This is a genomic window from Ekhidna sp. (assembly GCF_040220215.1).
GTDB lineage: Bacteria > Bacteroidota > Bacteroidia > Cytophagales > Cyclobacteriaceae > Ekhidna.
In genome coordinates, this window is the sequence record NZ_JAVJTR010000012.1 from 57,672 (window position 1) to 101,179 (window position 43,508).

The window sequence follows — 43,508 nt, forward strand, 5'->3', positions numbered from 1 at the left end:
GACCTTCATTTTTTAAGATAGACTCCATCTGGAGTGACCTTATATTAAACCTATTGAAAGGTTGAATGGCAAATATGACTTGTTTTATGTTTCAATGTGAAGGAATGAACGCAATTTTGTCGCCGTGAGGTATTTTATGGACATCAGTTACCGCGGCACCAACTTTAATGGCTGGCAGATTCAGCCCAATGGGGTGACGGTACAAGAGGAAATCGAAAAAGCCTTGTCCACTATTCTGAAAACAGAAGTTGCAATTGTCGGGAGCGGACGAACAGATACCGGCGTACATGCAACCCAACAAGTAGCGCACTTTGATGCAAAAAAGATAGATCGGGAAAAGCTGGTATTTAAACTCAACTCCTTTTTGAATGAAGACATTTCCATCAATGGTATCAGATCGGTAAAGGAGGATGCAAGCGCGCGTTTTGATGCAACCTCACGTACATACCATTATCACCTGAATCAGGCAAAAAATCCATTCAAGAGAGGCGTTTCCTATTACTTCCGACCAGAATTAAATGTGGCAGAAATTAATGCTGCATGTGAAATAATTAAGGGTTGGCAGAACTTTGAGTGCTTTAGTAAGGTTCATACCGAGGTAAACAACTTCAACTGTGAAATCTTTCAGGCGAAGTGGGTGCAGGACGGATCCAATCATTTGTTTGAAATTGCTGGTAATCGTTTCTTGCGTGGAATGGTCAGAGCTGTTGTCGGTACGTTGATTGATGTGGGACTGGGAAAAACTTCACTGGATGACTTCCGTGAAATTTTAGAAAGCAATGATCGTAGAAAGGCAGGTAGAGCTGTTCCGGCAGAGGGATTGTTTTTGCAAAAAGTAGTTTACCCAAAAGACATTTATTTAGACTAGGACATTGGAAAAAGAAAAGGCAAGCGGAAATATTGTGGACCTGACAGTTTTGAAAAGGCTGTTCGTCTTTGCCAAACCCTACATCGGTATTTTCTATTTCCTGGTGTTCCTCACCATTGCCTTGAGCGTGGTAGGGCCGCTTCGGCCTTTACTCATCCAAAAAGCGATTGACAACAACGTAGCTCAGGGAGACTATCCCGGACTGGTCAATATGATCATGCTTTTGATTGGGTTGCTGGTGGTGCAGGCCATTGTGCAATATCTCCATACATTTTATTCAGGGTGGCTGGGACAGAACATCATCAAAGACATTCGCATCAAGCTTTACCGTCACATTCAGAGCTTGCGATTGAAGTTTTTCGATAAGACGCCTATTGGAAGATTAGTAACCCGAAACGTTTCGGACATTGAAACGCTTGCTGAAGTTTTCAGTACCGGGATTGCCGGTATTATCGCGGATGTAATGCAGTTGCTGGTCATCCTCGGATTTATGTTTTGGATGAACTGGTCACTGACACTAGTCAGTCTTTCACTATTGCCGATCTTGATTTTTGCGACTTACATTTTTAAAGAAAAAATTAAGGTGGCCTTCAACGAAGTGCGTGCTGCAGTTTCCAACCTCAACTCATTCGTACAGGAGCATATCACCGGGATGAACATCGTTCAGATTTTCAACAGTGAGAAACGGGAGTTTGAAAAGTTCAAGGAGATCAACAAGGAGCACCGCAAAGCGAACATCAATTCAGTGCTTTACTACGCTATTTACTTTCCGGTATCGGAGGTTATTCAGGCTGCAGGGATTGGTTTAATTGTATGGTATGGGGGAGGCCAGTTAGTGCAGGGGAATGTTGAGTTCGGGATGCTGATTGCATTCATTCTCTACCTTCAGATGTTCTTCCGACCAATCCGAATGATCGCCGATCGATTCAATACGCTGCAAATGGGGATTGTGTCATCAAACCGAATTCTCGATTTGTTGGACAATGACGAGCACATTCAAGACAATGGAAGTTTCAGTCCGGATCATGTAAAAGGAGATGTGCGATTTGAAAATGTATGGTTCGCTTACAACGACGATGATTATGTGCTCAAAGACATTTCATTTGAAGTGAATACCGGAGAAACGATTGCGCTGGTGGGGGCAACAGGTGCGGGCAAGTCTTCAGTTATCAATTTACTGAGCAGGTTTTATGAAATCAACAAAGGAGGTATTTATGTGGATGATACGGAAGTTCATAAATATGACCTGGCAAATCTTAGAAACCACATCGCTGTAGTGCTTCAGGATGTGTTTCTGTTCTCCGATTCTATTTACAACAACATCACATTAAAAAATCCGGATATTTCGAGAGAGAGGGTTAGAGAAGCAGCCGAGATGGTAGGTGCACTTCCGTTTATAGAAAAATTACCGGGTGGCTTTGATTATAATGTGCAGGAACGGGGAGCAACTCTTTCTGTGGGTCAGCGGCAGCTCATCTCGTTTGTTCGAGCGATGGTATACGATCCGAAAATTATCGTACTGGACGAGGCTACTTCCTCGGTGGATACTGAAACCGAGGAGCTGATCCAATCAGCCATTCAAAAAATGATGCATGGACGTACCTCAATTGTCATCGCTCACAGACTGTCCACCATTCAAAACGCAAATCAGATTCTGGTACTGGATAAAGGAGAGATTGTGGAAAGAGGCAATCATGATGAACTACTTGAGAAGGAAGGATATTACGCTCAGCTTCATCAGATGCAGTACAAGGAAGTAGCGAAAGCAGTCTAACAAATCCGTCACTTCGAAGGTGAAACCTGAGAAGTCCACTTATTTAAGAAGACTCTCGTGCGAATCAGGTAAAGTAGCTTTGTAAACTGTAAAACCTACGCTAATAATTTATTCCGGACATATCTTTGACCCATGAAGCGAGCCAAGCTATTTTATTCAGTCATTATCATCATATGCCTGATTGTTATTTCATGGAGCACATACTATACATTGGGTGGATTTGAGCCTATGGAGGTATTTGTGATGGAGGGGAAGGAGCGAACGATCATTGGGAAGGAGTATCGTGAGAAATTTGACTATGATCTGCTAAAAGCCAGATATCATGAAACTAAAGCAGCAATTGATTCAGGTAAGCTTCAAGGACAAGTGGCCATTGTCTACTTCAATTTGGATGAGTCAGAAAGTGACACGGTTCATTATTTCGTAGGGGCTTATAAGGATGAAATAAAAGATGTACTGCGATTGCCAGCGGGCTACTCATATAAAGAGTTTAAGACGGATAAGATCTTCAAAGTATTCTTAACTCAACACTGGCTGGTAAGGCCAAACAGAGAGGAAATAGCTGAAATGATGGAGGTGAAAGCCATTGAAGAAGGAGTAGTTCTCCAGCCCTATTCATTCGATTTGTACTACGAAGACGGTTCCCAAAGTACAGAACGTTGGGCTAGGTAATCACGCAACTTCTTCTCCGGAAAGCTGCTTGTCATGTAGCTCTTTGTATGCCCCCCCTTTAGACATTAGCTCATCATGTGTGCCTTGTTCCACTACTTTTCCATCGTCAAGCATCACCACTTTATCAGCAAGTTTTGCTGAAGAGACTCTGTGTGATATAATGATGGAGGTTCTGCCTTGCATGATTCGCTGCATCGCATTCAGGATTGCGTTTTCAGTTTTGGTATCCACAGCAGAAAGTGCATCATCCATGATCAGGATTTTTGGTTCTCTGGCGATTGCCCGAGCTATAGATACCCGTTGTTTTTGACCTCCGGAAAGTGTGATTCCTCGTTCACCCAGCCGGGTTTGAAAACCATTTTTGAAATCTTTTATATTATTGAGCAGGTCCGCATCTTCAGCGGCTTTTCTGATTTCTTCTTTGCTCATCGCCCTGTTGCCGAAAGCAATGTTATTCTCGATCGTGTCAGAGAAAAGAAATACATCCTGTGGAACATAACCTACCTGGCTTCTGAGAGATGAGATGTTATATTCTTTCACGCCTATATTATCAACTTCCAATCGTCCACTGTCAATATCATAGAGGCGGCACACCATATTGGCAATCGTGCTTTTTCCTGAACCAGTGGTTCCAACAATCGCTATGGACTCACCGGGTCTAACTTCAAAGGAAACATTTTTTAATGCCTGAATACCAGAATCCGGATATGTGAAACTCACATCATCAAAAACGATGTGCCCGTCAATTTCCCGTTCAATGTTTTTTTCAGAAACTATATTCGTTTTCGTATCAAGGAATTCATTGATTCTTCTTTGCGAGGCAGCTGCTCGTTGAATAATGGACGTGATCCAGCCGAGAGCGGTTACAGGCCAGGTTAGCATATTCACATAAATGATAAACTCGGCAATGTTACCGGTGCTCACCTCTCCATTAAAGACCTGAATAGAGCCAACCCAAACCGTGAGAATTACGCTTAATCCAATCAGCGCCATGATCAAAGGCATAAAAAGTGCCTGCACAAAGGCCAGCTTCAACGATCGATCGCGATACACAATACTTTCTGTTTCAAAATTTTTGGCTACTTCTTCTTCTCGAACAAATGCTTTGATTACACGAATGCCCGAAAATGCCTCCTGAACATAGGTAGAAAGTCCTGACAGACTTTCTTGAATTTCAGTCGAACGTTTGTTGATGATGTTGCTTACAAAATAGATGCTGAGCGAAAGAACGGGCAGTGGTAAAAGGGAATAAAGTGTAAGCGTAGGGTTAATAGAAATCATGTAGGGGATTACCATCAGAAAGAGGGTTAGTAGATTAATTCCATACATAATAGCCGGGCCTATGTACATCCGAACCTTGCTGACATCCTCTGAGATCCTCGCCATGAGATCCCCGGTATTATTTCTTCGATAAAAACTTAACGGCAGTGTTTGGTAGTGCTCATAAATTTCGTTCTTCAGATCATATTCGATGTGACGAGACATCACGATAATGGTCTGACGCATGAAGAAAAGAAAAACACCTCTCAGTAGTGCAGAAGCAAGGATTAGAATTGCGAGTATTATAATGCTGGAACCAATGATTCCAACGGTGTTTTCCTGAAGCTCAAAACCTTCGAAAGACGAAAAAATACCGTAGCTACGTTGAAGAATATCGAAAGCATATCGAACAATTACAGCAGGCACAATCGCAAAGAAATTTGCAATTATGATGAATAAGGCACCAAAAATTAGGTGAAACTTATATTTGAGCAGGTATTTATTAAGGTAGCCTAGGTCTTTCACAAAATTTTATAAAGGCCTGATAGCCAATTGGTTTTAGTTAAAATGGAATATTTTTGCATCCCCTTTTACGATAGTGCAATCACACTCGGGAAAGAAGGTTCAAATTTAGAATAAAGTTCATTTACAATGATAGATACACAACCCGAAGTAAAGTCGAACAGCGTGTTCGATCAAATGGCAAATCTTCAACACGAGCAAGTAGTATTCTGCAGAGATGAAGCTACCGGCTTAAAAGCAATTATCGCAATTCACAATACAGACCTTGGCCCGGCAATGGGAGGTACACGAATGTGGAACTACGCCAGTGATGAAGAAGCTTTGAAAGATGTTTTACGGTTATCCAGAGGGATGACATTTAAGTCTGCCCTTGCGGGATTGAATATTGGTGGTGGAAAAGCAGTCATTATCGGTGATGCTCGAAAAATGAAAAGCGAGCCTTTGATGAGACGATTCGGAAAGTTTGTGAATAGCCTGAATGGCAAATATTATACGGCGGAAGACATGAATATTACCATGCGTGATATCGAATACATGAGTATGGAAACTCCTTATGTAGTAGGCAAGCCAGAATACATGGGAGGGTCAGGAGACCCCAGCCCAATGACAGCTTATGGTGTATACATGGGAATGAAGGCAGGAGCAAAAAAGGCTTACGGACTTGATTCACTTGGCGGTAAAAATATTTTGGTACAGGGAGCAGGGCAGGTTGGTAAATATTTGGTGGATCATCTCATCGAAGAAAATGCTAACGTATTTATCGCTGATATCTTTGATGATAAAATCAAGGCAATAACCGATAAGCATGACAAGGTTTCGGTAGTGGATCCAAACAAAATATTCCAAATGGAAATGGATATCTACGCCCCATGTGCGATGGGAGCAACTTTAAATGATGAGACCATTCCAGAGATGAAATGCGCCGTAGTAGCAGGAGCAGCTAACAATCAATTGTCTGACGAACAAAAACATAGCGCCATGCTCAATGATCATGGAATAATTTATTGTCCTGACTTCCTGATAAATTCAGGTGGAATTGCCAATGTGTACCATGAATATTTGGGCAACTACAACAAAGAAAGGGTGATAGCATCTACAGAGCATATCTATGAAGTTTGCCTGGATGTATTGAGTCATGCTGAGCAAAATAAAATCGGTTCACACGAAGCAGCATTGGAGCTTGCACTTCAGCGAATAGACAAGGTAGGAAAAGTTAAACTTGGAGAATAAATTATAATCCAAGAACTTCAGCATCCGAAAGTGGACGACTGACAGAACAAATTTGAAATAAAGGAGAGGCGAAAAGCCACATAAAATGCTAAATAGAAGGATACTTAGGGTTAAAGCGATGCAAGCGTTGTATGGACATTACACTGCAGTGGAATCCATTAAAGAAGTGAAAAGAAATGAGCTGGAGGAGATGCATGCGCTGGATCCTGCTAAGCACGATTTTGCAGATAAGGCACTTTTTGAGGCTCGTAAAAAGCAAGCTGTTAAGCTATTCAATGCTAACCTGTTGAAAGGAAAAGTTGAAAATAGTACAGATGTCGAGAAGGAAGTTGTTGAAAATGTGAATGCGGCATTGGCGGAGTATGAGAATTTAGTTCACAAAGAAGCCAGAGTACGTAAAAATGATATGATGAAGGAAGCTGAGAGGCTAATGGATACCTACATCAAATTGTTGCTTCTCCCTATCGAAATTGAGCAGCGAGAAAAGCTGGATAGCGAAAAAGAAGACAAAGCATACATCGCCAAGGAAAAGAAAATCTATCCTTTTATTGGAAACGAACTAGTGAAAAAACTGAAGGAATCGGAGCTGCTTCAAAAAGAAGCCGCCAGATCCAGTATTTCGTGGGATAATGAACATCAGGAAATAAAAAGTTGGTATCGGGAGCAGATTAGGACCTCTGAGCCACTTCAGCATTTTTTTGGAGGTTCAAAATTGACGGAAGCTCCAGAAAATGATATAGTGCTGGAATTGTTTAAGCGCGTGGTTTTTAAGAATGAAGCAATAGTTTCTTATTTAGAAGGCACACACTTGCAATGGTCAGAAAACCAGCCAATCGTCAAAAGCATGGTGGTAAAAACTATAAAAGCACTCCAGGATGGGGAAGACCTGGAATTGGCAGAGCTTACCAAGAATGGGGAAGATGACTTTAAGTTTCTGGAACGGCTTTTCATGGATTCGATTAATCAGAATGAGTTTCTGGAAGAAATCATTCAAAGCAAAACCATGAACTGGGATGTGGACCGAATCGCGCTTACAGATCGTGTCATACTTAAGATTGCTTTGGTGGAAATGATGAATTCGCCAAGCATTCCTGTGAAGGTGACTATTAATGAAGCCATTGAGATTTCAAAAATGTATAGCACCCCAAAAAGTAAACAATTTGTAAATGGCGTTTTGGATGTACTCTCAAACGAGCTAACTTCGAGTGGTAAAATTCGTAAGAGCGGTAGAGGCCTTATCGATAATAAATAAAAACAGTAATCATGAGCAGATCAGGCAGTTCTTTTTTCGCATTTCTTTTAGGAGTAGTCACTGGTGGGGTACTTGGTATCCTCTATGCGCCGGATAAAGGAACAAATACACGCGATAAGCTCACTTTTCAGCTGGATAAGCTAAAAAAGCAACTAGAAGGTTTTGTGGAGGAAGTAGCTGATGGAAAAGCTGTTTTTAACAATGACGCCAAAAATCAGGGTGAGAAGATCGTGAAAGATGCCAAGGACAAAGCAGAGCGGCTTCTGGATGACGTTAATGGGCTTATAAGCCAAATCAAGAAAGATTAACAGCTTCGTTAACATTTCATTAAGAATTTTGAAACTATATCTTTCGTAGATTTGTAGATCAACTGGTAAATTTTAATTAAGTAGAGTGATGATGAAAGTATTAAAGATTTTTTTAGGAGTGATCGTGGCAGTTGGTATTGCCAGCTGCGGAAATAGCGATATGGAATCCAGAATTACTAAGCTGGAAGGCAGAGTAGCTGCATTAGAGGGAAAAGGTGGAATTGCAAAAGCAAACCCAACAGCACAACCGCTAGCAGTAAACAACCCAACACCTGCAGCCCCTGCAGAGAAGCCGGAGGGTCCACTACCAACAATCAAGTTCGAAGAGGAGCTTCACGATTTTGGTACCATTAAAGATGGTGATGTTGTAGAGCATGTATTCACATTTGTGAATGATGGAGAAGCACCATTAGTTATTTCAGATGCAAAAGCAACTTGTGGGTGCACTGTACCGGAGTGGCCAAGAGAGCCAATTCCAGTGGGAGCAACCGGGGAAATCAAAGTAAGGTTTAATAGCAAAAACAAGCCAGGTATCACTACAAAGACCGTAACTCTTACTACCAATACCTGGCCGACTACTCAGCAAGTAAAGATTAAAGCAAATGTGGTGAAGGAAGGAGAATAGTCTCTTTTAGCACTTCAAATTTTATTAACATTGCCCTGACGATTCTGTCAGGGCTTTTTTTATTTCAAATAACAACAAATGAACACAGTTTTATTGCAAGCCGGAGGAGGTAGTGATTTCACCTCATTCTTACCGATCATTGGTATGATCGCGATTTTCTATTTCTTCTTTATTCGTCCTCAGCAGAGAAAGCAAAAGGAAACTAAGAAGTACCTTCAAGAGATCAAAAAAGGCGAAATGGTTGTGACTGTTGGAGGCATCCATGGAAAAATCATGGAAGTATCTGACACAACTGTTTTGATCGATGTAGATCGAGGTACTAAATTGCTTGTTGAGAAAGCTTCTATTTCTTTAGAGGCAAGCAAGCGCTTGAATGAATCAGGCGAGAAGAAAGATAAAAAGTAGAATATTCAAATGGGCATCCCTAAAATATTTGGAAACTGGAAGGTAGTGCTGCTCTCATTTTTGGGAGCTACTACCTTTTGGTTTTTTAGTGCCCTGGGAAAAGACTACAATTCAAGAATTCAATACCCCATTGAATTTGTATACAACACCGATAGTCTGATTGCAGTCAAGCCGCTTCCGGAATATGTAGACATTGATGTAGGTGGAGGAGGTTGGGATTTGTTCAAGGACTCATTTTGGTTTGGGAGCGACCCAATCACTATTGAGTTGGATAACCCGGCAGCTATCCGCTACCTGACACGCCCCACTATCTTGCCGATAATTTCGGACCAATTAGACGAATTTCGAATTAATTTTCTTTTCACAGACACACTTTTCATCGATATAGATAGAAAGGTGTCAAAAAAATTGAATCTAAAAATTGATTCTGCCAACATTAGCATGGATGAAGATTATCGAATTATTTCATCCATTCTCCTAAGTCCTGATACAGCAAGAATCTTCGGCCCAACAAGTTTTATCGATACACTTGATGAAACTTATACGATCAAGCTTGATGCAGAGAGTATTGACAAAACGTTTGATCGATTTGTGAAATTAGGTTTACCGGAAATTTTTGATATCTACTCAGTGCCACCCACTGTAAATGTAAAATTTGATGTAGGCCGTTTTGATAAGTTGGAACTTTCAGCTGCCATTGAAATGCAAAACTTTCCTAAGGACTCATCCGTTTACGTGACGAACCCTAATGTGACAATTTCCTTTGTTGTACAACAGGACCTAAGGGAAGAATATTTCGCCAGCGATTTTAAGATAGTTGTAGATTATAACCTCATCAACAAGGCAGATTCTACGGCTCCTGCCATTGTAGTTTTTTACCCTGAGAATGTGATAGAGGTAGAGACCGTTCCAGATTCTTTGTCAATAACTTATGCAAAGTAAGCATGCCATAATTGGTGTTACTGGTGGAATTGGTTCGGGTAAGACAACCGTATGTAAGATTTTTGAAGTCCTGGGAGCTATCACTTACTATGCTGATGACAGAGCTAAATGGTTGATGGAAAACGATTCTGAGTTAGTGGTTCAAATCAAAAACTTATTTGGGGAAAGAGCTTTTAATGAAGGAAAGCTTGACCGTAAATTCATCGCAGGTCAGGTTTTCAAGGATGAGGGTTTATTAAAAAAATTAAATGGCTTGGTTCACCCGGCTGTTGCGAAAGATGTTGATCGTTGGGTCCAAGAGAATCAAGACGCAGATCTTCTTTTAAAAGAAGCTGCGCTCTTATTTGAGACCGGTTCTTATAAAAACCTCTCGAAAAACATTCTGATAACTGCGCCTGAAGATGTCAGAATCGAACGGGTAACAGCACGTGATTCACATCGTTCTGCTGAGGATGTGAGGGATATTATTCGCAAGCAGATGGATGATAAAGAGAAAATTCCTTTGGCTGATTTTGTGATTGAAAATGACGGGAGGCAATCCGTCATTCAGCAGGTGATGAAGATTTACAAATCTTTACTCATCGCATAAAATCCGTTCAAACTCTTCCAGGGTGTAGGCCTTTGACAAAATAAGATTCCCTTTCTGATCCACATAACTCACCACATGAAAGCCCGCCTTGTCCAAATGTTGGTCAGAAAAAAAAAGTGGATCTTCTGCTGTCCCAATATTGAAAATATCCGTAAACTCCGGCTTCATCAGTTCCCCAAACCGATTGCTTAGAAGCCCATATCTTCCATTGCTAACAAACCGGTAGGTAGACTGAATGTCGTTGGTAGTTAGCATTTTGACCTGTTCCACAGGCTCATAAACCATTTCTTCGTCTTCATTAATGATATTGAATAGATTGTCTTTTTTGATTAGATAACTCGTGTCATTCCACAACTTGATTTCATCATATAAGAATGAAAGAATCTCTGTTTTTGCAAAATCAATTATTCCATATTTTCCATTTTTCTTTACCAGATAATTTGATCGCATTCGCTCCACCCGAGCTTCATATTCAGTCGCAATCAACTCATTAATCAACGGGTCATAACACCCAATTTTTCCATCTATTAGCGTCAGAATAAGCCCATCTTTTTCATCAATGCTGTCGAATACCGGATTCAAAATCCACACTCCATTCTTTCTCATTAAGCCTTGCTTACCGCGAATTTGTACACGTATCAAGGAGTCATTCATGAAATTTATTTTCTCAAACTTTCCTGAGATAAGCTTTTCTCCATCTGAATTATATAGGGAGGACTCTATACCGTCATTTATGGTGACAAACTCCGGATTGTTTTGAAAAGTCGCGATTTTTTCCTCTTGCAGAGCAATCTCCTTTCCAGAAGAAAATAGAATTTTTTTGGACTGCTCCTTAAACAAAATCGCAGCATGGTTATTCAAAAGTTTTATGGAATCATATCCGCGTGAAGGAAGCAACCTTTGATTTCGAGGAAGCAGCATCCAGTCATTCTCAGTTTTTAATGCAAGCCATCCATTGTTAGATTCCAAATAGGGATAATACCGATCCATAATGTCAGCTTCAGCGGGGTTATAAATTCGATAGCCCTGATCTGACTTTAGGTACCAGCCTGATTCCTCCGGATATATTTCATGTACACCCCATGGGATTAAAAATTTGAGTGTTGAATCCAGCAGGCATTCGCGCTCCCCACGAAAGCCTATAAGTGAATGGTTATTCACCAACTCAATATCATCGAACTTGAATTCCAAAGACAAACCCCGACCCTCTATTTCATCCAAAATGAGCTTTTCCGTATACACGGCCAATAGACCGCTACGCTCAAATACATAGAAATTGCCTTCTTTGAAAATGTCGTCATAGATAATCTCAGCGATTTTTAGCCCTAAGATGCTAACCAAGCCCCATTTCCCGTTTTTGGAAATTTTGATCCATTGGTTGTCAAGGACCTCTGCAGTTTCTATCGGCAGGTCTAGTATTTTAAAACCACTTTTATGGTACAGAAGCCACTCCGCATTTTTCTTTACTAAACCGATATCGTCACTGATACTTATGTAATCTTCTACTTTACCAACGATAGTCTTACCACTTTTAGTCAACAGGTATCCGGCGCTATTGGTAGAAGCGAACACCCAATCATCTTTTATCAGTGTGCATTTGTAAATGTCGGGTACATCAGCAAACGAATGATCAATTTGTTGTTGGCCTGCTTGTGAATAGAACCCAATGGTGCTTTTATTAATAACTGGGAAGATTTGAATATCTCGCAAATTCAAAGCTGCTTTTATAGAATCCTTGTTGGGATGGTGAGCAACAGATTGAGGTGGGTTTAGATAGTATAAAACATCTGCCGCTTTTTTCTTCAGGTCTTGTGTTTTAGCAAATGCAATGAAGCTCTGATATTTTTCAGGAGTATGGGCTGCAGTAGAAACTTTTAGAATATAGCTTTCGACATTTCTCCTATGGCTTGTATATGGGTAGTCATCAAGAAATTGATAATGATCTTTTAACGCTCCCTTTTCTTTAAGGTCAAGAAAACGCATGCCATCAAGGATCGAATCTGCTTTAGGTTTAAAAACCGAAGTTTGGTGGGTCCTGATAAATTCAATCAAAGCTTGCTGAGATTGGGCATTTTGCGCTAAGTGAAATTCGATACTATCACTTTTGAAAGACAATATGTCTGTATAAACCGACCCTGGAAACTTTTGACTAAAAGAATCAATTTGTGCCAGTGTGAGATTGGACAATATATTTTGAAAAGCTTTGTCCCGTATTCGTTCATACAAGTTTGTAATTTTTTCTAGCTCAATGCCATCTTCTTTGAGATCTTTCTTCAAATCTGCCGATACTGTCTCGTAATTTTTTTTAGCTCTGAGGATAGCTATACGCGCAGTGTCTATGTTGTATTTAGCAAATGCAGCATCAAAAAACAGCACTGCATGGTAGTAGCTAATGCCAGGATTATTTGGCTCTTTTTCGTATGCTTTTGTAATCAATTCATAAGCTTTTTCATACTCCTTTTTTTCCATTGCCTTTTGAATTCGATCGACGGTACCGAATACGATGAGCTGCGGAAATAGGATATAGATAAGGATTTTGGGCATATACAGGCAAATTAACGTAACTAAGGCAATCTTGGACACTACATTTTCCCACAAAAATTTATCATTATACAGAATGAGAAATAAATGAAATTTATTATATTAGCTGTCTACATTTACAGGCGAGTAAATTAGGCGGTGATTAGATTCGACATTAGTCGGATCGAAAGTTCGATCCAACCAGCACATTGGGATCGGCTATGGGAGTACGAAGGTGCTCCCTTTTTTTATGCCTAGTTTATGCTAAACTTGATTTTCAACTCCTCCTCGGAGGGTGTTCTTTCAGTCCCTTCCAGATCAAAAGCATAGTGTGGTGTGTTTCCGCAAACATCTTCCAGTCTAGGATCTATGAGTAGTTCTAATTCTTTCGATCCCTGGTGACGCCACAAAATTTGCAGTTGTTCCGGGTTTTCAAATTTTACCTGAGCCGGAAGAAGCTGACCTTCAGCATTTCGCAAAAAAAGCATTCGTTGGGCCAGTGGTTGATCCAGCGGGTGGTCAGTTATGACGGTCAGGACACCTATTCCATTATTCACGTTAGCTTTTAAAGCCCAGCTGTTGATGTTCATGGCACCCCTAAGCGGATTAGTGGCATTGATTGTTTGTGAAAAATTCTGTTTGAGAGGTTCACCACTAGCACCCTTCCATTCGGAATGTATTTTGAGTGTGTAGCTATTTCCTGCCAATAAAACATCTCCCTGTGTCATATTTGGCCCGACACCTTGCTTCACTCTACCGGGGTGAAGAAGTAAGGTCAATCGTGTATGATTGATGTTCCATAACCCTTCGGGAATGACCACAAATGGATCAATAAGCTTTTTCCCATCATCATCTTCAATTGAGATAAAATCATACGGATTTTGCAATAAGCTCATTGGGGCAGAGAAATACACATAAAAACGTAGCAGGTTTGCCGGCACCTCATCAAGGTCCGGAGTGAAGGAAATGACCTCTGGTTGGGTTGTTTCAGGAGGCTCAAAAGATGCCACATCGGTATAAACATTTTGCTCAGTTATTTCATCAGATAGTAGCAAGCCCAGTTGCGGATAAGAAAATGTCACGAAGTAATTGACCTTTGGGTCTGGCAGAAACTTTGGGACAAACGATAGGTGGTTATTTTCGATACTATATTTTCCTAGCACTGCGGGCGCATTTGGACCGGTCTGGATATAGAAAAAAGAGGACCATTCTTCAAAACTGAAATTTTGTTGATTGATAAGTTTGACAATTTCTTCAGGAACCAGGCGTGTAGTGATGGTACCATACTGGTCGGAAGAAGGTAAAGTTTTAGCTGTGAAGAAACTTTGGCCGATTGCGTGACCGGTCAGCAAAAAAAAGAAAAGGAGGCCTAGAGTGCCTCCTTTTGTATTTTCAGATAATATTTTCATCATGGATAAAGCCACTCTTTTGAGAGTGAAGTTAATGCAAGCTTGCCGTTTGGCAGTCGCTGTGTAGAAAGAATGTACTTTTTGTTAAAATCGGCTAGCTGCTGAACACCATTTCCTGATCTTGGAGTATACTTTACCCCAGCCAAATAGCCTTTTACTTCTTCCGTGATTTCCCCTTTGTAGTTTGCTACATCTTCCGGATCAAAAAGAAGAAGTGGTAATGCACTGTTTGACATCAAAATGTAGTCCTTTCCATTGTTTTGATACAACACCATATCGATTGGGTAATTACCGGATCCAAATTCCGCAACAGTACGACCTTTTACATGTTGTCCATCAGAAAGCTTTGATGCATCTATGGTTACAAGTGGTGTGCATAAGTAAGCTGCCAGCAGTTGTTGCTGATTGTTTAGTTGATATGGAAGGAAAGCACGCACAGGCGATGCGGTTTCCCATTTTCCATGTGCACCATGAAAGATTTCGAGCGTATTTGCTTTGACATCTTTTGTGAAAGGGAATGGTACCGTCCACATCGCGGACCGAAACTCCTCATTGGATAGACCAGCTACATACACCTGACCGTTATCGAAGGCAATGTCCGTAATGGCATCCGAGCGAAGCTTTGCCCCCTTTTTCCATTGGTGTTCGATATCTGAGGATACCGGGTTTGGAATAGCGACACTTGAAAACTCCACATTTTCCAGGCTTGCTTCAGACATGTCACCGGAAGGTGAAATCTTGATCAAGATACTTGCATCTTCCAAATCATTTGGAGTCTCCCATCTGGATGTCCACTTGGCTCTGCCCCTGGATACGCTTAGATATACATTTTGTGAAATAGGATTTACCGCCATATCGTGGATCATGATATTGTCTGCTGTAGTTCCTAACAGGCCGGCCAATTTGTCCTCCAGATTCGGAATGTTTAGCTGCTCTTCATTGGTGCTTACTTGATCGTCACCAAGGTCAATGGCATATATAGCTCCACCTTTTGAGTCGCCCACAAAAAGGATTCCATCCTGATTAAACTCCAGAACAGACAGTGAAACAATGTCCGGAGTACCTTTTTTCATTCTCGGCTCTTTAGCGATGCACACGATCATAAAAGATGCAAGAAGTAGTGAGAATAATGTTTTTTGCATGAGTGTTTGTTTTGTTTTCAAACCTTATTTACGGGGATTGAGCAGTCGGGGTTAAGTAAGACTGTTGAGATGGAAATTTGTGGATAAACAGGAATCGGTTTTATAATTGTTATTGGTTATGTCAATTCACCCTATTATTATGTTCGTGTAAAATGAAGGGGGCAGAAATATGATTGATACATTGGCGGTTATCAAAAGAAAGATGAGCTCCCACAAATATTTTCACTGGCTTTATTATGTGAAAGGATATGCTACCTTATATAATTTCATCACAGCTATATTCTTTTGGGCGTTTTTGATAATTACCCGGCCATTTGGAATCTATTATGAGACTGTTGAAGGCATGTTGAGGCTAGCATTATATTTCATTCCATTTGGGCTTTTTTTCCCACTTTCCAGTTTTTCAGTCGATTTTTTATCTAAATGGATTTGGCCTTCCGGTATAGCTAACTTTAAAGTGAATGGTTTCTTCTGGCTTCTGAAAATGATACTCTTTATTCACCTGATTTATGTGCTGAGACAGTTATGGTGCGATTGGCAATGCTTCGATTCAAATGAGTATTTGGAGCTTTGGATAGCCTGCTTCTTACTAGTTGGATTTACTTATATACCCTTTATGATTTATGGTAAGTTTTTATATTATCATTCATTGGTTGGGAAGGATCCGGATAGTATAAATTTCACGCTGATACAGGGTAGCGGAAATGAATCGCTGCAGGTAGACCTTCAGCATCTGGTCTTACTAAAAGCCGATGATAATTATGTTGATTTTTTGGTCAAATCGGGAGATAAGTTGACATCAAAAACTTTGAGGACTACCCTAAAATCCATGAAAGACCAATTATCCGATCACCCACAGTTTCAAAGAATCCACAGGTCATATATTGTAAACATACAATTTGTAGTGTCTCGAAATTCCAGTTCTTTGATAATCAAGTCAGGCAACTGGACAGAGGAATTAACCATCTCTCCAACTTACAAGGAAGCAATAGATGCTTTGCTAAACTAGATTCACCCCAAAAGAGCGGACATTCACCCCAAATTTTTGATTTGACTCTACCATTTCAGCCTTAACCACGAAAATAGTGGAGGTTAAAAATTTTAATTGAAAAAATGAATTGGTTAATTGTTGGAGCTCCCCTAATAGCTTTTATTCTTATTTGGAGTGGCTATTTGATTGCAAAGAAGAAATACAACAAGTCATTACTGTTGATGGCATTTGCACACTTGCCTTATTATTTGATGAATGTAGTGGCGCCTTTTAGAGGTCCAACAGATTCTGATTATGGATATTATGTTTCCGGGCTGATTCTGATACCTCAGGGGCCAACTGTAACATTAGTCAGCGGAACAATTTTAATAAGCTGCTTTTTTATTATTACCCGATCCCTTCAAAACAGGATGGAAAATATGTGGCTTTTTACATTTGTTTTCGATGCTGTTCTCGCAGCATATATAACTCTTCCTGAGTTCATTGATCTTTTCGAAAACATTGAAGGCTCCAAGATTCAACTCGGTGAGTATTTGACTATTCCAGGTCTTGCTACTGCTCTGATCATTGTACTGTTATTCACCTTTCCTACCTGCTATTCAATTTATTATTCCGCTAAAAACCTTCTAAAAAAATGAAACTCATGAAACAGAACTATATACTTATCAACATACTCTTATTATTAAGTTCATTTGCTGTTCAAGCTCAACCAAATTACCCATCATCCCCTTATGAGGCAAAACTAATTTTTGAGGATGTAGATCGGTTCATTGAAGTATTTAATTCACTAACCAAATCCTCCGACACTTTAAAAATTCTAGATGAAGAATATCTAACAAACGGCTCGAGTGGCTTGAAAGAGTATATCTCAAGACATGGCCTTACAGCATCTATGTTGACAAAGGCATTAGCTAACTATCCGGAGGTATACAATCAGTTGGCAAAAGAATTTCCAAAGGAGAAGAAGAAATATCAAAAAAAGTATACTGCTGAAATGGTTAGATACAAGGCAGTCATAAACGATGCAATGTTTCCGCCTACTTATTTTTTAGTTGGAGCTTACAGAGGAATTGCTCAAGCCTCAAGACCGGGACAACTGGTCACAATAGAAAAGAACTGGGATAATCCTGATAGAAAGTTTTCAACGATCATTCACGAATTGACTCATTTCCAGCAGGCCAGAGCATTAGGTTTTGGTGAATATGCTAGTACTTATGGGAAGGAGAATAACATGCTTGACTTGATTCTTCGTGAAGGAGGTGCAGAATTTGTCACCTATTATCTGGTAAGAAAAAACACCAAAAGCTACCCACGACTTAATTATGTCAATGAGCGAGAGGCTGAATTGAAGGATCGATTCAAGAAGGATTTGGTGAATCAAGACAAAAGCTACTGGCTATGGGATTCAATTGATCAGGATGAGGTTCCAATACTTCTAGGATATACTTTAGGCTTTAAAATTTGTGAAGCTTATTATGAAAAAGCCAGTGATAAGAAGCAAGCTTTGAAAGATATATTAGGCATTCAGGATTCGACGGATTTTCTGGCTAAAAGTCAGTATTTGAGTAAATGATGAAGATCAATTTCAAAAACGAGAAGATAATTTCGGTGAAATAATGGAAGGACGAGAGCTAAAACTTATGAATGAGTTGGAGCCTGGAGAATTCCGAAAAACACTATTTGTTAAAGAAAAATCAACACATTCATTTCAATAAAAAAGCCCCATTCAGGGGCTTTTCAGGTTATGTTGGTAATGGATGTTTAATTGATGTCTTCGCCGTTTTTCAGTTTTTCAATATTTTGGTCAATGATTGGCCCATTCACTGTATCACCAGCCGGAATATTTTCCTTAGCAAGTTGTAAATATTTCAATGCTTGTTTATAGTCGCCAACTGCAGAATAGCCACGAGCTAATCCATAATTGGTCGGCCATGCACCGTTGTTTTGTTTGTGATTGTATTTAAAGATCTCAAGAGCCTTTTCTTTTTGACCAGCCCCTATCAATTGTCTTCCATATTGATGAATTGCTCCTGCCGTAGCATCCGGAAGTTTAACGGCCTCATCCATCAGTGTTGATGCTTCTTCCGTTTTGCCCGCAGCAGTTAGAACTGCTCCTTTAGTGGACATGGTTGCCCAGTTTTTCTGTCCTATGAAAGGCGCATTGATAGCAGCTTCTGCCCATTCAATCGCTTTATCATGCTCACCCACACCGGAAGCATATCTTGCAGCAGCAAGCAAGTTTTGGAAGGTAAAACCTGGCTGATTATTTAATTCAGCAGTGAGAGCTTCCATGTGAGCTCCAACCGGGTCAGCCAATTCTATTTTTATTGGAAGTTTTTTATCACCCCAAATTAGCGCTACTGTGGCCGAAGTGTTTTGGCGATCGATGAAGTCATAGGTCAGCCATTCGCGTGCCTCAGTATCTTCTGCTTCGACTTCCACCCTAAGGGCATCATTTTCTGGTTTGTAGAAAAAACTACCCCAGTGATTGTTGTCTTTCGAAAAGATAACCGTCCATGGTCCTTCCTCTGCTGGAGCCACAAAGAACCCATACTTACCTGCAGCCAGTTCCTTTCCTTCAATTTTCACATCATGAGAGAAATGGAAAGTGGTGTTTTGATCTGCTCCAGCTCTCCATGGAGAGGGATTTTCCGCTGTACTCAATCCAAATCCAAGATTGTTAAACCCGTAAGGAACTACACCACCGTAAATGGTTCTGCCCCTGGCTCCCGGGCTACTGTATTCAATAGCAACCTTGCCTACACCTCCGATGTGCTGTTTTACAAAGGACCGCTGACTACCCCCGCCCGGAGGCGTACTCACTTGTGCCAATCCCCAAAGGCTGACCATTGAGAGCATTAGCATTCCAAAAAATCTTTTGTTGTTGTTCATAGTTTTGAGAGTTGGTTCAATTAATTCAAAACGCCCGATGGTTAAACCGCCTTTTTATTTTCTATCAAGGGATAATATTGTAGATGAATGGTTATCATTGAGTACCCAATTCAAACGTTTATGAGGGATTTTAAAGATCAACTGGTAGCACTTGATCCTAACTTTAGGTACCGGGGGTTGAACCAGACACGGATTGAAACATTCAGTGATGCCGTTTTTGCGGTGGCCTTTACCTTGGTTGTATTGTCATCTGCGGTTCCTGAAACCTTTGACGAGCTTCGAAAGTCCATTAGTGACATCCTTCCATCCTTTATTTGTATCGTTCTTATTGTAGTAATCTGGTACCAGCATTATATCTTTTTCTTACGTTATGGTCTTCAAAATACCAAGACAGTCACAGTCAATACCTTTCTTTTATTTTTAGTACTCATCTATATATACCCACTGAAGTTTCTTGCAAGGTTTCTTGTGGAACTGTACTCCGGGTTGATTTTCGGAATGCCAGATAATTTCATGGATGATTTTGGTGGGGAAATGAATAGCGAGAACATGACATTGCTAATGACGGCCTATGGAACTGGTGCCACGTTCATTTTTATGGCGATGGCCTGGCTCTACAGGCATGCTTATAAAAAGAGGGAGCAGTTGGAGCTCAATAAATACGAAACGTTTACAACCAAGGTAAGCTTATTGCAAAACCTGCTGATGGGAGCCATTCCTTTCCTTTCTACAATGGTTGCTTTTCTTCATCCTTTCGGCCATGGAGCCTGGAATTTTGGGATTGCAGGTTTTATTTATATGCTATATCTACCCGTAATGATCACCTTTGGGTATTTGGTAGATCGCAAAACCAAGCAGCTTTTCGGGTAAAGAACTTACCACTATTTGGGTATTGGGATTGATCTCTAGAATGCAGAACTTTATCATTCACCCATTCATCCTGCTATGAATAAAAAATATGCAGACCTACATTGTCATCCTCACGCTCGTGCCTTTCACTGGATGAGGCACACCAAAAATGAGAATAGGCCATCGAAGTTTAACCCATGGAATGTAGTTCTTAGCAATTTCAACAAACAAGAGAAGGGGGAAAGGGCATTTAGCTACTCCCAATGTGATCCTGCTAAACTTTGGAATGGTGAAGCCAAACTTGTTTTTGCGTCACTCTACCCTTTTGAGAAAGGCTTCTATAAAGGAGGTTTAATAGATCAAAGCAAGCTGATTCGGATTTTAGATGTATTGTCCACATCCGGTCTGGGTTTTTTAAATCCAATAAAATGGGGGCAGGCACTTTTTGCTTTTGCGACCGGAGCACCTACAATTCTAAAAATCGCCAGGGCCTTTTTACAGTCCCTACTAATGAGAATGCCCATTCGCCGTATCAAGTTCTTCATATCAGATGAGTATGATTATTATGAGGAACTCATAAAAGAGCGGGATTTTCTGCTAAGTCATAGCAATAAATTGACCACAAATAAGATATATATCCCCGGTATAAAGCGCTTGTTTAAAAGTGCCGGGAAGCTTCGAAAGAAATACCCGGAATCATTGGATGCGACAGGCAGATATATTGTTTGTGAAAATTACGATGAGGTTCAAACTACCCTGAATGCCAATAATATAGCCGTGGTACTGACGATAGAAGGGATGCATGCGTTGGGCACAGATACCGATTTGGATAAGGTGGAACAACGAATCATGGAGCTGAAGACCTGGCCAAGACCTGTATTCTTCATCACATTTGCCCATCATTTCAACAATTATCTGGGAGGACATGCACATAGTATTCCAGACGCTTTAAGAATACTTTCTGATCAGTCAGACGGCATGAATGAAGGAATTAAGCCGGCGGGTGAAAAAGCTATTAAACAACTGCTGGGACTTGATGACGAGCTAAATGTGGATACTGGACTGGGCAGAAGAATTCTTATTGACTTAAAACATACAGCTGCAAAAACGCGAAAATGGTACTACGAGCAAATTGTGACCCCATGCATGGCTAAGGGTGATAATATCCCGGTTATTCTCAGTCATGTCGGTTTTAGTGGCTGGGAAACGCTGCAAGAGACGATTGATTATAGTTTTCACGAAAACGACAATGAGCTCAAGGATGGTTTTTATCCATGGAATATCAATGTATGTGGAGAAGATGTTGTCTGGGCAGCTAAAACAGGCGGCCTGATTGGTCTGTGTTTTGATCAGCGAATTTTAGGCGATAAAAAAGACAAGGTCAATAGTATTGATCTTTTATGGAAGAACTTAAAAGCGATGGTTGACCAAATTATTACGAGTGATGAATTAACTGAAGAACAAAAATCCAATTGCTGGAGCTACTTCACTCTTGGGACAGATTTTGAAGGATATATTGACCCTACCCAGGATTATGGAAATTCACTTCTGTTTGACGATTTCGAAAAAGACCTGTTCCAAAAAATACACACCTTAATGGAAATTGACGGGGCAAAATACCACCTGGAAGATGACGTAAAAGTTGAATCGGCGGTTAGGGGGATTTGCTTTGAAAATGCCCACCAATTTCTAAAACGTCACTTCTGACTTTCGATGGATAGCCCTTCAACTTCGGTGAAAAATCACGATTTTGGATAGATTACCACTTTTAGGGTATTGATTTTCAGGCATATAAGGGACGAACTTTGAAATATCAATTTTTAAACACCCACTGCTATGAAAAAGATTTCAAGATTACTATTTGTTGCTATTGCTTTACTTCTTGCTTTCCTTGGATACAAAAAAGTGAAGGTAAATAAAGGCTGAATTACATTATCAATTGATAATGTTTTAATGAACGGGATCAAGTTTATTTAAAATATCCTATAAGATTCTTCTTATTCTCCTAGAATACCCCCAGATAGGTATTGTTTTTAGTCAACGGGTTGGTGACCTTTAGTTAAGAATTACTAGAAAGAGTTTCCAATCATGCCTCCATTAAAGCGAATTTTATCTATCGACGGAGGGGGGATACGAGGGATTATTCCAGGTCAGATCCTGGTGGAGATAGAGCAAGCATTTGACGTTCGGGTTGCCACAGATTTTGATTTGGTTGCTGGTACGAGTACTGGCGGCATTTTGGCTTGTGCATTTCTTTTGGAACACCCAAAGCACCCAAACCACCCTAAGTTTTCAGCAGAAGAAGTTGTTGGCCTTTACTTTGAAAGAGGTGATAAAATCTTCGACGTTCCCTTTTTCCATAAGATTCGCACTGCTGGAGGCATCCTGGATGAAAAATATCCTGCAGATGGAATAGAGGATGCCTTACAGGATTACTTTGGAGATGCCTGGCTTAAAGATTTACTCAAGCCATGCATTATCACTTCCTATGATATCATCAACCGCAAAGGCCACTTTTTTGGTCAGCACAAAGCAAAGGAAGATCCCGACTTTAACTTTCGTGTACGTGATGTAGCCAGAGCTACTTCTGCAGCTCCCACCTATTTTGAGTGTGAGCAAGTTATGTCCGAAAAAGGAGGATCTTTTACCTTAATTGATGGGGGCGTTTTCGTAAACAATCCTGCACTTGTGGCATATGCAGAGGGTCGGAATATCTTTGAGATAGATGGAGAAGAGGCCACAGCCAAAGACATGAGAATCTTATCCATCGGTACAGGATATACACGTAAACCATATCCATATAAAAAGGCTAAGAAGTGGGGCATGGCCGAATGGGTACAGCCGGTGATTGACATTATGATGTCAGGGGCTTCCGAAGTAGCCCATTATCAGCTGGATAAAATTTACGGGACAATCGACAACCCGGATCAATACCTCCGCATAGACGGAGACCTCAAGTCAACGGATATCGATCCGGATATGGACTGTGCTACGCCTGAAAATATGGCAAAGCTCAAAGCATTTGGGAAAAAGCTTTTTGAAGAGAATAAGGGGAAGATTGAGGAGTGGTTGGGGATTAAATATTGAATAAACCTATTATGAAAGTAAAATTTTATGCATTTCTTTTTCTCATTTCAGTGATTACTTATTCTCAAGAAAATTCAAATGATCAACCTAGTGATGAAAACACTCCAGTTATAAATTCATTAGGATCAAACTGCATTAGCAATCACAGAGGATTTGTCAGGTCTACTTCAAGTACTCAATCACAGATTTACAAGAGAATAATCCTTAGAAAGGATGGGTTGACACTTTCCAATATTCCTCAATATGGATACAAAGAAGATGTATATTTCGAGATAGAAAACCTGTCCAATGACGATTCAGAAGAGTATGTGTTTGCATACAAATATCTTGAAGAAATGGATCAACCATTTCTTATTCATAAGGCGGATGGTTTTGCAGAAAGAGTCAACTCAAGAGGAAACATATTTTTCAAAATTCCTACGTTTAATTCGGAGGATTTTAGAGATATAAACCAAAAAACAACTGAAGAATATGTACAATCAAAAAACAAGGAAGCATTTCTCATTTATAACCTATTAAAAGTATCTAAAGTAGTTGATGAGTCCTGTTTGAATGATAAAGAAAGGCGGCTTGGACAACTTGTTGTGGAAAATGAAAAAGAATTTAACAAGATCGATGAATTAACTAGCTGGTTGAATACCTACCCAAAACAGTACGCTGAAAATGAAAATGCCGATTCTATTCGATTAGCGCAGCGTCTCAACCAGGAAATAAATGCCTTAGATACCGCAATCGAGAGGTATACAAAAGAAATAGAGGTGGTAGAAAAACAAATTGAATTTTACCAGTCAAACTACTACCTTGATGGCGCACCAATTTCCCTTGCTTCAAGTTATAGGAGATTGCTATCGCTGAAGCCCCATTTAGCTTCGAAAACATCTTATCGAACCAATAGAAGCACCTTAAAGGCAGTTGTCGATGCGAGAAATGTTATAAAAAAGAATCAACTTATCGAAGAGGCAAAAAAGACCAGTGAATATCGAAGCAAGAATACCGAACGAGATAGCCTGAAAAAGGAACTTAAATCAATTTTTGATTTGCAGGAGGAAATAAGTGAATTACAACTATTACCAAAGGCAGGAGAGAATCCCTCATTAGATGTTTTAAAGCTTGGAGCAATTGTAAAAGGGAATAAATCTAAGACTGTGGGTTATGAAATGGGATACAGGAAGAGTATCGAGGACAAGGCAAATAATCTTAATCAGCTAGACCTTAAAAGGATGGGCAATTTCCCAATCCTTAATGAAAAGGATCATGTATATGCTGCCATTGTGAATCGAATTGGACAGTATGGCAAGGATGATAAATACAGGAAGTTAGAGGGGGCAAACTATAACCTCAGATTATCAATAATTGAAAAGGATAGCCTTGGTGTTTCTTTGATTGATGGGCCTAGGCCTACATCGGATTTAGAAGGAAAGCCAACACAATTATTAAGCCTTCAATCAGCAAACGAAAAGGATGCTGAAACCAAACCCAACTATTCTGTTAGTACACATGGAAAGATATACCAAGACTTGCTTTTACATTTTGGAAAAACCTTTCGAAGAAATTCCGTGATTAGAGTAAGTTTCTGGGCTGATACATATGTTCCTAAACGTACCACTTCTGCTGAGGGAAAAGTTACTGAAGGGGTTGACCTTAAAAACAAATTGTTATTAAAAGAGGTCTACCCTCAAATAAGAGGCCTTTATCGGTTCAACGTTACTACTGGAATTGTAAGCTCATTTGTAAAAAGGAACCACTTTATGAAAGTACCGGTAAGCGGAGCATCTTCTGGATCAGCCTTTGCTATTGAACATAAAGAGATAAGTGATCCAAGAATTCTTCCTATGCTTGCTTTAACTGTTCACTGGAAACAAGTGGATATTCAAAGGCCCCCAAGCTGGACAGAAATGATACCTAATCCAACCATAGGATTTGATTTCACACAACCAACCAACGAGATATTTCTTGGATTCAGTAGCGAATTTGTAAGAAACATTCAATTGGTCTATGGGTTACATTTTACCAAAGTTGATCAGCTTTCGGCAAATCAGGATTTGACATCATCAACAACACCAAATGTTGATAAGACATTTGAACGAGGAATTTTCGTAGGGTTGACATTTAACTTCAATCTTATTCCAAGCATGTACAATCAATTTTTCAAAAAAGAGGGATAGCAACATGAGAGGAATATCAAAATCAATGATGGAGAAGGCACATCAAGCTCTAAAAAAGCTGAAGGCACAACATAAAGATGATCCAAATATTGATGGGTTCTCTGTTGGATATAAGGAAAGAAATGGTAAGCCTATCAACAAGTGTGCAGTCAAAGTTTATGTTAAGCAAAAGTTTGCAAAAAGTGTTTTGCAGGATCATCGCATACTTCCTAATGATGTTGATGGGATTATCGTTGACGTAGTAGTTAGGGACTTTCAACTTCATCGGAATCCAAATAGTAAGTTCGATCCTTTGATTGGGGGGATAAAGATCGCTAATGGAAACAATGATGATGTGTATGGAACCATTGGAGCTATTATTAATACGACTTCTGGCGATTATTATATTTTAAGCAATTGGCATGTGCTGTATGGTAGAGCAGATGCAAATGATGGTGAAGCAGTTTATCAACCTAGAAAAGGGATTCTCTTTGAAGTAGCTAAAACATCTATAGGCATTATTAATAAAACAGTTGATTGTGCTCTTGCCAGAACTAATAATAAGCGACTCATTGATCAATCAATTTTGGAAATCGCACCAGCAATTTATGGCTTTGAAAAAAATATTAAAACGGGGACAGAAGTAGTTAAATATGGAGTCAATGGAAAGGCCATAGGTGAAATAGTTTCTGTGACAAAGGATCACACATTCCCAGTCCCTTGGCAAGATGATCCTCATGAGGTTGAAGATCAACTAGAGATCACCCAAATTGATGGACAACCTTTCAATGTGGACTTAGGAGATTCTGGATCTTTGTGGGTGACAAATGAGGCTAACCCCAAGGCGGTTGGACTTCATTTTGCTGGAGAGACAAACAAATTTGCGCTAGCCAATCCAATTTATCAAGTTGTTGACAAACTAAAAAATTCAGGCTATGAAATTCAATTTTAAAACGTTTAAAGTATTCGTTTCATTTTGGGTTACGATAAGTATCCTTATTCTCTGCTTGATTGTTTCATGCGATCCGGATTCTGATGATATCATTAATGCTAAGTATTTGATAGCTGGGTCAGTTAAATATCTAGATGTGGCATCTGGAGAAATAAAACAAGATGACTCGTCGGTTATAAGTATCAGTTATATTACCAATCCCACTGTTGTTGATGGACTTGCCAGAGAAAAGTCAGGCAGTAAATGGCAATTTGGCCCTTTAAAGAATGGGACTTATGAACTGGCCTTTAAACTTACAAAAGAATATACCAATTCTGAGGGTGAAATGTATATGGTTGATTATGTTCATCCCGGAATAAGCGTAGTTATAAACGAATCCTCTCAAGTAATACCTGATACAATAGTACTTAGATCTGTAGAGTTAACAAGATATTTTGTCCGTGGTAATGCCCAGTTTGAAGACCCGTTGACAGGTGATTTGGAAACGGACGCGAATATTAACATAGCCCTTTCAGGCAATGGTGCGAATCTATCCAAGACCGGTGGAAGTTTTGAGTTGGGTCCTCTAAAACCCGGAGATTATAAATTGCAATTTGAGTTGGTAAAAGAAAACGTCTATGAAACTGGAAATACGTTGAGATTTAAATACGAGAGCAATGTCATTATAAGTAATGCCGATGTAGATCTAGGAAATATTACTCTTAATAGAGTTACCGGAGCAACTAAATTTGTTCAAGGAACTGTAGACTATGTTGATCTATTGACAGGGACAAGTGGAGGATCTTTCTCAGATGTAAGGCTTACAATAACTCCCGTCAATGCTAGCAATATTCAAATTGGAGCAAGCAAAATTCTTGATGTCAACAGTAATTTTTTTATCGGTGGGCCAGTGAATTCCGGTAGATACAGAATCCAAATCAGCAATATGACTACCGATAATGAATTCAATCAATCATTGTATTATGATTACTCAGATTACCATAACATCCAGCCTGAAACAGATACGTTAATATTGAATCTTTCATTAGAATGGAGAAGCAATACTGCCCTTTTATTACAGATTACAGATAAATTGAACAATCCAATTCCCGCAGGAGTTTGCTATTATTCTAATCTAGATTTTCTCAATTCAAACTTACCATCATGCGATGGTGCCATTGCAGATTCAGTTACAACAACTTCCGGTGGGAGAATGCTATTACAGAATCTTGACGAACTTAAATACTATTTCAATGTTTCATCAAAAATTGGAAGTGTTTTGCTTAGCAATCATGATGAAATCGACGGCACTAGCAGTGAAATACTATCAACGAATCAATTAAATACTCATACTATTATCATTGATAAAAATTGATGCAATGATTGCCAGCATTTCAGATGATAATACAGAAATATCAATAGAGCTGTATGTTGAATAATGTTAGTAAATTCTACTCATCGAAATTTATGAACCTAGATTTTAAAATCGATTAAACTTAAAACTTAAACCATGAAATATTTTAGACTTATTCAAAGCACAAATCGAACTCTAACTGTATATGAAAAAACATGGCCACAATGGCTTGCATTATTTTTAGGAGTACTTACTCAACCTTTTTTTTCATATTTTAGAGAAAATGGCACTATTAACTGGGGGGAGGCATACTCGAGCCCTGCTTTCTTGATTTTTTCCTTAATAATTGCTACCGTTCTATTTCCTGCGGTTTATCGATCTAGTTTTGACAACCAAAGACCAAAATTTGTACAAGTTATTCCAATTTTTACTGCCGGCTTAGGCTGGGAGACAATGATTGACTCAGTTATTAGTGGGGTTGCTAAACCAAGTGAAGACACCACAGCTTTAATTCAGGCTTTATTTCCTTTTGGCTAAAAATAGTGGAATATTCTCCCCACCAACTTCCCCACATCCTCCTCCACAATCGCTTGATCAAGTAGCGATTTGTACAAAAATCCTTGTTCTTCCATGTGATCGAAGAAGGCAATGAAATGATTGTAGTAACCTTTGGTATTTAAGAATGCACAAGGCTTATTATGATAACCGATCTGGGCCCAGGTCATAACTTCTGTCATTTCTTCCAGTGTGCCAACTCCTCCCGGTAGCGCAATGAATCCATCGGATAAGTCAGCCATCAAGGCTTTGCGTTCGTGCATGTCTTTCACTCGGTAGAGTTTGGTGATGCCTGTATGGGCGACCTCCATTTCATAGAGTTTGTCCGGGATCACTCCGGTGATGATGCCATTGTTTTCCAGTGCGGTTTCAGCCACCACACCCATTAAGCCCACATCGCCACCCCCGTACACGATCTCGATTCCTTTTTTCACCAAAGCTTTGGTCAGCTCCCGTGCAGCTTGTTCATAAGCTGGGTCTTTGCCCATTTTTGATCCACAGAAAATGGCGATTCGCTTCATGTGGTAAAAGTATGAATTTGAACTCAAGGCAGCACTTGAGAGTTTACATTAAAACTTTAAATATCATGTCCGCAATCAAACAAATCAAGCCGCTCGGTTTTCCATGGGAAACCCAAGATCCTTTTCTTTTTTGCGTGTATCACAGAGACCTTTTCCCCAAAGGGAATGAAGATATGGGGCCAGACCCTGAACATTTGAAAGGCAGAATGATCGGGCAGGACTTCACTATAAAAGATGGCTGGCGCATGTATCATGGAAGTAAAGTGCCCGGCTTTCCTCAACACCCACATCGTGGCTTTGAAACGATCACTGTTGTGCCTGAGGGGTTGGTGGATCACTCTGATAGTATGGGTGCAACCGGAAGGTTTGGAAAGGGCGATGTGCAATGGATGACGGCAGGAAGAGGCGTTTTGCATTCTGAAATGTTTCCGCTGGTTAATGAGGATAAAGACAATCCATTGTTACTGTTTCAAATCTGGCTCAATCTGCCAAAGAGGAGCAAATTTGTAGAACCTCATTATAAAATGTTGTGGGCGGAAGACATCACTGTTCACAAAACCGATGATGCTGAAGTGACAATTGTAGCTGGAGACTTTAACGAAACGAAATCATTGGATACCACGCCAGACTCATGGGCTGCTGATCCTGAGAACGAAGTGGCGGTCTGGCTAATTAAGATCAAAGCAAATGGAGAACTAGAACTGCCGGTTGCAGATAAAGAAGTAAATCGATCCATCTATTTTTATAAAGGAAATGAGATTATAATTGGTGAGGAAATTCTTAGAGAACAGCAAGGAGCAGACCTTCATGCTGATCAAAAGATAACTTTAAAAGCGGGAGGCGAGGAAGCGCATTTATTATTGCTCCAGGGGAAACCTATTGGGGAACCGGTAGTACAGCAAGGCCCATTTGTGATGAACACCCAGGAAGAAATTTATGACACCATTCGTGAGTATCAGCGAACCCAATTCGGTGGTTGGCCATGGCCTAAGAATGAGTTCGTGCACCCAAGGGAGAAAGGAAGGTTTGCATTGCATGCCGATGGGACAGAAGAAGTGAAGTAGATGGTTAGGTCTTTTGAAATGAACAGGTTATTTTCCAATTAATGGAATATTGCTAACTTCATTTTAAAACTCACCAACATGGCAAATGAAGACCCTAACGTTACCGTTGCGAGGTTCAATTATAAGCAGGCAATAGTAGTAGCTGCAATAACTGGGGCTACAACCTTAGGAGGGACATGGTTAACCCTTAAACCCGGGGAAGATTCTGAGAACGATTCTTCGGCTACTAGTAGTGAATTTGCGGATTGTCAGCAGGAAAATTCGAACCTCAAAGCCTCACTGGAAAACTCGCTTTCTTTTACTTCCCTGACAGACATTTCAAACACGCACTTTTCTAATGGTTTAAATAAAGAAGAAGTGAAAGGGGTGATACGTCAGCTTATAAGCACATCACAGCAATATGAAAAAGACAGCCAGCACTACATGCACAAACTTTTCCGACTCAAAAAGCATATGCTTACCAATGGCGGAAACATCAACGTGCGCGTGAGTAATGCCAACCAGGAGGCCTGCAGTCTAATACAGGATTTATTGAAAGGGATAGAGTACTACAAGGGAAGTATAGACGGAAATGTAGAAAGTACGCGAGCTGCTGTTGAAGATTTCCAGAAAAAACTAAATAGTTATACTCCGGGCTATTTCGATGAGCGAAATATTGGCATTGTAGGAAAGAAAACCTTTAATGCGATTTTGGAGCATTACGAGAGAAGTTAATGCTTTCAACAATATTGGTTTAATTCGCTAGATAGGTTCCACAAATAATCTAACACCATGAAACGTCGCAATTTCCTTACTAAATCTGTTTTGGCTGCTGCTGGAGCTACCAGTCTTGCTTCCTGCATAAAACCAGAAGAAAAAAACCAGGGACCTTACATCAATTTCAACAACACCTATCGGTGGAAGATGACGACCACCTGGCCACCTAATTTTCCTGTAGTAGGAGAGGGTTGCAAACTTTTAGCCGACTGGGTGAAAAAGATGTCAGGTGGAAGAATGGAGATCACGGTTTATGGTGGAGGTGAGCTGATCCCGGCGCTTGAAGGTTTTGATGCGGTTAGCAATGGTGCAGTGGAAATGAATCATGGTGCTGCCTACTATTGGGCAGGTAAAGTTCCTGCTGCACAGTTTTTTGCGGCGGTACCTTTTGGAATGAATGCCCAACAGATGGGCAGCTGGATTATTTCGGGAGGAGGAGCAGAGCTTTGGGAAGAGCTATATGCACCTTTCAATATTCAACCGATACTATGTGGAAACACAGGGGTACAAATGGCAGGCTGGTTCAAAAAAGAAATCAAGACGATTGAAGATCTTCAAGGTCTGAAAATGCGAATTCCCGGATTAGGAGCTAAGGTTTTGGAAAAAGCTGGCGGCACACCCGTTTTGGTTTCAGGAGGTGAGATTTATACCAATCTGGAACGAGGGGTTATTGATGCTACGGAATGGATTGGTCCTTTTCACGATTACCTGATGGGTTTTTATAATGTAGCCAAATATTACTACTATCCGGGCTGGCACGAGCCAGGACCCGCATTGGAGATGATGATCAACAAGCCAAAATTTGAGGCTCTGCCAACTGATCTACAAGAAATCATTCGTACAGCATGCTATCGAACCAACCGATGGATGGGGGCAGAGTTTGATGCAAAAAATGGTCAGTATTTACAGAAGATTATTAATGAGACTGATGTTACGGTCGCTCCATTCCCGGTGGAAGTACTGGAAGCTCTGAAAGGTTACACCAAAGAAGCGTTAGCGGAACTCTGCGAAAATGATGCACCAAGTAAGAAAGTCTACGAGGCTTTTGACAAATTCCGTAAAGATGTTAGTGTGTGGATGAATGTAAGCGAACGGGTGTTTTATGAGCGGATTATGTAATAGTCATCATCTTGCAATAAATACAAAATCGCTTCCATTTTCATCGCTCCCAAAAGACCCAAATCGTGGAGTAGATTTTAATCTTTCCATATAAGATTTGATTTCATCAAGTATCAAAATTCTATCCTCTCCGCCATTGGATTTCAATGCTTCGATCAGATTTCTAGCAAAGGGAGAGTGACTTCCTGCAACGCCATCAGAAACATACTCTTTACTTCCGGAGGTCAAGTACTTTCGTGTCTTCTTGGAAAGTTTTCGAACAAGGTACTCCCTGTCGTTGGTCACTTCATAAGCTGCAGATCTGGAAGATGCAAGTAAAGGATCAAATGTACCTCCAAAGCATACATCCATTCCAAGAAAAATATGCTCACATGGAATATTGTTTATGTTACTTCGAATTCTATTATGCGATATATATGAGTTCTTGCTCACATCGTTTCTTAATGAATTTTTAGCCACTAAAAATCCCTCACCAAAAACATCATCATACTGTCCATGACCTGCAAAAAAGATAAATAGCTGGTCTTGTGGCTTATAATTGATTTGAGCATACTCACGAAGTTTAGTCATCACCTGATCTTGTTCTGCATCCCTCACAATTTCCACTTTAAAGCCATATCTTTCTTCTAGCTCCTTACCGATGGCTTCAACATCATATCCGGGGTTCACCAAATCGCTCCAATTATCGTACTTATTTATTCCAAAAAGAAGTGCATAGTCTTGTCTGTCAGCCATCACCGCGTCACCAATAGCGTCCATACCCACTTTGATATTTCTGTACTCACGAGTAATTGCTCCTGACTTAGTTTCGGCAACTATTTCAATCCAGTTATCACCATCCAGCATGCGTAAAGTGAGATCAAAATTGGTGTTGTGTTCATCTTCAATGTAGGCTGTTCGTGAGGCTACTGGCTTGTCGTCTTTCTTTTGTTTGAAGTGCAGTGTCACACTTTTTAAGGCATTAACTGAAGTGATGTTAGCTTTTATCTCAAGCTTCTTTTCTTCCGAATTGGTGTATTCCAATCGTGGTGATATCCATTCTATCTGTGCGAAGGAACTAATGGCGTTGCTGTTGAAATCCAATTGTACTTCATTTGATCTGGATGAAACAATCTGACCATTAACTAAAGTAGCCAGACAAAACAGTGAGATTGAGAGTGATAGCTTCATGATACTTGATTTAAACATTAACGTTTAATTAAAATTTTCTTTTGCTGGTCTTTTAGACCGCCATTTTCGAATGACACTTTATAGAAGTAGATACCGTCATTAAGTACTGAATTATTTTCAACATTCAATTCAAAAATGTGAAGTCCTGAATCAAATGATCCTCTGACGATTGTTTGCACCAATTTTCCTTGTATATCAAAAAGGTCTAAACGTAATTCATACCGATTTTCGCTTTTAGGCAATGAAATAGGAATATAGGCGATGGAATTAGCCGGATTAGGATAGGCATCTCCTAGTGATAATCGTGAAGGTGTTACAACATAATCAGGATCATTAGAATAATGAATTGAGAATTGATGGTTGCCATCAAAATTGAATGAGTAACTCTCTTGTTTATCCATTTCAATAATTCTTCCTCCGTCTTCATCCACTAACCAAATTCTACCATTCTTCATAATTTCAGGATTCCATTCAATAGACACATATCCAGAAACATAATTAGATTCTAGGTCAAAATTCCATACATATTCATTTTGATGCGATTTGATATCGTTTGTGAATTTTGGATAGAAGTAGGAATTATCCCGGGTGTACATTTCAATGTAATTTTCAAACCTCGGAATGACCAGTTTGTCAAAACGATCCTTACTCATTTCTCCATCATCATGCATACCTATTGCAGCTACTTCAGTTGATAACCCACCCCTGTGCAGTCTTAGGGTTTTTTTCCAATTATGACCTGTAAAATCATTGTCCGTATTTGTTTTTCTTCCTCCACCGAATCCGTCTATAGGATTTACAGAAATTGTAGCCGCTTGATCAGCAAATACAAAAGCCCCTTTGAAAGGTGCAAGTGTGCTACTCTCTTCAAATTCCCTTGTATTTGGATCATAAATCACAAGCTTGCTTATATTGATTGACAGATTATTGTCATCGAGTATATTATCCCAATTGATATTGACATTATATGGATTCCCTATTTGATTCCATCCCTGAGCAAGTGCCATTTCGAATGGAATAGTACTGTTTGTCTGGCCAGCCCCTACATTGATTTTGACATCATTCAAAGAATTAAACCAATATCCACGCCCTAAATCAATTCTAGTGAATCCAACACCCTGATCTTGGTATTCACCATCTAGATATGTCATGAGTCTCCATCTTTTCTTGTAGGTTAGATCGCCCAATTCGTTAAAAATGGATGTAACGAGATTATCATCCAGCACATAAGGAATACTAACCATGCTCCATTCTCCCAGGTTTAGTAGTGGAAGCGACTCGCTATTCGTGTCTGTGAAAGTCCGCTTAATAGTATTATTTGTTTGTTTTAGAAATGTTACACCATCATCGGCAGAGATTTCAAAAACCACTCCTATGTCGTCTAGCATATTTGAAAGAATTGTAAACTCAAACTCAGTAGGAGATATTTCTGACATTGGCTTTTGGTCTGACCAGTTATTACTTAAGATTTCCTTGTGTCTAATGGTCACGTTTGGATCACCCAATCCGCCTGAAAACTTTACATTAACAACTGCCGAAGTGGCAGCTTCTCCAAATTTTTCATTGAAGGTTAAAGAACTAATACTAAGGGATTGCGATGTGTTTTGAGCTACTACAGTTATTTCACCAGAGTATGGAGATTCTCCAGAAGCATTTCCAGCTTTAATTCGATATTTATAAGTAAACCCTGCTGTCAGGTTGGTTATTTGAATGGGATTAGAAGAAGATAATTGCTCATTATAGTGAAAGCTATTGAAGTTATCAGAGGATACTTCCAGCGCATAATAGTCAGCCCCGGCAGAGGGATCCCAGTTGGCAGTAAAAACACTTGCAGATGAATTGGTTGCATCCCTTGCTGTAGGAGTTCCCGGAAGTGTAAGCAAATCAAAGATTCCTGCATTGGCTGACTTACCGGATTCATTTTTCGCACGAACTCTGATTTGATACTCACTACCTGCGTCTAGATCAGCTACTTGAATTTGAGGATCTGCTATAGAGATGCCATTATAGCCAACTAAAAAGGTTTGAAAGAAATTTTCAGAAACGTCTACCTCATAAGCACTTGCACCATCGACTGCCGGCCATGAGACTGTAAAGGATGTTTGGGTGTACTCATTTACCCCATCAAGTATTGGGTCTGCCGGAATGGTTATGAAATTGGCGAACCCGTAATCGGCAGGATCCATATCTCCGCTATTCCCACTTGTGTTATTGGATTGAACTCTGACATAATAGCGGGTTCCCGGAGTTAAGTTTTCAAATATTTGGAATGGCACTGCTACTGGAAAATTTGTCAACAAGGCTGTCTCTTCAGCAAAATCATCAGATTCATTTAAATCGATAAGGTATAAATCCGCTCCAAGGGTTGCCTGCCAGTTGATAGATGCTCCAACCTGTGAAATATTGTTGGGATCATTCAGAGTAGGAGCTCGTGGAACGGTTGAGAAAGCCAAAATATTTGAATTAGGTGATACTCCGGCATTGTTAAATGCTCTTATTCTTGCGAAGTAAGTCTGACCCGGTAATAATTCATCCACTGTTGTTGTAAGCTCAGACTGTTCGAGCTCGAAGGGAATTCCACCACGTCCATAATCCACCAACATTAGGTTGGTATTTGCAAAGCTAAAATCAGTAGATATTTCGAGGTAATAGCCTTCAAAGAATCCCTGAGGAGCTTGCCAACTAAATGTTACTTCATTTTGGGTAATGGAAAGAATAGAGCTTTCTACATCGAAAACAGGGGATGATGGAGCCGTCAGGATTGTGATTTTCAATGGTTGCTCTGATTCTCCTGATGCATTAACCGCCGAAACAACTGCATAGTAGGAGGTTCCCGGAGCTAATCCGGTAACGATGATTGAGTTCTTATCTTTTGTTACATTTCTTCGGTTATAGTTTGCAAGAAACTGCGTTTCATCCGCAAATCCATCATCAACTGTGGAAACGGTTATTCTGTAATTATTGATAATTTCAGGTACAGGCTCCCAATTGACTATCGCAGAAACCTGTGTGACGTCTGTCACCTCTTCTTCAGGATAGATCACGGTGGCGGGTTTAGTGAGAAAGGGTACTACCTGTGAAAATGGAGATACCCCGGATTCATTGTATGATTGAAGTCGTGCGTAATACCTAGTGCCGGGAGTGAGGTTTAAAATTTCCTGACTTTCTACGACAGGAACCGATTTGGAATCAAAATCTTCATGAACCAGAGCGGCATCCATGAATGTTGGATCCTGAGACACGTCTATGTAATATCCGTCCAAAATACCTTCTGTCACTTCCCAATTCAGATACACTTGAGTAGAAGTTAAATCAGAGAATGCCGCCTCGGGAGAGACGAATGTCGGTGTTGCCGGTAAAGTCAGCACTTGTTGGGTTGCCCCAAATCCGGAATTGCCAATCTCATTGATGGCATCCATACGATAATAGTAATGGGTGCCAGGAGTGAGATTATTGATAACCACATTTTTTTCAGTATTTCTTTCATCATAAAAAGTATCGCTGAAATCGTCTGAGAGAGCTACTTGCAGTCTGAATTCTCTTGTCCACGCTTCGTCATAACCAAATGCAAATCCATTTTGGAGTACCTCACTAGGTTCATCTATATCTGCAAGACCCGGGGTAAACTTAATTTCCCAGAAATCATTGTAACTTGATCCAGCTCCTTGTCTGCCCCCAAATAGGAAAAAACTCTTGTCTATTTTTTCAAATTTTTGGATTCGTTCCCTAGCTCTAATAATATTATTTTCATCAAAAACATCCTGTGTTCCAAAGACCGGAGCTAGAATTTCATTCGAGTCACTTCCACCAATCCAGGTCCACAGATTTGTATTAATGTCATATTTCCACAGGTCATTCAGCCAGGTTGCGGATGATGTCTCGTTATTGTCTCCAAAAACACCTACTCCTCCCATCACCCATAGATTGCCAGAGTCATCTACCCAGGTGGTGTGCGCATATCGTGAAGGAGGTAGATTATCAGGATGTGCAACGCCCTTTGTGCCATAATTTCCAATCAAATTAAGCTTGGTGTTTCCCCCCATCCATGTCCAAATATTAGTGATTGGATCATATTTCCATAGATCATTTAAATAGCCAAACTGCCCTTGACTGTCATATCCCTGACCACCAAAAATCCAGATATTCCCATCTTTTGCAACCATAGCTTCAGTGTATCTCCGTGCGCCAATTTCATTGGACGGATCAGGTACTCCAAGTTCACCGTAGGTTCCGGGAGTATTTTGAAAATTATTTCCACTTACCCATGTCCATTGTAGTGTGTTTGGATTGAATTTCCACAAGTCATTGTTATACTCAAAGCTTTCATAGCCTCCAAATAACCAAAAATTTCCTTCATCATCTTTCCATTGCGCTGCTGAACTTCTGGCGCCCGGAACATGAGCAGCACTTGCTTGACCTTTAATTCCATAGACAGCATCTCCATTTATGTCAGAGCTACCCCCCATCCAAGTATAGATATCAGAAGCTGGATCATATACCCACAAGTCATTCAGCCAGGCTGTATTGTTAGTGCTCTGATTTATATTCAAACCGCCAAAGAACCACAAGCGACCATCGTCACCTAACCATGATGACCCATGCCATCTACTTCTTGGTTCGTTTGACGGATTGCCGATTCCCCGAGCTCCATACACACCATTATTTAGGATCATTTCAGTGCTTCCTCGTATATAATTCCACTCATCTTTCTCGGGTTCGTATTTCCACAAATCCGTAAGCATACCTCGTGATGATCCAAAAAATGCTCCCCCCAACATCCAGAAATCACCTGCTGGGTCTGTCCAGGTCAGGCCACCATGCCTTGCTCCCGGAAAAGGCTTGCTGCCAATTTGAATATCGCCATAGGTGCCTATGTCATCTATTTCAGTAGTAGCATTTACGCCACTTATCCAGGTCCATTCTTTTGTGGTTGGCTCGTATTTCCAAAAATCATTGTAACGTCCTGTGGTCGTTTGGTTGAATAGGTATCCTCCAAATAGATACAAGTTGTCTTCATTGTCAATCCAATTTGATCCGTGCCATCTGGAACCCGGAACATATGCTGTCGAGCTAAGACCAGTTTCGTTGTAGCTTCCTGTACTGTTTGCAAAATCGGACCCGGAATGCCAAATCCATTGGTTTGTAGAAGGATCATAGCTCCATAGGTCGTTCAGATATTCTGCTGATACTCCAAACTTATCATACCCTTGCCCGCCAAAAATCCAGACAATTCCATTAGAATTTATCCATTGTAGTGCTGAAGCTCTTGCTCCAGGATAGCTACCGGATGTAGCCTCTCCTAAAACACCATGCGTACCTCCCTGATTAGCCTCATCGTTACCACCTAGCCAGGTCCATTGTGCATCAGTTATCGAGTATTTCCACAGATCATTTAAGTGACCAACAGCGCCATTAATATCTAAACCATAGCCGCCAAAAAGCCATAAATTCCCAAGTTCGTCACTCCAAATTAGATGATTTTCTCTTGCCCCCGGAATATTGGAAATGTCTGGTACTCCCTGGGTGCCGTATACAGGTAATTGATTAACACTTTGAGAGCCACCTCGCCACGTCCATTCGTTATTTTCCGAATCATAAACCCAGAGATCGTTATACCAGGTTGTTGGATTTTCAGATGCAGCACCACCAAATACCCAATAATTTCCATTACTATCTAAAGTTCCATCTACTATAAATCTGGCAGGAGGTGTATTGCTGGCATCTGGTATGTTGAGTGTGCCATAGCTTCCCGGGTCATTGGGCGTGTCTGTTCCTTTTATAGTGGTCCACGTTTTACTTACCGCATTATATACTCTAATAGAGTTATGAATACCATTTAAACCCTGACCACCAAAAAGGTAAAAATCATCCCCTACACTCCACTCAGCTGCATAGGCTCTACCGCTATAATTTTCAGGAAACGGAACACCACTAACGAAATTGGAATTCGGAGATAGACCGGTAGATCCAAGTTGATTTTTGAAGTCCATAGCTGCATACCCCAGTTTGGCCGAAAATGATCCATTGGCATTATCAATTCCACTTTCAATGTCATAGCCTGACTCATATCTGACTTGAATTCCATCTACATATAGGACAATTGTTTCATTACCGGCTCCATCAAATGAAATTGAAACAGCAACATGGTGCCAATCGCCATTCGTAATATTTTGTTCTGAATAGGCTTCAATATCTCCATATCCATTTATCATGAGAGTGAGCCTGCTATTTTTAATGACAAGAGCGAAATGCCCCGTGTTCCATTCGGAGAGTGGATTATTGTTGGTGAAAGCAAATATGGGTCCGTTATCTTCGGTTTTTACCCATCCTTCTATCGTAAAATCTCCATCAAAAACTTTTAAGTTCGGGATGTCGATGTAATCGTCTATTCCATCAAAATCTAAGGATGGAGTAATCGTTGGCTGAGTGAAAAAATCTCCTTCTCGGAGCACCACACTTGTGTAATTTGTGTAGTGGGAAGTGGCAAAATCAATATATCCGTTTTTGTCCAAATCACCGGCTATGATATCATTTGGGTCTCCCGGGACGCTTACTTTTTCTGATTTCACAAATCCACCTTGAGTATTGCCTAAATAGACAGTGAGTGTTCGATCTTGCCATGAAGTGCCAATAACGTCTTTTATGTTATCATTATTTACATCTTCTAAAATGAAGTGGTGAGTATCATCTATTTGTAGAAAATTGGCCTGATTTATAAAGGTGCCGTCACCATTTCCTCGAAAAGAAAAGAGAGATGAACCATCAACTAAAATAATGTCTTTGTTTCCATCATTATTGAAATCGGTAGCTTGAATTCTGGAGGCATAAAGGCACCCACCATCATTTGGAAATAAATTTAACGTTAAGAGTCCAGTTTGATCATTGATAAATGTACCAATGTAACCACAATTATTTCCCAGGTCGTCAATCAGTGTTGCAGCAATATCTGGATATCCATCACTATTAAAGTCGTCTACCAGGAACCCATTGTTAAGCGACCCATATACCAGACTGGTTGATGATGAGGTTGGAAAGGAACCATTCCCATCTCCAAAGTGAATTTCTATTGAACGCTCGCCCCTTAATAAAACGGCTATATCATCAAAAGTGTCGCCATTAAAGTCAGCGGTTTTGACCACATTGGGCTCTGAATCTATTGGAAGTGAAATATCACTTGATGAAGAGAAACCTCCTGTTCCATTTCCGAAAAACACTCGGATTACTTCATCACCAGATGTTGCCCAGGCTGCTACTGCAATATCCGGTATAAGGTCATTGTTAAAAAATCCAGTGGCTATATCCCTGGCGTTTGTTCCAACCGAGTGTTCAACTCTTGGGTTTAATTGACCGCTCTGATCATTTAGAAAAACATTTATAGAATTATTGTTCCCATTGGAGGTCACAACATCATCAAAAGTGTCATTATTTAAATCCGCTAAAACAATTCCTGACCCATCATACTGAGACGAATATGAATACGGCAATACATTAAACGCACCTTCTACAAAGTTAGATCCAGTACCATTAAGCGTAAAATTGTTCAAAAAACCATCATCGCCTGTCGACAAATCATTTAAGAAAGTTACCGCAGTATTGTCTTCATATGGTGTAATTGAGGCATTTCCGTTATCAAATTGGTAAGCCATTGCTAAATCTGTTTCACTTCCGGTTACAGAGGATCGAGCTGCATTTTTTACCTCAACCTCTGATAATGCATAGCTCCATGTTCTCATTTTAGCCATTTTACCAATGAAAATACCTTCTCTATATATCTCTGAATTTCTGATGCCTTCTATTTCGTTTTCTGTTTTATCCAATACGACATCATTATAGTTTCCTGAGCTGTTAGCTTGCCCTTGATTAAAATCATAGTATGCTTCAAGTCCGTCTTCGTTTCCGGATATTTCTATGGTGTGATTGGATAATATTTCTCCGGCATTTCTGACATAGCTCCAAAATCGAACCTCATCAATCTGACCTTTGAAATGATCTGAAGTACCATTTCCTCTATTTGCACCAATGTAGGTGAATTGAGTTGTAAAATTTTGATTGAAAGTGAAGCCAACGCCTTGCGAACCAACTAATTGACCATCTAAATAAGCAGTCATGGTTTGTCCATTAAACAGGTTATCGCCGGGATCAAATGTGATGGCTACATGATGCCACTGGTTGTCTGTTAACGACACAGTTGGGAAACTTGCGGTTATCTGGTTATTGAATTTTGTTACCCAAATCTCATTAGTCGTTACTGCTAGTCCCCAACCCTGATTTGGATCGCCTGTATTCTCTGCGGAAAAGGATATCAAATCTCCTGTTTGATTAGTTTTGAACCAAAGCTCAATAGTAAAGGTGCTATCGTACTTTAAGGGGTTTTCTGAAAGGATCACATAATCATCCACACCATCAAAAGCAAGGGAATTGTTATAAGTTGGCACTGCCTTATTCGTTGACATTTGACCATCCACCCAAGTCCACACTTCTGAATTTCTGTCATACTTCCAGAGATCATTCATATACCCCTGACTACTTGTAAAATCATGGCCAAAACCGCCAAATAGCCAATAATTACCTTCAGAGTCAGTGAAGGATGATGCACCCTGTCTGGGGCCAGGGCCAGTCTTAATCAGATTTGGTCCGGCAAGAGTTACTTGAGATCCTCCTTTCCATTTATATGTTGGCACCTGAGACCAGGCGTCTATTACTGCTATCAGTCCAAATAGAATAAAAATTTTCTTCATGCTTCTCATTGTATTTTATTGTTCTCCTGGGAATGGTGGTCCACTTATGTCTGGCTCATTGACAGGAATGAGGCTTTTTATGACGTAATAACTAAATACGCCAAGTGTTATTCCAGAGCCAACCTTGATGAGCAATGGAAATTTTCGCCTTACTTCAAAACTTGGTGAATACACCACCTCGTCCCGGTTACGCTCGTCGCTTACTTTATATCGATAGTCTTTTCCCGGAGGGACTGAATTTGGAATTTTCAAAATGGCGTTTCCGGTATTTGGTAATTCTCCAAGGCCTCTAACCAATTTATCTCCTTGATAAAGATCAACCGTGAGGATATTATCACCTCGGCCACCGGTCCAGCGGAAATCTGCAAACTTCCCTCTCTTGAAGACCATGCCTTTTTCAATTCCGTCCAGCTCTATAAAAGGCACATAGAGCTGTCCTTTTATTTCAAGTTTTAATCCAGCGTTGAAATCACCGAGTTCATCTTTTGCTTTCCACACTATTGTTTTATTAGCTCCTACAGGTATATCAACACCCACATCACCAGATACTTTCTTAACCGGCTGAATGAAATTGTCAATTGAATTGTAGAGATGGATAGAGTAACTACGATCTATTCGCTCATCTATTAGATTATAGGTCAGGATAACATCAGGACCCTTCATTTGAATGTTGGTGATTTGGACTTCCTGACTTTTTAGGAGGAGTGGTGTCAATAGCCAAAGTATCAGTAGTTGAACAACTCTCTTCATAATTAATTAATTTTTTAATAGACGATTTAAAGCGCACTAATCACAAAAAACTGATTAGCACGAGTTTCAATATTATTCTCTAAAAATAATCAATAATATACAATGAAATTTGCATAAAATGCTAGTTATCAATATGTTATTCTGTTAAAAATAGGAATTTTTAGACCGCTAAAACCAAAAAAGGCCGACTCCTGGAGCCGGCCTTCGCAAGCGCCATTAGCGTTTGCTGCCTTAGTTTGCTTTTAAAAAGGGCCGGTTTGACAGGGCGAACCGGCCCATCGCGTCAGCGCCCACAATAACTGGACTGCCTTAGTTTGCCTTGATTATCCTGTAATCAGATGAACGGTCACCATTGCTCACCCTTAGGATGTACAGTCCTGAAGACAGAGACTGAATATCAAACTCAAGTTGACTTCCGCTTTTTCTTTCTATCGTTTTTCCATTTAGGTCAGTCAATCTCACCGAAACATCAACATTAGATTTCACATAAATAAAATCTGAAGATGGGTTTGGATAAATCTTCACTTCAAGATCGGCCACTCCAAGAGGAGCTTCATTGACTGTGAAGATGAACTCATCTGAAACTGTTCCTCCATTACCGTCATCAGCAGTCAGCGTTATCGTACTTGTGCCGATTCCAACTTCATTGACCTGGATTTGATTATTTGCAATTACTTCAACGGTAACAACAGCCTCATCACTGCTAGTCACGGTAATGGTTAAAATATCACCATCGGCATCTTCGAAGACATCAGCGTAGTTAATTTGCACAGCACCGAATCCTTCTTCCACTCCTGTTTGATCATCAAGTGGGTTAATGACTACCGGGGCATTGTTTGGAGCCTCACTTATGGTGACAATAAACTCATCCGAAACCGATCCGCCGTTCCCATCATTAGCTGTCAAAGTGATAGTCGATGTTCCAATGCCCACTTCATTGATCTGGATTTGATCATTTGCGATTACTTCTACAGTGACTACAGTTTCATCACTGCTGCTAACTGTTATAGTAAGCACATCACCATCCTCGTCTTCAAATACATCACTATAATTTATTTGAGCTGCACTG

33 protein-coding genes are annotated in these 43,508 nt (G+C 40.2%); 23 read left to right on the forward strand and 10 right to left on the reverse strand.

What is annotated here, in order from left to right:
- The first annotated feature begins 136 nt into the window (after window positions 1-136).
- The 3 genes from truA (at window position 137) to RIC88_RS07365 (ending at window position 3,314) form a co-directional block, all read left to right on the forward strand.
- A complete protein-coding gene (gene truA / locus RIC88_RS07355) occupies window positions 137-868 on the forward strand; it encodes a tRNA pseudouridine(38-40) synthase TruA (protein ID WP_350216882.1) in 732 nt (243 codons plus the stop codon).
- A gap of 4 nt (window positions 869-872) precedes the next feature.
- The gene (locus RIC88_RS07360) at window positions 873-2,642 is read left to right on the forward strand and encodes an ABC transporter ATP-binding protein (RefSeq protein ID WP_350216883.1); all 1,770 of its coding nucleotides are present in this window, start codon (window positions 873-875) and stop codon (window positions 2,640-2,642) included.
- A gap of 132 nt (window positions 2,643-2,774) precedes the next feature.
- Complete coding sequence (locus RIC88_RS07365; protein WP_350216884.1) at window positions 2,775-3,314, forward strand: hypothetical protein; 540 nt, start codon at window positions 2,775-2,777, stop codon at window positions 3,312-3,314.
- On the opposite strand, the gene RIC88_RS07370 is transcribed toward RIC88_RS07365, so the two are convergent.
- Window positions 3,315-5,099: an ABC transporter ATP-binding protein gene (locus RIC88_RS07370; RefSeq protein WP_350216885.1), complete on the reverse strand. Its 1,785-nt coding sequence runs from the start codon at window positions 5,097-5,099 to the stop codon at window positions 3,315-3,317.
- 126 nt (window positions 5,100-5,225) lie between these two features.
- On the opposite strand from RIC88_RS07370, the gene RIC88_RS07375 reads away from it, so the two are divergent.
- The 7 genes from RIC88_RS07375 to coaE all read left to right on the forward strand — a co-directional run bounded on the left by RIC88_RS07375 (window position 5,226) and on the right by coaE (window position 10,447).
- Window positions 5,226-6,326: a Glu/Leu/Phe/Val family dehydrogenase gene (locus tag RIC88_RS07375; protein WP_350216886.1), complete on the forward strand. Its 1,101-nt coding sequence runs from the start codon at window positions 5,226-5,228 to the stop codon at window positions 6,324-6,326.
- Window positions 6,327-6,411: 85 nt separating this feature from the next.
- Window positions 6,412-7,578, forward strand: coding sequence for a transcription antitermination factor NusB (gene nusB / locus RIC88_RS07380; RefSeq protein WP_350216887.1), 1,167 nt, complete (start codon window positions 6,412-6,414; stop codon window positions 7,576-7,578).
- Window positions 7,579-7,589: 11 nt separating this feature from the next.
- The gene (locus RIC88_RS07385) at window positions 7,590-7,886 is read left to right on the forward strand and encodes a YtxH domain-containing protein (protein WP_350216888.1); all 297 of its coding nucleotides are present in this window, start codon (window positions 7,590-7,592) and stop codon (window positions 7,884-7,886) included.
- An 88-nt stretch (window positions 7,887-7,974) separates the two neighbouring features.
- Complete coding sequence (locus tag RIC88_RS07390; RefSeq protein ID WP_350216889.1) at window positions 7,975-8,511, forward strand: DUF1573 domain-containing protein; 537 nt, start codon at window positions 7,975-7,977, stop codon at window positions 8,509-8,511.
- A gap of 78 nt (window positions 8,512-8,589) precedes the next feature.
- Window positions 8,590-8,916: a preprotein translocase subunit YajC gene (yajC, locus tag RIC88_RS07395; RefSeq protein WP_350216890.1), complete on the forward strand. Its 327-nt coding sequence runs from the start codon at window positions 8,590-8,592 to the stop codon at window positions 8,914-8,916.
- A 9-nt stretch (window positions 8,917-8,925) separates the two neighbouring features.
- Window positions 8,926-9,858 (forward strand): YbbR-like domain-containing protein, encoded by a 933-nt coding sequence (locus RIC88_RS07400; protein WP_350216891.1) that lies wholly within the window; start codon window positions 8,926-8,928, stop codon window positions 9,856-9,858.
- Complete coding sequence (coaE, locus tag RIC88_RS07405) at window positions 9,848-10,447, forward strand: dephospho-CoA kinase (RefSeq protein ID WP_350216892.1); 600 nt, start codon at window positions 9,848-9,850, stop codon at window positions 10,445-10,447. The genes RIC88_RS07400 and coaE overlap by 11 nt, the downstream gene beginning before the upstream one ends.
- On the opposite strand, the gene RIC88_RS07410 is transcribed toward coaE, so the two are convergent.
- The 3 genes from RIC88_RS07410 to RIC88_RS07420 form a co-directional block, all read right to left on the reverse strand.
- Window positions 10,433-12,991, reverse strand: a complete 2,559-nt coding sequence (locus RIC88_RS07410) for a WG repeat-containing protein (protein WP_350216893.1) — start codon at window positions 12,989-12,991, stop codon at window positions 10,433-10,435. The genes coaE and RIC88_RS07410 overlap by 15 nt on opposite strands.
- A gap of 230 nt (window positions 12,992-13,221) precedes the next feature.
- On the reverse strand, window positions 13,222-14,379 hold the full coding sequence (locus RIC88_RS07415) for a hypothetical protein (protein WP_350216894.1): 1,158 nt from the start codon (window positions 14,377-14,379) through the stop codon (window positions 13,222-13,224).
- Window positions 14,376-15,518 carry a hypothetical protein gene (locus tag RIC88_RS07420; RefSeq protein ID WP_350216895.1) on the reverse strand — a complete coding sequence of 381 codons (1,143 nt, stop codon included), beginning with the start codon at window positions 15,516-15,518 and terminating at the stop codon, window positions 14,376-14,378. The genes RIC88_RS07415 and RIC88_RS07420 overlap by 4 nt, the downstream gene beginning before the upstream one ends.
- A 202-nt stretch (window positions 15,519-15,720) precedes the next feature.
- Here RIC88_RS07420 and RIC88_RS07425 point away from each other — a divergent pair, with 202 nt between their 5' ends.
- From RIC88_RS07425 to RIC88_RS07435, 3 genes are all read left to right on the forward strand, one after another.
- Entirely contained in the window at window positions 15,721-16,527 is an 807-nt protein-coding gene (locus RIC88_RS07425) for a LytTR family transcriptional regulator DNA-binding domain-containing protein (protein ID WP_350216896.1), read from the forward strand.
- Window positions 16,528-16,631: 104 nt separating this feature from the next.
- A complete protein-coding gene (locus RIC88_RS07430) occupies window positions 16,632-17,147 on the forward strand; it encodes a hypothetical protein (RefSeq protein ID WP_350216897.1) in 516 nt (171 codons plus the stop codon).
- Window positions 17,148-17,152: 5 nt separating this feature from the next.
- Window positions 17,153-18,082, forward strand: a complete 930-nt coding sequence (locus RIC88_RS07435; RefSeq protein WP_350216898.1) for a DUF2268 domain-containing putative Zn-dependent protease — start codon at window positions 17,153-17,155, stop codon at window positions 18,080-18,082.
- Between the two features lie 188 nt (window positions 18,083-18,270).
- Here RIC88_RS07435 and RIC88_RS07440 read toward each other — a convergent pair whose 3' ends face one another.
- The gene (locus tag RIC88_RS07440; RefSeq protein WP_350216899.1) at window positions 18,271-19,401 is read right to left on the reverse strand and encodes a DUF2911 domain-containing protein; all 1,131 of its coding nucleotides are present in this window, start codon (window positions 19,399-19,401) and stop codon (window positions 18,271-18,273) included.
- 120 nt (window positions 19,402-19,521) lie between these two features.
- Between RIC88_RS07440 and RIC88_RS07445 the strand changes: the two genes are divergently transcribed.
- From RIC88_RS07445 to RIC88_RS07475, 7 genes are all read left to right on the forward strand, one after another.
- Window positions 19,522-20,271 carry a TMEM175 family protein gene (locus tag RIC88_RS07445; protein ID WP_350216900.1) on the forward strand — a complete coding sequence of 250 codons (750 nt, stop codon included), beginning with the start codon at window positions 19,522-19,524 and terminating at the stop codon, window positions 20,269-20,271.
- A gap of 75 nt (window positions 20,272-20,346) precedes the next feature.
- On the forward strand, window positions 20,347-21,957 hold the full coding sequence (locus RIC88_RS07450) for an amidohydrolase family protein (RefSeq protein WP_350216901.1): 1,611 nt from the start codon (window positions 20,347-20,349) through the stop codon (window positions 21,955-21,957).
- A 381-nt stretch (window positions 21,958-22,338) separates the two neighbouring features.
- On the forward strand, window positions 22,339-23,337 hold the full coding sequence (locus tag RIC88_RS07455) for a patatin-like phospholipase family protein (protein ID WP_350216902.1): 999 nt from the start codon (window positions 22,339-22,341) through the stop codon (window positions 23,335-23,337).
- A gap of 11 nt (window positions 23,338-23,348) precedes the next feature.
- Window positions 23,349-25,502, forward strand: a complete 2,154-nt coding sequence (locus RIC88_RS07460) for a hypothetical protein (RefSeq protein ID WP_350216903.1) — start codon at window positions 23,349-23,351, stop codon at window positions 25,500-25,502.
- Between the two features lie 4 nt (window positions 25,503-25,506).
- Window positions 25,507-26,433 carry a hypothetical protein gene (locus RIC88_RS07465; protein WP_350216904.1) on the forward strand — a complete coding sequence of 309 codons (927 nt, stop codon included), beginning with the start codon at window positions 25,507-25,509 and terminating at the stop codon, window positions 26,431-26,433.
- Window positions 26,417-27,787, forward strand: coding sequence for a hypothetical protein (locus RIC88_RS07470; protein ID WP_350216905.1), 1,371 nt, complete (start codon window positions 26,417-26,419; stop codon window positions 27,785-27,787). The genes RIC88_RS07465 and RIC88_RS07470 overlap by 17 nt, the downstream gene beginning before the upstream one ends.
- Window positions 27,788-27,922: 135 nt before the next feature.
- The gene (locus RIC88_RS07475; RefSeq protein ID WP_350216906.1) at window positions 27,923-28,303 is read left to right on the forward strand and encodes a hypothetical protein; all 381 of its coding nucleotides are present in this window, start codon (window positions 27,923-27,925) and stop codon (window positions 28,301-28,303) included.
- On the opposite strand, the gene RIC88_RS07480 is transcribed toward RIC88_RS07475, so the two are convergent.
- Window positions 28,300-28,842 carry an LOG family protein gene (locus RIC88_RS07480; protein WP_350216907.1) on the reverse strand — a complete coding sequence of 181 codons (543 nt, stop codon included), beginning with the start codon at window positions 28,840-28,842 and terminating at the stop codon, window positions 28,300-28,302. The two genes, RIC88_RS07475 and RIC88_RS07480, sit on opposite strands and share 4 nt — an antisense overlap.
- 65 nt (window positions 28,843-28,907) lie before the next feature.
- Here RIC88_RS07480 and RIC88_RS07485 point away from each other — a divergent pair, with 65 nt between their 5' ends.
- The 3 genes from RIC88_RS07485 (at window position 28,908) to RIC88_RS07495 (ending at window position 31,781) form a co-directional block, all read left to right on the forward strand.
- Complete coding sequence (locus tag RIC88_RS07485; RefSeq protein ID WP_350216908.1) at window positions 28,908-29,906, forward strand: pirin family protein; 999 nt, start codon at window positions 28,908-28,910, stop codon at window positions 29,904-29,906.
- A 78-nt stretch (window positions 29,907-29,984) separates the two neighbouring features.
- Window positions 29,985-30,620 (forward strand): hypothetical protein, encoded by a 636-nt coding sequence (locus RIC88_RS07490; protein WP_350216909.1) that lies wholly within the window; start codon window positions 29,985-29,987, stop codon window positions 30,618-30,620.
- A gap of 57 nt (window positions 30,621-30,677) precedes the next feature.
- The gene (locus RIC88_RS07495) at window positions 30,678-31,781 is read left to right on the forward strand and encodes a TRAP transporter substrate-binding protein (RefSeq protein ID WP_350216910.1); all 1,104 of its coding nucleotides are present in this window, start codon (window positions 30,678-30,680) and stop codon (window positions 31,779-31,781) included.
- Between the two features lie 6 nt (window positions 31,782-31,787).
- Here the strand turns inward: RIC88_RS07495 and RIC88_RS07500 are convergent, their stop codons facing one another.
- The 4 genes from RIC88_RS07500 to RIC88_RS07515 all read right to left on the reverse strand — a co-directional run.
- Window positions 31,788-32,951 carry a caspase family protein gene (locus tag RIC88_RS07500; protein ID WP_350216911.1) on the reverse strand — a complete coding sequence of 388 codons (1,164 nt, stop codon included), beginning with the start codon at window positions 32,949-32,951 and terminating at the stop codon, window positions 31,788-31,790.
- A 17-nt stretch (window positions 32,952-32,968) separates the two neighbouring features.
- A complete protein-coding gene (locus RIC88_RS07505) occupies window positions 32,969-41,689 on the reverse strand; it encodes a fibronectin type III domain-containing protein (protein WP_350216912.1) in 8,721 nt (2,906 codons plus the stop codon).
- Window positions 41,690-41,704: 15 nt separating this feature from the next.
- The gene (locus tag RIC88_RS07510; protein ID WP_350216913.1) at window positions 41,705-42,439 is read right to left on the reverse strand and encodes a hypothetical protein; all 735 of its coding nucleotides are present in this window, start codon (window positions 42,437-42,439) and stop codon (window positions 41,705-41,707) included.
- 309 nt (window positions 42,440-42,748) lie between these two features.
- Window positions 42,749-43,508 (reverse strand): T9SS type A sorting domain-containing protein (locus tag RIC88_RS07515; RefSeq protein WP_350216914.1); only part of this gene is annotated, 760 nt, incomplete at its 5' end.

Coding starts and splice junctions, on each gene's coding strand:
- truA (WP_350216882.1), top strand. CDS start 137: ATGGACATCAGTTACCGCGGCACCAACTTTAATGGCTGGCAGATTCAG.
- RIC88_RS07365 (WP_350216884.1), top strand. CDS start 2,775: ATGAAGCGAGCCAAGCTATTTTATTCAGTCATTATCATCATATGCCTG.
- RIC88_RS07375 (WP_350216886.1), top strand. CDS start 5,226: ATGATAGATACACAACCCGAAGTAAAGTCGAACAGCGTGTTCGATCAA.
- nusB (WP_350216887.1), top strand. CDS start 6,412: ATGCTAAATAGAAGGATACTTAGGGTTAAAGCGATGCAAGCGTTGTAT.
- RIC88_RS07385 (WP_350216888.1), top strand. CDS start 7,590: ATGAGCAGATCAGGCAGTTCTTTTTTCGCATTTCTTTTAGGAGTAGTC.
- RIC88_RS07390 (WP_350216889.1), top strand. CDS start 7,975: ATGATGAAAGTATTAAAGATTTTTTTAGGAGTGATCGTGGCAGTTGGT.
- yajC (WP_350216890.1), top strand. CDS start 8,590: ATGAACACAGTTTTATTGCAAGCCGGAGGAGGTAGTGATTTCACCTCA.
- RIC88_RS07400 (WP_350216891.1), top strand. CDS start 8,926: ATGGGCATCCCTAAAATATTTGGAAACTGGAAGGTAGTGCTGCTCTCA.
- coaE (WP_350216892.1), top strand. CDS start 9,848: ATGCAAAGTAAGCATGCCATAATTGGTGTTACTGGTGGAATTGGTTCG.
- RIC88_RS07410 (WP_350216893.1), bottom strand. CDS start 12,991: ATGCCCAAAATCCTTATCTATATCCTATTTCCGCAGCTCATCGTATTC.
- RIC88_RS07415 (WP_350216894.1), bottom strand. CDS start 14,379: ATGATGAAAATATTATCTGAAAATACAAAAGGAGGCACTCTAGGCCTC.
- RIC88_RS07420 (WP_350216895.1), bottom strand. CDS start 15,518: ATGCAAAAAACATTATTCTCACTACTTCTTGCATCTTTTATGATCGTG.
- RIC88_RS07425 (WP_350216896.1), top strand. CDS start 15,721: ATGAGCTCCCACAAATATTTTCACTGGCTTTATTATGTGAAAGGATAT.
- RIC88_RS07430 (WP_350216897.1), top strand. CDS start 16,632: ATGAATTGGTTAATTGTTGGAGCTCCCCTAATAGCTTTTATTCTTATT.
- RIC88_RS07435 (WP_350216898.1), top strand. CDS start 17,153: ATGAAACAGAACTATATACTTATCAACATACTCTTATTATTAAGTTCA.
- RIC88_RS07440 (WP_350216899.1), bottom strand. CDS start 19,401: ATGAACAACAACAAAAGATTTTTTGGAATGCTAATGCTCTCAATGGTC.
- RIC88_RS07445 (WP_350216900.1), top strand. CDS start 19,522: ATGAGGGATTTTAAAGATCAACTGGTAGCACTTGATCCTAACTTTAGG.
- RIC88_RS07450 (WP_350216901.1), top strand. CDS start 20,347: ATGAATAAAAAATATGCAGACCTACATTGTCATCCTCACGCTCGTGCC.
- RIC88_RS07455 (WP_350216902.1), top strand. CDS start 22,339: ATGCCTCCATTAAAGCGAATTTTATCTATCGACGGAGGGGGGATACGA.
- RIC88_RS07460 (WP_350216903.1), top strand. CDS start 23,349: ATGAAAGTAAAATTTTATGCATTTCTTTTTCTCATTTCAGTGATTACT.
- RIC88_RS07465 (WP_350216904.1), top strand. CDS start 25,507: ATGAGAGGAATATCAAAATCAATGATGGAGAAGGCACATCAAGCTCTA.
- RIC88_RS07470 (WP_350216905.1), top strand. CDS start 26,417: ATGAAATTCAATTTTAAAACGTTTAAAGTATTCGTTTCATTTTGGGTT.
- RIC88_RS07475 (WP_350216906.1), top strand. CDS start 27,923: ATGAAATATTTTAGACTTATTCAAAGCACAAATCGAACTCTAACTGTA.
- RIC88_RS07480 (WP_350216907.1), bottom strand. CDS start 28,842: ATGAAGCGAATCGCCATTTTCTGTGGATCAAAAATGGGCAAAGACCCA.
- RIC88_RS07485 (WP_350216908.1), top strand. CDS start 28,908: ATGTCCGCAATCAAACAAATCAAGCCGCTCGGTTTTCCATGGGAAACC.
- RIC88_RS07490 (WP_350216909.1), top strand. CDS start 29,985: ATGGCAAATGAAGACCCTAACGTTACCGTTGCGAGGTTCAATTATAAG.
- RIC88_RS07495 (WP_350216910.1), top strand. CDS start 30,678: ATGAAACGTCGCAATTTCCTTACTAAATCTGTTTTGGCTGCTGCTGGA.
- RIC88_RS07500 (WP_350216911.1), bottom strand. CDS start 32,951: ATGAAGCTATCACTCTCAATCTCACTGTTTTGTCTGGCTACTTTAGTT.
- RIC88_RS07505 (WP_350216912.1), bottom strand. CDS start 41,689: ATGAAGAAAATTTTTATTCTATTTGGACTGATAGCAGTAATAGACGCC.
- RIC88_RS07510 (WP_350216913.1), bottom strand. CDS start 42,439: ATGAAGAGAGTTGTTCAACTACTGATACTTTGGCTATTGACACCACTC.